Raw genomic sequence first — 57671 nt, 5'->3', positions numbered from 1 at the left:
GGCCACCGCCGGGACCAGCACCGCGGTGAGCACGGCCAGCTTGATGCGGCACAGACGCCCGGGCGCGATGCCCATCGTGGCGGACATGGTCCATCCGCCGCCCAGGTGCTCGATGTCGGTCAGGCGGCTGGCGATGACGGACACGAGGATCGGCGAGATCAGCGCCGCCATCATCGAGACGGTTAGCAGAAGCATCGGCCACATGTCCGGGCCCATCTCGGCGATCCGCTTGGTCGAGGGGACGGACAGGACCAGTGCGATGCCCACGACCACCAGGGCGATGGGCCAGATCCACAGGCGCCGGGTCTTGCTCATCTCCAGCCTGATGGCGGTGGCGGTGGGGATGCGCACGTCCGCGGCGGCGCGGCGGGTGCTGCGCTCGGCGGCGAGTCCGGCGCGCCGGGTGTTCCGTGTGTTCGGGGTGTTCACAGCGCTCCTGCTCCTCCGGTCAGGTCCATGAAGACGTCTTCGAGGCTCTGGGCCTCGCGTCGCGCCTCGTGGACGGGGATGCCGGCGCCGACCATGCGGCGCACGAGTTCGGCGGCCGCGTCGGCGGTCAGACCCGGGATACGGACGGCGGCCTCGTCGCCGAAGACGGGCAGGACCTCGCCGTCCCCGGGCACCAGGCCCGCGAGCAGAGACGGGGTGATGTCGCCGGGCCGCGGGGTGACGACGCGCAGGTCGGGCAGGGACTTGGCCATGAGTTGGGCGCGCGTGCCCTGGAAGACCAGGCGGCCGGCGGACAGGATGCCCAGGACCTGCGCCATCTTATCGATCTCGTCGAGCAGGTGGCTCGACACCATGACGGTGACGCCCTGGCTCGCCAGATCGATGAGCAGGGTGCGGATCTCCTCGATGCCCGCGGGGTCCAGGCCGTTGGTAGGTTCGTCAAGGATCAGCAGTTCGGGCTGGCGGGCCAGCGCCATGGCGATCCCGAGGCGCTGCTTCATGCCCAGGGAGTAGGCGCGCACCAGCTTGTCCTTGTGCTCGGTCAGTCGCACGAGGTCGAGGGCGCGGTCGGTCTGCTGGGCGGTCAGGTGGAGCATCTTGCCGACGATCCGCATGTTCTCCGCCCCCGTCAGGTGCCCGTAGCCGGGGGGCTGTTCGATCATCGAGCCGGTGCGGGCCATGATCGAGGCGCGGGTCGCGCGGGTGACGGGGCCGCCGAGCAGTTCGAAGTCGCCGCTGGTGGGGGTGAGCAGTCCGAGGAGCATCTTCATCGTCGTGGATTTCCCGGACCCGTTGGGGCCGAGGAATCCGTAGACGGTGCCGCGGGGGACGGCCAGGTCGACGGAATCGACGACGGTGCGGGCCTGGGCGCCGCGCCCGAAGGTCTTGGTGAGTGCGCGGGTGGTCACCGCGAGGTCATGAGTCACGTTGTTCATGCCCTCAAGCCTGTCCGGTGCGGGGCCCGGGGTCATCAGCCCCTGGTTCGATTCCCGGCGGGGATTCGCGGGCCCGCGTCATGCCGTGGGATGAGGACCGCCGAGGGGCCGCTGGCTAGGGTGGACGCATGACGTCCCCCTCCCCCGGTCCCGAGGCCCCCGCCTCGTCGTCACCGACCCGCGCCTCGTCGTTGGTGTCGTCCGATTCGTCGTCGGAATCGTCGCCGGTGCGCGAAGGCGCGGCCGCACGTTCCCTCGCCCGTGTGCGCGCGGCCTGCTCGGGCCTCGTGCGCCCCACGTGGGCGGACGCCGCGGCCGCCCTGCTGCTCGCGTACGTCAGCGTGTGGAACGCCCCCGATTCGAGCGGGCGGGCCGATGCCCTCTTCGGCCACGGCACCCCCTCGGGGGCGAGCGGCCTGTTCGACGGGCTCATCGTCGCGTGCGCGTTCGCGACCCTCGCGCGCCGCACTCTCCCCCTGGCGTCGGTGTCGGTCATCGGGGTCGCGTGCCTCGTGCACGTGCTCGCCTTCGATTCTCTCTCCCTGCTGGTGGTGGGCGCGGGCCTGGTGGCGATGGAGACGGCGACCAGTCGTCTGCGCCGCCCGTGGTCGTGGGCGGTGGTCAGCGTCGGCGGTGTCGGGGCGGCCGTCTCCATCCTGCTCATCAGCCGCGAGGCGTCGGGCGGGACGATGGAGCCGGTGCGCGCCGCAGCCCTGGTGTCCGTCACCTCCGCCTTCGTCGCCGCCGCGGCGTTGACGGGCCTGGTGCGCCGCAGGGGCCGCGAGCGCCGGGAGCAGGTGGTCGAACGGCTGCGGATCATGAACGCCCAGCAGGAGGCGGAGCGTCGCCTGGCCGTGGCCCGCGAGCGCACGCGGATCGCCCGCGATGTCCACGATCTGCTCGGGCATTCCTTGTCGGTCATCGGGATGCAGGCCGAGGGGGCGCGTGCCGTGCTGGCGGCGGACCCGAAGGCGGCGGATTCCGCGTTGTCGGTGATCGCGCAGACCAGCCGCGGTGCGATCGACGAGGTCCGCCGTCTGGTCGATGTTCTGCGCGCCGACGGGGAGGACGCCGAGGCCGGGGCCGGGTCTCGGGACGGGGCTGGCTCACCGGATACTGCCGGCTCGCGGGCCGGGTCTGAGCACGGGGCCGCGACCCCGCCGGAGCCGGACGATGCGGATGCCCGCAGCGCCGCCCCCGCCTCGTCAGTCGCGACGGGCCTCGACGCGATCCCCGCACTGGCCTCGCGCGTGCGCGCATCGGGCGCTGACCTTCATCTGTTCTTCACCGCGTCGGCGCGGGTTCCCGAGGCGCTGGGCGACTGCGCGTACTGGACGGTGCAAGAGGCCCTGACGAACGCGATCCGCCACGCCCCCGGCACCCGGATCGACGTGCGCGTGGACTCCGGGGAGAGGGGGCTGAGCGTGCGCATCGACAATGCACCGCCCTGGAGCCGTCCCACCCGGGGATCCTCATCCCCAACGGTCGACGCGGCTGCGGCTCCCCGCCCCGCGACGAGCACCGGTGACGCGGGAAGGCGGGGCGTCGGCCTCGTCGCCATGCGCGAACGAGCGCAAGCCGTCGGCGCAGAACTGGCCGCTGGCCCCAGCGACCAAGGCGGCTGGTCCGTGGTCCTCACCTGCGATTTTGTCTGGGAGGGGCGATGAGCGACATCATCCGCATCGGCCTGACCGACGACGAGCCGCTGATGACCGCGGGCCTGGCGATGCTGCTCGGCGCCCAAGCGGACATGGAGGTGGCGTGGCAGGCGCAGCGCGGCGCGCAGGCCGTTGAGCTGATGGCCTCCGATCCGGTGGACGTGCTGCTCTTGGACGTGCAGATGCCGGGGATGGACGGCATCGAGACGACGCGCCGCCTGGTTTCGTCAGGGGTTCCGGCCAGGATCGTCATCTTGACGACTTTCGACACGGACGGCTACGTCATGGGCGCGATCGAGGCTGGCGCTTCGGGGTTCCTGCTCAAGAACATGCCGCCGGAGGAGCTGCTGGGCGCCATCCGGTCGGTGCATTCGGGCGATTGCGTGATCTCTCCCGGCCCCACCAGACGGCTGCTGCAAGCGGTGCGCACGGGGGCGGCCTCTGCCTCGGCGCCTGCGACTGCATCCGGCCCTGTATCTGCACCGACGCAGGCTTTCGGCGGGGCGGCGGGCGGCGGCGCTGGGATTCCGGCCGGTGTCACTATGGCCGTTGGTATTCCGGGCAATGGTGTTTCGGGCGCTGAATTTTCAGGCGGTGGGGTGCCGGGCGGTGGAGTTTCAGGCGCTGGGCTTCCGGGCGCTGGCGGCGCGCAGTCGGGCCTCGTCGATGCGCGGCCCATCGCAGAGCTGACAGAGCGAGAGTCCCAGATCCTGCGGCTCATCGCGCTGGGGCTGACGAATCCGGAATTGTGCGACCGCCTGTGGTTGTCCATGACCACCGTCAAGACGCATGTGTCGCATCTGCTGGCCAAGACAGCGGCCCGGGATCGCGTCCAGTTGGTGCTCATCGCCCTGCGGTCCGGCCTGGTGACGATGGATGAGGTACTCGCCGAGGACGCCACCTCGCTCTGACCGCTCCACTCCCTTCCCCCGCCCCGCCCCGGCGCCGGGCGAGGAGCCCGGCCCCCTTCTCCCCCGCCGCACCCGCATCGAGGTCGTCGTCGACCACGCCGGCCGCGCCGGCATGCACCGCTATCGCGGCAAGGAGATCATCGCCCTCGAGTCGATGCCCCTCGCCGTCGAGTCGATCGAGGCGCTCGNGCGGGGTCCTCTTCGGGCGGGGTGATCGAGCGGTCGTGCGGGGAGGGCGCAGTCGCGAGGGTCGTGGCGGCGACGCCGATGACGGCGAGGCCGATGAGGGGGACGGCGTCGGCGAGGTCCCCGGTGTAGGCGACGACGGCGGGGATCAGCGCGCCGGCGAGCGCGAGGAGGACGATCGTCGGGAGGGGCAGCTCGATGCCGGTAAGGGCGCTCCATCCGAGGGCGAGGCAGATCCCGGCGAAGCCGACGACGGGCCCGTAGGTCCAGGCGGAGCCGGGGAGGAGCCACAGGACGATCGAGGCCGCGGAGAAGACGAGGACCGCGTAGGCCGAGACGCGCATGCCCGACCCGATCGACAGGGTCGCGGTCGCGAAGTCCGTCGCGAGCCCGAGGATCCCGGCGGGCCGGTCGTCGGAACGCCCGGAGTCCGAGCGACGGGCGCCCGAGTGCGCGCGCGAGCGCCGAGAACCGACGAGCGGCGGCTCCGCGCTGTGCGCGCGGGAGCGCCGACGGGGCGGCTCGGGGTGCTCGGGGGCGTCGTTCATGCCGTTCATCGTCTCACGATCCGAGTGCGGGCGAGGTCGCCGCGCGCCGCCCCACGGCCCACTATGGGGCCGGGGCGCCCATCATCGGGACCCGTGTCCGGCCGGTCGGAGGCGATTCGAGGCCCCAGAACCGCACGGGGTCCTTCCCGCTCGGGGAGCGGGAGGCGCATCGACGAGTGTCGATCCCCACGCCTCCCGCCGGGCGCGCCGTGCCCGCGCCCGGCTATGCTGGTGCGCGCGCCGAGCCGTTAAGCCCCGGGCTCCACACTTCGCCGCTACGAGCGGCCTTCGCGCCGACAGGCGCTTTCGGCTCGGCGCCTCGAACTCGTCACACGTGAGGATCAGCATGCGGACCCTTGCCGAAGCGGCGCGCTCGGTGCTCGGCATCGTCGCCGATGCGCTTCGACTCCTCGTCGCCCGTTGGCCGGTGCTCGCCGCGGTGTTCCTCCTCGGCGCCACTCTTCACGGGGCGCTCCTCTGGCTCGCCGTCGCCGCGTCGAACCTCTCGGCCTTCCTCGCGATGCTCCTCCTCCCGCTCGCGCCCCTGGCGAGCCTCGTCGCGATGATCGTCATGCTCCGAATCCTCGCGCCGGACCTGCCGGGCCTCGCGGATTCGGTGCCCGCGGGTGACAGGAGCGCCCGAGTGCGCGCCGACGTCGCCCTCACCGTCCAGGTGCTCATCCCCTTCCTCGCGGTCTACGCCTCCGAGGGCATGGTGAAGGCCGATCTCAAGGCGTTCCTCTTCAACGCGACGGTCGACGAGTTCTACAACAAGGGCTTCGCCGCCGACTTCGGTCGCGTCTACTTCGCGACGGACGCGCAGGCGACCGTCCTCATCGTCGCGGCGCTCGTCGCCCGCAAGACCATCGCCGGCTTCGACCTCGGGAAGGACCGCCTGTCGGTCGCGGGCTTCGCCGGGTACCTCGAGGCGCTGTGGCTCGTCGCCCTCGCCTCCTGGTTCTCCTCCTCGATCGAGCGGATCCGCTCGTGGGTGATGGGCCGGGCGGTGATCGTCGGGATCGAGCGCGCCTTCGACGACGCCGTCGCGGTGCTCGGCCCGATCGAGCACGCGATCCAGAGCGCGGTCGACCAGTTCGCCTCCTTCGTCGGATCGATGGGCGCCCTCGTCATCGTCCCGGTCGCCTGGCTCGCGGTCGGCGCCTCCATCTACGGGTCGTCGATCCCGAAGGCGACGCCCCTCGTCACCTCCGAGCAGATGACGAAGCGGATCCAGCGGATCCCCAATCCGGTGCGCCGCGTCGCCGCCCAGGTGGCCGAGCCCGTCGTGTCGCCCGTGCAGAACACGCTCAATGCGATCCGGAGGGTCGCCTTCGCGGGCGTTCTCCCGATGGTGTTCCTCTGCCTGCTCCTCGCCTTCGCCTCGCAGCTGCGCGTCGGCGTCGCGAGTCTCTTCCGGACGGCGCTCGGCCCGCATCCGGCGATCTTCTGGGAGTCGGTCGCCCCGCTCATCGACGTCGTCGCCCAGTGCGTCTACATCGTCGTCGCGGTCGCGATCATCGCGGCGACCGTCAACCGGATCATCCTTTCGCGCCGAGAGCCCGAGGCTGCGGCCACGCAGCAAGCGACGGAGTCCCCGGAGGCGGCGGCCAAGCAGGCGCCGATCGGAGCGCCGCAGCCCGCGGTCGCTCCTCAGCCGGGCAGCCCGACCGTCCAGTAGCGCCCGCGGATCCCCATGTCGATCCGCAGCCGGGCGGGGGTCACTCCTTCGGGCAGCGCGACGACGAGGTCGAGCGAGTACTCCTCGGGCCGTTCGGATCCCTCGAAGGCGGGCACCCACTCATCGGTCGCGATGTCCGTCGTCGGCCCCATCAGTCCGGTGGGGAAGCACGTTCCCGCCAAGTAGGCAGAGTCTGCTCGCCCGTCGACGATCTTCGCCTGGCCCACCCCGTACTCGACGCCGTCCGCGTCGAGGATCGAGAACTGGCAGGCGCTCAGGACGTAGTCGGCGTCGACCCTCGCGTCGACGGGGATGCGCCACAGGCGCGCGCCGGGCGCCGGCTCGGTCGTTGTCTCGCCGAGCCCTGTGCCCGTCGTCATCGACGCGACCTCGCGCGCGGGGCCGGGAGTGAAGGACGCGGTGAGGGTTTCGCCTTTCGGGTAGACGATGCCCTGCCCGTCGGACGGGATCGAGGCGGTCCCCTCGGAGCGGATCTGGCGCGGGTCCTCCCACGGCAGGTAGGCGGACACGAGGAGGAACGAGGACGCCCCGATCGCCGTCACGACCAGCGGCACGAGGGCGAGGAGCGCCCACGTGTTCCGCGACCACCAGCGGCTCATCCGAGATCCCCCTCCCCGTACGCGAGGCGCGCGACCTCGACGAGCTCCTCGGGGGAATTCACGAGGTCGGAGCCCTCGGCGATCTCGAGGTCGATGAGGGCGACGTCGTCGCCCGCCATGCGGCCCGACGGGGCGGCCGGGATCCGCAATCGGAGTCCGGGCAGGTCGTCGGTCACGACTTCGACGGCGATCTGACAGCGCTGCGCGACGCCGGACTGGCCGGTGGCGCAGGAACTGTGCAGCTCGTAGGGGTCGGAGTACTCGCGCCCCGACGCCGACAGGAGCGCCGCGTTGCCGGGCGCCCAGGGCTTCGCCCTCGCGGTGAAGTCGAGGTCGACGACGACCCAGGTCCCCTCGGTCGCGAGCGTCCCGCCGTCCGCGACGATCGAGCGGGCGGTGCGCACCCGCGTCGCGGCGACCTCGCCGGTGCGCAGGTCGACAAGGTCGCCGACTCCGGCCTCGTGGACGAAGGGTTCGGTGAGAACGTCCGAGGTCGAGGGCAGCGCCTTGTTGATGGCGGAGCCGATCGCGAGGCCCGCGATGACGACGACCGCAGTGAGGGCGCCGGTGGAGATCCGCGCGTCCATTCAGGCCCCCTCCCCCGAGTCGGCGGACTGGCCGCCATCGGCGCCGGACGACGTCTTGTCGCGCACGGCGAGCACCTGCGTCGCGACGAGCGTCGGATCCGTCCAGAACATGCCGCCGTCGAGGGTCGAGGCGCGCCACGTGTGCGAGAAGTACTCGACGGTGAGCGAAGACGGTCGCGGCGCGTCGGCCGGGAGCGTCCACACGAGAAGGTAGTCGCCGGCCAAGCCCGGCTGGAAGGTCTTGAGCGGGGTCCCGTCGATCGCCCGGTAGACGACCGGGTCGGGCGCGTCCTCGCCGAGTTCGCGGATCCGCATCGCATCGACGAGGATCGCCCTCGGCACCCACCGGTCGGCCTCGTCCTCGATGCGCGCCTTGACGACGAGGTACGTCGTCGGCTCGAACGCGGTGGCGAGCGGTTCAACGTTCGACAGCCAGCCCGCCCTGTCGACCGTGAGGGCGAAGGGCGCGACGGAGACCTCGTCGGAGGCGCCGAGTTCGGCGACGAGGTCCGGGTCGTCGCCGGCCGCCGCCCACCCGCCGAACAGTCCCGTCACGAGGACGACGACAGCCGCGAGCGCCATGACGACGTTCGCCGGGCTGACGAGGTCGGAGAAGAGTCGGACGAATCGCAGCGCCGTCGACACCGGAGTCGCAGGAGGCTCCTCCGCGGGACCATCCCCTCCCCCGTTCCCCTCGACGGGGCGCGCGGCCCCGGCCTCGTCGATCGACGATGAGACCCCGTCCTCGCGGCGCGGCGGGGGCTGGTGCGCCTCCTCGGCGCTCTGCTCGGGCGGGGTCACGCGGGCTCCGTTCGGGAAGAGTGACTGATGCGGACAGGACTCAGATCAGCGGGTAGCGGACGATCGTCGCCTCGCGGCCGGCGCCGACGCCGATCGACTGGATGCGGCAGCGCGAGACCTCTTCGAGGCGGGCGATGTACGCCTGCGCGTTCGCGGGGAGTTCGTCGAAGGAGCGGCATCCGGTGATGTCCTCGGTCCAGCCGGGGAGCTCCTCGTAGACCGGGACGGCCTTCGCGAAGCCCGCCTGATCGAGGGGCATCTCCTCGGTGCGGACGCCGTCGACCTCGTAGGCGACGCAGACGGGGATCGTCTCGTAGCCGGTGAGGACGTCGAGCTTCGTCAGGCAGATGTCCGTGAGCCCGTTGATGCGGGTCGCGTAGCGGACGACGACCGCGTCGAACCAGCCGGTGCGGCGCGGGCGACCCGTGGTGACGCCGAATTCGCCGCCCTTCTGGCGGAGGGCCTCGCCGACCTCGTCGTCGAGCTCGGTCGGGAACGGACCCTCGCCGACGCGGGTCGTGTACGCCTTCGCGACGCCGACGACGCGGTCGATGCGGGTCGGGCCGACGCCCGTGCCGGTGAGCGCGCCGCCCGCGGTCGGGTTCGACGAGGTGACGAACGGGTAGGTGCCGTGGTCGATGTCGAGCATCGTCGCCTGGCCGCCCTCGAAGAGGACCGTGTCGCCGCGATCGAGCGCGTCGTTCACCTCGAGGGACGCGTCGCAGACCATCGGGCGGATCCGATCGGCGTAGGAGAGGAGTTCTTCGGTGACGACCGCCGGGTCGAGGGTCTCCATGCCGACGGCCGCGAAGATCTCGTTCTTCGGGGCGAGGGCCGCGTCGACCTTCGCGGCGAGCCCCTCCGGATCGAAGAGGTCCTGGATGCGGATGCCGATGCGGTTCATCTTGTCGGCGTAGGTCGGGCCGATGCCGCGCCCGGTCGTGCCGATTTGGTTCTTCCCGCGGGCGCGCTCGTTCGCCTGGTCCATGAGGCGGTTGTACGGCGGGATGATGTGCGCGTTCGACGAGATCCTGAGGTGCGAGCAGTCGACGCCGCGCGACTCCATCTCCGCGATCTCGGAGAAGAGGACCTCGATGTCGACGACGACGCCGTTCCCGATGATCGGGGTGACGCCCTCGGACAGGATGCCGGCGGGGAGCAGGTGGAGCGCGTACTTCTCGCCGTCGATGACGACGGTGTGGCCGGCGTTGTTGCCGCCGTTGAACTTCACGACGACGTCGGTGTTCTGACCGAGCTGGTCGGTCGCCTTGCCCTTACCCTCGTCGCCCCACTGGGCGCCGAGCACGATGACGGCTGGCATGAGAGTCTCCCCGGATCTCGATTCCGTGCGACTTTGGCCGCACCTTCACCGATCGTACCGGGATTCCGATCGACGAGGGCGGGGCGTCCGGGCCTTCTTGGAGGGCATTGATGGGCCGCGGGCGTCGTGCCGGGCGGGGCCCCTGGCCGAGTGGAGGGGTTCACGACAAGTGGAGGACCTACACCCCCTCCACGTGTCGCTAACCCCTCCATCAACCGCACGTCGGGGTCGAGCGGGGGCCTCATGGCCCCTTCATCCGCCCCACCACTCCCCGAGCTCTCCACCTGTACGCTCTCCCACAAGTGGAGGGGTTCACGACAAGTGGAGGACCCACACCCCCTCCACGTGTCGCTAACCCCTCCACTTCACGTCGGTCAGGGGCGCAATCCCGCGAGCGGGACGACCCAGACGCCGTCGGACCGGTGGACGACGGGCCCGGAGGGAATAACGACGACGAGCGCACTGGGAGAACGCTCGACTTGGGAACTCACCCGAAGGAGATTCGCGGCGGCTTCATCGACAGAAAGGTGCGAGAGCTTCGCCTCAATACCGATCCAGTCTCCGGAACGAGCCTCGACGATCGCGTCGATCTCCATGCGGCCCTTTCCGTCTCTCAAATGAAATACGCCGCGCGCACGAATTGCCTGCGCGTAGATCCGGAGCTCGTGAACAACGAGCGACTCGAACAAGATGCCGAGAGTCTCCGGGTCCGATTCGAACCGCTCCGGAGCACCGCCGAGGAGGCTCATCGCCAGCGAGACATCGGCGAGGTGACGCTTCGGCGTTTGAACGAGGCTCGCCTTCGAACGCAGTCGAGGGGACCATGCGGGCTGATCTTCAACGAGGAACAAACGGCAGGCGAAGTCATGGAGAAGCGGAATGAGTTGCTCAGAGGGCTCTGAAGACGAGATCTCACCGATCCTCCGGCGGACCGCGGCGAGAGATGCGGGTTGGGCGACCAGACCCGCGTATGCCGCGAGGAAGGCCCGGAATCTTCTGGGATCGCGCCGCATCCCTCCGACGATGGGGAAGTCGTGCTCCTCGATTTGCTCGAGGTACGCGGAAACCTCGTCTGCTGCATCCGCAGCGTCGAGACCTACGAATCCCGGCCATCCACCTGACGCCATCCATTCGATGTAGTCGGAGACACTCGCTTCGACCCCGCCTTCGGCGACCGCCGTCCCATCGAAGAGGGCTTCGAGGGAGACATTCGCCTGAACGAGCCCTCGCTCAAGGAGGGACATCGTCCTCATCGTGAGTCGCCTGATCCGGCCCGCCCCCGAGTGACGTTGAGACTCCTCCTCCGGAGTCGATGATCCGGTGAGGATGAACTGCCCCTTCTCACCCCGGTCGTCGATCTCATGACGCACCAAGTTCCAGACTTCCGGAATCGACTGCCACTCATCAATGAGCCGCGGAACGTCCCCGACGAGAATCTGCTCGGGCGCAGAACGCAGCAAGTCCATCCTCGCGCCGGCGACATCCAGCCTGATTTGCGAACCGCCCGCCGCATTCACCGCCTGCCGCGCGGTCTCCGTCTTCCCGCAGGCCCGAGGTCCGCATACTTCAACTGCGCCCGACGTGCGCAGCCCTCGCTCGAGTTCCGCATCGACGAGGCGTGGAATGTACGGCTTCATGAGTGAAGCCTACCGACAACTACGGAATTTTCCATACCTGATATATGGAATTTTCCATACATTAATCGAGGCGTCCTGTCAGTCCCCTGGTCGGATGGAGGGGTTCACGACAAGTGGAGGACCTACACCCCCCCGTCGAGTTCGACGCCGATCGACGTGTTGGAGGGGTTGGCGACAAGTGGAGGACCTACACCCCCTCCACGTGTCGCTATCCCCTCCACTGAGGGCAGGCACGCGCGGAATGAGAGCGCAGAAGGCCGAATCGGCGTCACTCGTCGGACTCGGGAGCCCCGCCCTCGTCGATCGACTTGCGAGGACGGCCGAGCCCGCGCATCGGAGCGGCCTTGGGATCCCGGCCGGCGTCCTTGAGGGCGCGCCGCAGGACGACCTCGATCTGCGCGTTGACGGAGCGCAGGTCGTCGGCCGCCCACTTGGCGAGGGCCTCGTGGACGGCCGGGTCGAGCCTGAGCAGGAGCTGCTTGCGCTCGCGCTTCTCAGCCACGGTCGGATCGGATCAGTAGAGCGAACCGGCGTTAACGATCGGCTGCGTGCGCGTGTCGGAGCAGAGGACGACGAGGAGGTTCGACACCATCTGGGCCTTGCGCTCGTCGTCGAGGGCGACGATGTCGTTCTGCTCGAGGCGCTGGAGGGCCTGGTCGACCATGGTGACGGCGCCCTCGACGATCTGCTCGCGCGCGGCGATGACCGCGCCGGCCTGCTGGCGCTGGAGCATCGCCTGGGCGATCTCGGGGGCGTAGGCGAGGGAGGAGATGCGGACCTCGACGATCTCGAGGCCGGCGAGGGCGACGCGGTTCGCGACCTCGGCGGCGAGTTCGGCCGAGACGAGGTCGGTGCCGCCGCGCAGGGAGGTCTCGCCGGGGCCGGGCTCGTCGTACGGGTGGGTCGTCGCGACGTGGCGGAGGGCGGATTCGGCCTGGGCCTTGATGAACTCCTCGTACTCCTCGACGGCGAAGACGGCGCGCGCGGTGTCGGCGACCTGCCAGACGACGATCGCGGCGATGTTCACGGGGTTGCCGTCGGAGTCGTTGACTTTGAGTTCGTTCGTCTCGAAGTTGTGGACCTTGACGGAGACCTTCTTCCCGTTCGTCAGCGGGGGGACGAGGACGAGGCCGGTGCGTCGCACTGTTCCGATGTACTGGCCGAAGAACTGGCGGACCGAGGTCTGGCCCGGCGAGACGACCGTGAGCGAGGTGAACAGGATGAGGACGAGGAGGAACAGGATCGAGGCCACGACGATCCGGAGGATCCCGCCGTCCTCATTGGCGTCGGCCATGATCGCGCCCGTGATGAAGAAGTAGATGAAGAAGACGAACCCGGCCACAAGGATGAGGAAGGCCGGGAACGCGGCGGCGGCCCCGAGGGAACTCGCGGGCCTCTCCGCGATTTCAACGCGGGCGGCGCTTCGCGTCGGATCGTCTGCGAACTCGGAGCGGGAAGTGGGGGTTGTGGGCGCAGTCATCGCTTTCTCCTCTGCCATCTCCGCCCGCCGCGCCTTCACGCGGCTTCGAGGGCGAAGCCATATCAATATGATATCTATTTTTTATGGCGGCACAAGGCCCCTCTCATCGGCCTCGCCCCCGGCACCCGACTCTCGGCGCAATCAATCGCATCACGCGAGAGCGCCCGAAATCACTGAGGGAGTCGCCCTTCAGCAGCCGCCATCTTCGCCGCCAAACGGATCATGGTGCGCGCATCGTCCCCACTCGCCCCGCTGCGCCGCCGATAACGGGCGCAGGCGCCATCGGCCCCGCCGCTCCACAGCATCGCGACTTCGTCGCCATCGACCGGAGGAAGCCCCCGACTGATGAGCTCTCGATATCCGCGATCCGCCTCTTCAGCCTCGTCGAGGAGTCGTCGTCCCGAGGCGGTGACGATCATGAGCGCGGCCACGAAGGCGACAGCGTCGAGCCGCCGGCATCCCGCCCCGCCCTCAGACGGCCTTCGCGCCCTCGCCGATGCGCAGCACGACGAGCGGACCGCCGGTGGGCTGATCCGAGCCGGGCATCGGGCTCCTCGGTGATGAGGATCTCGATGCCCGGCTCGGATCAGCCCACCGGCGACGAAACGGCTGGCGCGCGCGGCGCCGAGGTAGGTCTCGGGGCTCCGTTCCCCGGTCGCAGTCGGCTCGTCGGATGCGAAGACCGGTGCGGGAAGGACGAGGTCGGGGTTCGCTTCAGTGAGGAGTCTGCGCACCAGTTTCTCGGTCGTCGCCTCGCCGCCCTCGCCTTACTTGAGGGCGCGCAGCTCGCCCTTCGCGTCGGCGAGGTAGTGGGCGGGCCAGTAGTGGTTGTCGAAGTTCGTCCAGGTGACGAGGTCCGATTCGACGGCGACGGGGTAGGTGATCCCCAGGGATTCGGCTCCCTTCTTCACATTGTCGACCTCCTTCTCGAAGGCGTACTCGGGAGAGTGCACGCCGATGACCTGCAGGCCGGCGTCCTTGTAGGTTTCGTAGAGCTTTTCGACTCCGGGGATGGAGCGTTGACAGTTGATGCACGAGTAGGCCCAGAAGTCGACGAGGGTGACCTTGCCCTTCCGCTCGGTCTCGGTGAGGGGCTGGTCGCCGGGGGCGTTGAACCATGCGACGGCGCCCTCGATCTTCGGCAGCGGACCGCAGTTCGCGAGTTCGTCCGCCCCGTCGAGGCAGGTAGTGGACGAGGAGCCCTTGGGGGTGGAATCGCGCAGGTACTTGTCGGTGCCAGCCTGCAGGGATGAGGTCCAATCAGGCAAGGCGCGCTGAATCTTCGCGGGCAGGTCGGTGGCGAGACCGATGGCGAGGAGGATCATCGCGGCACCCGCGATGATGCGGATCAGTTTCTGGCGGCTGCGGAAGGCCGCGATCCTCTCGGTGAGGCCCCTGCCCGCGAGGGCGAAGGCGAGAAGGGGGATGCCCGTACCGATCGCGAAGGAGAGGGCCAGGGCGACGGTCTCGGGGCCGATGCGGCCCGTGGTCCCCGCGACGGAGACGGCCGCGAGGACCGGCCCGGCGCAGGGAACGTACGCGGCGCCGAGGACGATGCCGAGCAGGAATCCGTTGTCGGGGCGCTTGCCCTGAGAGCGTCCGAAGCGGGTGAAGGGCTTCTCGAGGATCTCCATGAGGCGGGGGATCATCATCGCGATGCCGATGAGGACGAGGGCGACGATTCCGGCGATGCGGATGAAGTCCTGAGGGAGCCCGAGGAGAGTGAGGATCGTGGAGCCCAGCAGGGTGAAGAAGGTGAAGCTGAGGACGAGGCCTCCCACGACGAGGTAGGGGCGCCATTTGCTCGAGCGGGCGAGTGACAGGCTCGTCGTCGATTGCGCCGGGGCGCTCCCCAGCGAGCCGAGGGAGCCGGCCGTCATCACGCCGGGGATCCGCGCGATCGAGGATTCGGACTCCCGGGAGCGCGCGCCCTGGGCGCCGCCCGACAGGAAGATCACGGGGAGCACGGGCAGGATGCACGGGGAGATGCCCGTGACGAAGCCTCCGATGAGGCCGATGAGAACGAGGTTGACCATGTATTTCCTCCTTGGACTGTCATCTCTCGTTCGCAGCCGAGGGCGCTTCGGATCGATTCCCTCCAGGATTCGAGCAGTGATCCATGTCACCAATCCGGAAGTCTTGCCACTCCGAACCACCCAATGAGCGGGTGCCACAGGGGCGCCCCGGAAACAGATTGGGACATGCATGAACCTCCGCAAGATCCTCGCCGCCTCCGCCCTCGTCGCCACTGCCGCCGTGGGCATCGCCGCCTGCAGCTCCACCGCGACCCCCGACAAGATGGGCAGTGGCGGCACGTCCATGACGGACAAGATGGGCGATGAGAACGCCATGTCCGACCAGGGCGCTATGACCGACAAGGACAAGATGAGCGACCAGGGCGCCATGTCCGACAAGGACAAGATGACCGACCACGACAAGATGGATGACGGCCAGTCGGGTCACATGCACAAGCACTGAGGCCCTCGGCCCCATCGAGGCGGATCCCGGGGTGCGACCGTGTCCGAGTCGCGCCCCGGGATCCGCTTCCGTTCACCGCCCTCTTTTGGGCGCGGACGGGAAGAGCCCGTCGGGAGTGCGAGACGGGCAGGGATGAGGGTCCCGATGCCCCTCATCACGAGCGCCGGGTCACGCCCTCGTCACCCGCGCCGGACCGTCCCCGTAGAGCACGCCCTCCTTCGCCTTGACCGCTGCGACGAGGACGAAACTCAAGGTGACGAGGAGTGCCCACGAGCCGAACTTGCCGACGTGGACCATCTGCCAGCCGGCCTCCTGATCCGGGTAGCGCCAGGCGTTGAGGAATGTCGCCGCATTCTCGGCCACCCACAGGAAGAAGCCGATGAGGATGAAGGCGAGCGCCGTCGGCATCCGGTAGCGGTCTCCCCCGACCGTGAATCGGACCTTCGAGCCGTGCAGGGCGATGAGGAGCGCCACCGCGATCGGCCAGCGCAGATCGACGATGTAGTGGTGGGTGAAGAAGTTCGCGTAGACCGCGAGGGCGAGGGCGCTCACCGGCCACCAGCGGAAACGGTCGACGTGCAGGTCGAAGCGCCGGAAGGCCTGGCAGATGTAGGAGCCGACCGAGGCGTACATGAAGCCCGAGAAGACCGGCACTCCCCCGAGGCGCACGACCCCGGCGTCAAGGTAGGCCCAGGAGCCCTGGCTCACCTTGAAGATCTCGAGGGCGAGGCCGAGGACGTGGAAGACGCAGATGACGCCGAGTTCCCTCCAGGTCTCGAGTTTGAAGGCGACGAAGGCGATCTGCACGATCACGACGTAGATGAGGAGCGCGTCGTAGCGGGCGATCGGCATGTCGAAGCGGGCCCACACGAAGGAGGTGGCGGCGAGGCCGAGGAAGACGGCCGCCGGGAACAGGCAGCACTGCACTTCGAGCCACACGAACTGGACGAGGCGCAGCGGGAGGAGTCTGAGATCGCTCAGCGGACGACGTTCGGGCATGGGTTAAGGGAAGCACGGATTGAAGCAGAGCTCATGGACAAGCGTCTGCCATCTCACGCGCCTCCGGGTACAAGACCCCGGGAATCATTGCAGAAGGACTTCACAGCCGCCATCAGCATGCGCTATCATTGCCGACGACTGATTCTCAGTAAGTTCCGACCAGTTAGCGGAACTGAATGCTCCGCCGGGTCGCTCGCAAGAGCGGCCCGGTTTTTGCACCAAACGCCCCCGCGGCGAGTCATGATTACTCCATGCAGATCAACGCAGATACGGCAACTTCGCTTCGCTATCGAATCGGCATCGACGTCGGCACTCACTCGACGGGCTTCTGCGCGGTTCAAGTCAACGAGCATGACGCCCCTGTCGCTTTGCTCAATTCCATGGTCTTCATGCACGACTCCGGCATCGACCCGGATCAGGCGAAATATGCCAAGACGCGGAGAGCGACATCCGGTGTCGCGCGGAGAACACGGCGCTTGTACAGATCGCGTCGAACCCGCCTCGCACAGCTCGACGAAGAGCTCAAGCGCCTCGGCTACCCGATCGTTGATCTGGAGACCCTCGACGATCCGCGCGCCCCCTGGCACATCCGGGCCCGGCTCACGAATGAGTTCATCCTCGACGAGGATGAGCGTCGGCGTTCGGTTTCAATTGCGCTGCGACATATCGCTCGGCACCGCGGATGGCGGAATCCCTACTCCAAGGTCGAGTCGCTCCTCATCCCCGCCGAGCCATCTCAATTCCTTCGAGGTCTCGGCGAAAGGGTCAGCGACAAGCTCGACATTCTTGTAGATCCCGAAGCAACGCCCGGCGAGGTCCTGTCCGTCCTCTTCACCAGTTTCCCGACGGCGAAGATCCGAGGCCCCGAGGGCATTCTTCAAGGCAAGCTCTTCCAGTCCGACAACGCACAGGAAATCCGCCTTATCGCTTCAACCCAGCGAATCGAAGACGATGAGCGCGATCACCTGATTCGCTGCGTCTTCCAGGCGAAGTCGCCACGCGGGAGCGCACAAGGCCTTCGGGGGAAGGACGCGCTTCCGGGTCAAACGCAGCATGTTCGTGCAGAGAAGGCACATCCCGCTTTCCAGCTCTTCCGCATCGTTGCGGTTCTCACTAACCTTCGCATCCGAGAGGGGAAGGCCGAGCGCCGCCTCTCGACTGATGAGCTCCAAGGCTTGGTCGATTTCCTCCTCATTGCAGGAGAGGGCGATGCTCCGTCATGGGCGGAGCTCGCCGACAATCTCGGAATCGAACGCTCTGAGCTGCGCGGTACGGCGAAGCCGGGCCCTGATAGCACACCCGCGTTGTCCGCGCCTCCTCTTGATGCAACTCATCGAGCGATCATCGGATCAGCGATCCCCTGGCTCATCGACTGGTGGATCTCGGCCTCGGCAGAGGAACGGGGAAAGATGATCGACGCCCTGTCCAACAGCGGCGGATCCGAGGACATCCCCGACGTCGATGACGAAATCGCCGAGGTCCTGGAACAGGCATCAGAGGGCGATCAGGAATTGCTCGACAAGCTTGCGCTTCCCTCGGGCCGTGCAGCTTATTCTCTCGATTCCCTCCAGCGTCTCACCGAATGCATGCTCACAACCGGGATGGATCTCCACGAAGCGCGCAAGGCGGTCTTCGGCGTCGATGACTCCTGGCAGCCGCCCGCCGATCCAATCGGAATGCCTGTCGGTAATCCCGCAGTGGACCGCGTGACAAAGCAACTTGCACGCTGGTTGGGAGCCGCCGAGCGCCGATGGGGTACGCCTGAGTCGATCAATATCGAGCACATTCGGGATGCGCTTGGGAGCGAGCGCGCAGTTCGCGAAGCGATGCGTGATAACGAGGCGCGATTCAAGCGCAATCAGAAGATGTTTTCCGAGATGCATGATCGTCTGGGACTCTCGGGCCGCCCGCGGCGTAGCGATCTCATTCGGTACCAGGCGCTCCAGCGCCAGAACGGCGAATGTCTGTACTGCGGCACCCCGATCGATTTCACGACTGCCGAGATGGACCATATCGTGCCGCGATCGGGGGCGGCAGGTTCGACGAATACGCGCAATAATCTCGCTGCAGTCTGTAGACCGTGCAATCATGCCAAAGGGAATTTGCCATTCGCCGTGTGGGCTGAGTCGAACACATCGAGGGGTGCGACTCTTGCAGATGCATCCCGTCGAGTCCGGCACTTCCTCCGTGACGAGGGAGTCTCCCCCAAAGACTTCAAACGATTCCAAAAGGACGTCATCAGTCGCCTCAAATCGAAGTCCCTCGATGAGGAGTTCGACGGACGCTCGATGGAATCGGTCGCCTGGATGGCGAGCGAACTCCGCATGCGCATCGACCAGCATTTCAACCGTGGGGGTCGGACTGTCGACGTCAATGTCTACCGCGGCGCCCTGACAGCAGAAGCGCGTAAGGCGAGCGGGTTCGAAGGACGGCTCAACCTCATCGGAGGCGGAGGCAAAACCCGATTCGATCGTCGTCATCACGCCATGGATGCTCTGACCATCGCAATGATGAATCGTTCGGTTGCGATGACACTAGCTGTTCGCCAGAACCTCCGAAATTCCCAGCAAATCACGGGAGAAACGGAAACATGGAAGACCTTCACCGGCGTGACCGATGAAGCTCGCAAGCAGTGGGAGCGTTGGAACGACGCCATGCGTACCGCATCGGACCTGTTCAACCTGGCGCTCACAAACAATGCGATTCCGATCGTTGAGAACACCCGTCTTCGTCAAGGCAGCGGCGCCATGCACGAGGCGAAGATCCAGAAACTCATCAAGGTGCCGCTCAGCAGCGCCCTGTCTGTGGAGCTGATCGACCGCGCATCCACCCCGGCTCTTTGGACAGCCCTGACCCGATGCCCCGGTTACGACGAGAAGGACGGCTTGCCATCTGATCCCCATCGGTCGATCGTTGTCAATGGGCATCACATTCGCGGAGAAGAGCTGATTTCCTTCTTCAATACGGGCTCTGCCTGCATCGCTGTTCGTGGCGGATATGCAGAGCTCGGAGCATCGATTCATCATGCTCGCATCTACAGGATCGACGGCAAGAGTCCGGTCTACGCGATGGTCCGCGTCTATCAGGTGGATCTCGTTCGCCACAGGAATGAAGACCTCTTCTCCTGCGAAATACCTCAGTCCTCGATCTCGCTGCGGACCGCGGAGAAAAAGATCCGCCAGGCACTCCGAAATGGAACAGCGACTCAAATCGGCTGGCTGGTTGAAGGTGATGAGCTCGAAATTGAAATGGGAAAGGTAGCAAGTGGACAGGCTGAATCAATAGCTCAGGGCTTTCCTACCGTAACAAGCTGGAGGGTCTCAGGATTCCCCCAGCCTAAGACACTCCGGCTGAAACCATTACTACTGGCAGCGGAGGGAGCACCAGAATCACTAACATCAGACCAGCAGGTCGTGATCTCGGGACGCGGTTGGTGGCCTGCGATCAACAAGCTCGGAAAGGCGGGGTCAACGAGGGTCATCCGACGGAATGCCCTAGGCGTCCCAAGAACTGAACCAACAAGCGGACTTCCGATTTCCATCGATCTGAAATAGGCACACGATGGCGTCGCAGTGGCGGATTTTAGACTTCTCCTCGTTTGAAGGATCCCTGTCTTCCATTCGAGGGGGGATCACTGTGACGCCGCAAGAGGGCTGCCCGACTGATGTTCCGACCGCCGACATCGCGGTTGTCCTCATCGGCACTCATGTATCACTGAGTACCGCCGTTCTCCACCGATTATGCAGCGCTGACATCGCAGTGCTCTTCTGCGATTGGAGGGGCGTACCAGAAGGGGCGGCTTACTCTTGGTCGGACCACGGTCGCGTTGGAGCACGGCACCGCGCTCAGGCCGAACTCAGCGCACCCAGAAGGAAGAACGCTTGGGGGCGAATCGTCCGAGCTAAGGTCCTCGGCCAATCCGCTGTCCTCAAGTCTCACGGTATCCCTGGGGCAGGCGAGCTCCACGCGCTTGCCGATCAGGTCCGTTCCGGAGATCCCACCAACGTCGAGGCTCAAGCGGCTCGACTGTATTGGAGCCGGTACTTCAATGGGAGAAGCGGCCGATCTCCGTCCTCTGGTGAGTTACTCGGCCAGAATCCTTGCCTTGACTATGGTTATACGGTCCTGCGCGGATTCGTCATCAGGGGACTCCTCGGAGCTGGCTTGTCCGGGCCGCTTGGCTTGTTCCACCACGGCAGGAGCAACATGTTCGCACTCGCCGATGACCTCATAGAACCATTTCGGCCATGCATCGACGATGCGGTCTTGGAGCTCTCCCCAGATGCCTCACCATCCGATTCCGAGGTGAAGAGGAGGCTCGTCGCTGCGGCAACGCAACCGTTCGATGAGAGCGGAGTCCGAATCCCGGCAGCACTCGAGGCATTCGCCCAGCAGTTCGGTCGCTATGTCGAAGGAGATCTTCAACGTCTCGTTCCCCCGGTGTGGTCCGGCCCCATTCGCTCTGAGTGACTTTCATGCCCAACGATCCGATGTGGTGTCTCGTGATGTTCGACCTCCCAGTGGAGACGAAAGCGCAGCGACGTGAGGCGAATCGTTTTCGCCACAATCTGCTGGACTGGGGCTTCTCGATGGTCCAGTTCTCGGTCTATGTCAAGTACTGGCCGACCGGCGGCCAGGATGCAGCCACCATCGGCGCTATCAAGCAGCACCTTCCGCCCGGCGGGCAAGTCCGCGTCATCGCTGTTTCCGATCGTCAATGGGCGACCGGTCTCAGATTCGACAACGCAAGCCCTCAGAAGACGGATCCGAGACCTGAGCAGCTCACGATCTTCTGACGTCCGATCGCCTGCAATCGTTGCAATTCCAAGGAAAACCGCCCCCTCATGTTATCAAAGGGGAACGGTGACTGATTCCCAGCCGAGGAAGCGGCTAGCCCTGTCGAAGTGGATGTTATCAAAGGGGAACGGTGACTGATTCCCAGCGCCCAGTTGGCCTCCTCATCGGCGCCCTGATGTTATCAAAGGGGAACGGTGACTGATTCCCAGCAGCAGGTGTCCGACGCGCTCGCGGCCGCGATGTTATCAAAGGGGAACGGTGACTGATTCCCAGCTCGAAGCGTGCCTGTCGGAGGCCCAGTCGATGTTATCAAAGGGGAACGGTGACTGATTCCCAGCCTGAAGTGCGAATCGCCTCGTCCAAGCAGATGTTATCAAAGGGGAACGGTGACTGATTCCCAGCGACGGCCCAACGCCTATCAGACCCGACGGATGTTATCAAAGGGGAACGGTGACTGATTCCCAGCCAGCGGGGCGCACTCCGACGACCTTGCTGATGTTATCAAAGGGGAACGGTGACTGATTCCCAGCGTGACGGACCCGACTCACGAACGGTAACGATGTTATCAAAGGGGAACGGTGACTGATTCCCAGCGGATCATCGCTTTCCACCCGGTCATGTCGATGTTATCAAAGGGGAACGGTGACTGATTCCCAGCCGTCGGACTTCGACTTCGACCACGATCCAGATGTTATCAAAGGGGAACGGTGACTGATTCCCAGCACTGGTACGTGTACGACCCATAGACGCCGATGTTATCAAAGGGGAACGGTGACTGATTCCCAGCACTGGTACGTGTACGACCCATAGACGCCGATGTTATCAAAGGGGAACGGTGACTGATTCCCAGCGCAGACGCTCGACAAGGTAACCGGGGCGGATGTTATCAAAGGGGAACGGTGACCGATTCCCAGCCGAAGGTGAAGGGGTGGCAGTGGGAGACGATGTTATCAAAGGGGAACGGTGACTGATTCCCAGCAGGCGCAAGCCGACGAGATGAAGGACCGGATGTTATCAAAGGGGAACGGTGACTGATTCCCAGCGCATCCGCGACGTCCGTGATTACGCCTCGATGTTATCAAAGGGGAACGGTGACTGATTCCCAGCCGAACACCTGCCACACGCCCGCCCGGTCGATGTTATCAAAGGGGAACGGTGACTGATTCCCAGCCATCTCATCGCCCCGAGGGGAGCGATAAGATGTTATCAAAGGGGAACGGTGACTGATTCCCAGCTGGAGGCGTGCCTGTCGGAGGCCCAGTCGATGTTATCAAAGGGGAACGGTGACTGATTCCCAGCCGGGAGGCGAGGGTAGGCTCGGCCGAGGGATGTTATCAAAGGGGAACGGTGACTGATTCCCAGCCCCACCAGGCGCGGCCCCACCAGATGAGGATGTTATCAAAGGGGAACGGTGACTGATTCCCAGCAACTCTGGCATAGGGTCCGTTTTTCTCAGATGTTATCAAAGGGGAACGGTGACTGATTCCCAGCAAAACCGACCTACTACGTCCTGCACGAGGATGTTATCAAAGGGGAACGGTGACTGATTCCCAGCGCGCCGATTAGAGGGTGCCGCGCCCCCCGATGTTATCAAAGGGGAACGGTGACTGATTCCCAGCAGTCGGATCCGACGGTCATTGAGTACCAGATGTTATCAAAGGGGAACGGTGACTGATTCCCAGCTGGCGATGCCGGGCCAGATGGACCAAATGATGTTATCAAAGGGGAACGGTGACTGATTCCCAGCTTCGGGTCGCCGAATGGGTGACGACCTGGATGTTATCAAAGGGGAACGGTGACTGATTCCCAGCACATAGGCGAGACCGTGACGACCGCCTAGATGTTATCAAAGGGGAACGGTGACTGATTCCCAGCTTCGGGTCGCCGAATGGGTGACGACCTGGATGTTATCAAAGGGGAACGGTGACTGATTCCCAGCAATCCCACGTCCGGTCGAACCTCCAGAAGATGTTATCAAAGGGGAACGGTGACTGATTCCCAGCTCGGAGTGGCGTCATGAATGACGGAACGGATGTTATCAAAGGGGAACGGTGACTGATTCCCAGCGAAATATGCGGAAAGCAGCGCAATCTCGATGTTATCAAAGGGGAACGGTGACTGATTCCCAGCAGCTGATGCCCTTGCGAGCGGATGAGTTGATGTTATCAAAGGGGAACGGTGACTGATTCCCAGCAATGGTGGCGCGGGGGGATCTTCGAGGGGATGTTATCAAAGGGGAACGGTGACTGATTCCCAGCAACTACAGCACGGGCCGCCCCTACGGCCGATGTTATCAAAGGGGAACGGTGACTGATTCCCAGCCGGGGCCAACGGGCAAGACATGTACCCCGATGTTATCAAAGGGGAACGGTGACTGATTCCCAGCTAGCACGGCGGGAGGACGGCGCAACCGCGATGTTATCAAAGGGGAACGGTGACTGATTCCCAGCGGTGGTAGCGGCCTGCGAGGGCTGCGCCGATGTTATCAAAGGGGAACGGTGACTGATTCCCAGCCAGTGCAGGGAGGGGAGCGCGCGGCGACGATGTTATCAAAGGGGAACGGTGACTGATTCCCAGCAGCAATGTCGACTCGCTCATCGGTCTGAGATGTTATCAAAGGGGAACGGTGACTGATTCCCAGCCAGTGCAGGGAGGGGAGCGCGCGGCGACGATGTTATCAAAGGGGAACGGTGACTGATTCCCAGCGTCCCGATGTAATGGTGACGCGAGCCCCGATGTTATCAAAGGGGAACGGTGACTGATTCCCAGCCTGTGTCGACGCGCCTGCCTGCGCACACGATGTTATCAAAGGGGAACGGTGACTGATTCCCAGCCTCGTGGGCGGCGTTGACGGCGGCGTCGGATGTTATCAAAGGGGAACGGTGACTGATTCCCAGCGTCCCGGGCACGCCCACCGAACGGTCGCGATGTTATCAAAGGGGAACGGTGACTGATTCCCAGCGCTTCATCGGCTTGTACCGCCGCGGGTTGATGTTATCAAAGGGGAACGGTGACTGATTCCCAGCTCTGGAAGCCGTGGGCTTCGATCGCTTTGATGTTATCAAAGGGGAACGGTGACTGATTCCCAGCTCGCGGTACTGTGTACGTGTCGCCCCGAGATGTTATCAAAGGGGAACGGCGACTGATTCCCAGCGATGTTGGTGACTTGCGCGGCAGAGGGGGATGTTATCAAAGGGGAACGGTGACTGATTCCCAGCCACGGGGTGGGCTCCCGGCTTACGGGTCGATGTTATCAAAGGGGAACGGTGACTGATTCCCAGCCGCGGAGCTGATGATCCACGACCCGTGGGATGTTATCAAAGGGGAACGGTGACTGATTCCCAGCGAGCTCGGCCATCCCTTCCGCTTCCTTGGATGTTATCAAAGGGGAACGGTGACTGATTCCCAGCCTCAACTGCTCGTCAGCGCTCGCCGCAGGATGTTATCAAAGGGGAACGGTGACTGATTCCCAGCCGGAGACGAGAGAATGACACCCGCCGCCGATGTTATCAAAGGGGAACGGTGACTGATTCCCAGCCGAGGAGGTGGAGGTCGGCGCGGAATCCGATGTTATCAAAGGGAAACGGTGACTGATTCCCAGCTTGCGGGCGAGGTCCTTGAGGACCTGTCGATGTTATCAAAGGGGAACGGTGACTGATTCCCAGCGTCCCGGGCACGCCGTCCTCACCGTGGTGATGTTATCAAAGGGGAACGGTGACTGATTCCCAGCGACTTGTTGGCCGACTTGTTGCCTGACAGATGTTATCAAAGGGGAACGGTGACTGATTCCCAGCTGATGTTGATCAATGCATTCCCAGCCGATGTTGATCAATGTGCAATCTTTACCATTATACCATGGAGACACACTGTTCGATTTCAGGCTTTGCATCGACGATTTTGAGATTGCAGAGACAATTCGAGGAGATGCAATTGTCGGCCCCAGCAAGATCTAGATGAATGCAAATGGAATCAAATACCAGCAGCTGGGACGATAGTTGACTCTCCTCGAATCCACAGACTGAGCCAACGTCTCAAATGAACGTGAACTTTGAAAAGGAAGGATGACGGAGAGGGAGTGATGCATACATTTCCGCAACTGCACATGGAATCATCCTGCATCCGCAGACTCGGCTCACGAACAGTCACAAAGCGCTTCGGTGGCGAATAAAGCGCCTACTCCCCCCTCCGCGCGCACGGACGCGACCTCGTACAGGGCGATGCCCGTCGCGACCGCGGCGTTGAGCGACTCGACGGCGGACGAGATCGGGATCGAGACGATCTGATCGCAGGCCTCGCGCACGAGGCGCGACAGGCCCGAGCCCTCGGCGCCGGTCACGACGACGAGCGGCGAGGTCGCGAGCTCGAGGTCGCGCAGGCGCGCGTCGCCGCCGCCGTCGAGGCCGATGACGAAGAAGCCCGCGCGCTTGCACTCCTCGAGCGCGCGCACGAGGTTCGTCGCACGCGCCACGGGCACGCGCGCCGCCGCGCCCGCCGAGACCTTCCACGCGGTCGTGTTGACGCCGGCCGAGCGGCGCTCGGGGATGATGACGCCGTCGACGCCGAACGCGCCGGACGAGCGCAGCACCGCGCCGAGGTTGTGCGGATCCGTCACCTGATCGAGGGCGACGAGCAGCGGAGTGCCGAGCTGCTGGAGCGAACCGGCGATGAGGTCCTCGACGTCCGCGTACTCGTAGCCGCGCACCTCGATGGCGACGCCCTGGTGGACGGCGCCGTCGGTCGCAACGTCGAGGTCGCGACGGGTCACCTCGAAAACGGGAGCGCCCATCCCCGCGGCGAGGCGGATGACCTCCTCGACCCGGTCGTCCTTCACGTTGTCGAGGACGAAGACGCGTTCGACGGGCACGCCGGCGCGGACGGCCTCGGCGACCGGATTGCGGCCCGCGATGAGCTCATGACCGGGGGCGACCTTGATCGACGACTTCGCGCGGGCGCGGGCGATCGCGGCCTCCTGGGCCTCCTTCGCCTCGCGCGCCACCTTGCGCTTATACGCGGGATGGTAGGTGCGATCCTCGGCCTTGGGCGTCGGGCCCTTGCCCTCGAGGCGGCGGCGGGAGTGCCCGCCCGTGCCAACCTTCGCGCCCTTCTTCGAGCCGGGCTTGCGCACCGCTCCGCGGCGACCGTCGTTTCCAGCCATGAGAACCGTCCTTACTCCTACGCGAGGGCGCCTCCCGGCGCCTCTGATCCGCACCAGCCTAACGGGGAGCGGCCCCGCACCGGCAGCGCGGCCCCGGGTTTGCGGCCGGATTCACGCCGTCGCCGGTTGTCCACACGTTGTACGCATGGAATCCGCGACAAGCGCTGCGTATCCATACGATGAGTCGCATGTTGATCGCCTATCTCGACGAGAGCCAGCGCGACGGCTGCTACATCATTGGCGCCGCTGTCGCGGAGCAGGCCGTCTGGGAAGTAGCCACCGATAGGCTCGCCGCTCTTCGGAGTGAGCTCGTCGATGAGTTCCAGCTTCCATCGGGCATTGAGTTTCATGGCCATCCCCTCATGCAATCGAGCGGCGACTGGCGGCCTTTGAAGGGGAAGCATCGAGAGAAGGCCACGGCCTATCTGAAAGCTCTGTCGACAATTGACGACCTCGACATCAGTTTCGTGTTCCGTGGCCTCGACATTGAGCGGCAACGCGCAAAGTACAAGGATCCCTGGCCCTCCCACTCAGCCTGCATGACGTTCACACTCGAATCGCTCGACGATTTCGCGCGAGCGAGAGGCGAAGCGTCCGTCATCGTTGTCAGCGACGAATCGAGCTACGAAAGGGAACTGACAAGACGATTCGAGCACGACCGGTCGCTCGGCACATTCGGCTACAGGCGCAGTCTCCTTGAGCGGATTAGCGACCCACTGAATTGGAGCTCATCCAAGGACACCGACGAACTCCAGATCGTCGACCTCGCACTCTATGTCTGGCAGCGAAGCGCTTGGCCTCTTGAGGCCGAACATCCGAAAGCGAAAGCTACGCGGGAGAAGCTCCTGAGGAAGCTCGATTCCAAGATCTTCCGAGGAGAAATCTGGCGTCCTTAGCCAAAAAACAACCGCCCCGCGAGCGGGGCGGTCGTGCTGACGATGCCCCGACATAGGGTGCATCGTCCCTCCAGAATACCGGAGGCCATCCAACGCCGACAAGCCTCCACAGAGTGGCCCCTCCGAAGATCCCCAGCCCCTACGCCAACCGCCAGCTCGCCCCGTCCCGCCCATCGGCGACGGCGATGCCGGCGGCGGCGAGCCGGTCGCGCAGCGCGTCGGCCCGCGCCCAGTCCTTGTCGGCGCGCGCCTGGGCGCGCTCCGCGATGAGCGCCTGAACGAGCGCATCGAGCGCCTCGTGCTCCGCGGTCCCCGCGCCCGAACCGGCGAGCCCGGCGCCCAGCCCCGACCTCCACTGGGTGGAGGCCGGATCGAGCCCGAAGACGTCGAGCATGGAGCGGACGAGGATCTGCTCCTTCTTGACGGCCGCGGCATCGCCCTCGTCGATCGCGGAATTGCCGAGCTTGAGGTGCTCGTGGACGACGGCGAGCGCGCCCGCGACGTTGAGGTCGTCGTCCATGGCGGAGACGAATCCCTCGGGGAGCGCCGAGGCGGGCAGAGCGATCTCGTCGGCGGTCGCCTCGCCGACCGAGTCGATCGCGCGCTCGACGAATCCGGAGAACTTCGCCCACGCGGCTGCCGCGGCGGGCAGCGTCTCGGGCGCCCACTCGATCGCCGAGCGGTGGTGGACGGTCGACAGGGCCCAGCGGACCGCGACGGCCGGGAAGTCCCTGGTGAGCGCCTCGATGGAGAGGACGTTGCCGAGCGACTTCGACATCTTCTCGCCCTTGGTCGTCACCCACGCGTTGTGGACCCACAGGCGCGCGAAGCCCCAACCGGCGCCGTGCGACTGGGCCTGCTCGTTCTCGTGGTGCGGGAAGCGCAGGTCGATGCCGCCGCCGTGGATGTCGAACTCGTCGCCGAGGTAGCGCCGCGACATCGCCGAGCACTCGAGGTGCCAACCGGGGCGCCCACGGCCCCACGGGGACTCCCAGGACGCGGTCTCCGGTTCACTCGGCTTCGTCGCCTTCCACAGGGCGAAGTCGCGCGGGTCGCGCTTTCCGGCCTCGACGGACGCGTCGATCTGCGTCTCGTCCTCGGTCGTCCGCATGTCGACGAGCCGCTGGCGCGTGATCGACCCATAGTCGGGCTGGCTGTGGACGTCGAAGTAGACGTTGCCGCGCCCGTCGTCGTAGGCGTGCCCGCGCTCGACGAGCCTGCGCACGAGGTCGATCTGGTCGGGGATGTGCCCGGTCGCGCGCGGCTCGTAGGTCGGCGGGAGGACGCCGAGGGTCTCGTACGCCTCGGTGAACTCGCGCTCGAAGCGGTAGGCCCACGCCCACCAGGGCGCCCCGGCCTCGGCCGACTTCGTGAGGATCTTGTCGTCGATGTCGGTGACGTTGCGGACGTAGGTGACGTCGAGCCCGGAGCGGCCGAGCCAGCGGACGAGCGTGTCGAAGGCGACCGCGGCGCGCAGGTGCCCGACGTGGGGGGAGCCCTGCACCGTGGCGCCGCACAGGTAGATCCCGACGCGCCCGGGGTTCACCGGGTCGAGGGGCTGGAGGCGGGCCGTCTTCGAGTCGTGCAGGTGCAGCGTCATGCCCCCGATCCTACCGGCGGCGCCCGGCGGTCACGCTCGGGCCGCCCCGTGGTGGGATCCGGTGACGACGGGCGGACGAGGCCGGGGCCGGGCACCGAAAAGGTCAGAGGAGATCCCCTCGACGAGGAAAGGTGATGCTTTCGGCGGGGGCGGGCGCCGGATCAGGCGCCGGGCGTCACCTTCTCCTCGATGAGGGCGCGCAGCGCATCGACCTCGTTCGCCAGCGGCACGACGCGCTGGGCCCCGCCCTCGATGCCGGCGAAGCGCTCGGGGACGGGAGGGAGGTGGCCGGTGGCCTCGAGGATCGTATCGGCGAACTTCACGGGCAGCGCGGTCTCCATGACGACGACCGGGCCGTCGAGGCGCGGGGCCCACTCGCGCGCGACGTGGACGCCGTCGGCGGTGTGCGGGTCGAGGAGGTACCCGTCCTCGGCCTCGGTGCGGCGGATCTCCGCGAGCCGGTCGGCGTGCGAGGAGGTCCCGGAGACGAAGCCGAAGTCCTCGCGCAGCCGCGCGAACTCCGGGGTGCCCGACAGGTCGAAGGAGCCGTCGCGCTCGAGGGCCTTGCCGAAGAGCTCCGCAGTGCGCTCACCGTCGCGCCCGAGCAGGTCGAAGACGAAGCGCTCGAAGTTCGACGCCTTCGAGATGTCCATCGACGGCGACGAGGTCGCGAGCGTCTGCTCGGCGGAGCGGGGGCGGTAGACGCCGGTGCGGAAGAACTCGTCGAGGACGTCGTTCTCGTTCGTCGCGGCGACGAGGGCGTCGAGCGGCACCCCCATCGACCGGGCGATGTGCGCGGCGCAGATGTTGCCGAAGTTGCCGGAGGGGACGACGACGTTGACGTGGTCGTCCGCCGACGTCGAGGCGCGCAGCCAGGTCGCGATGTAGTAGACGACCTGGGCGACGAGGCGCGCCCAGTTGATCGTGTTCACCGCGCCGATGTGCCACGCCGCCTTGAACGAGGCGTCCATGTTGACGGCCTTGACGAGGTCCTGGCAGTCGTCGAAGACGCCGTCGACCGCGACGTTGACGATGTTCTCGTCGAGGAGGGAGAACATCTGCGCCCGCTGGAACGCCGTCATCCGACCGGCCGGGGTGAGCATGACGACGGAGAGGCCGCGCCGCCCGCGCAGCGCGTACTCGGCTGCCGAGCCGGTATCGCCCGAGGTCGCGCCGACGATGGTGAGCCAGTCGCCGCGGCGGGCGAGCTCGTGCTCGAAGAGCTCGCCGAGCAGCTGCATCGCCATGTCCTTGAACGCGGCGGTCGGCCCGTTCGACAGGTGGGAGATCCAGAGGCCTCCGGGCAGCTGGTCGACGGGGACGATCCGCTCGTCGGAGAACGCAGGTGTCCGGTAGGCGCGGGCGGTGATCGCCTCGAGGTCGGCCTGCGGGATGTCGTCGATGAAGAGGCCGAGGACTTTCGCGGCGAGGGCCGCGTACCCGCGCGTCTCGAGGAGCACGCGCAAGTCGTCGAGGTCGGCGGTCGTGAGCTCGGGGTAGGACTCGGGCAGGTAGAGGCCGCCGTCCGGGGCGAGTCCCTCGAGGAGGATGTCGCTGAACGAGCGGGCGGGGGTCGCGGCCGATCCGCGGGTCGAGATGTAGCGCACGCCCCGATCCTATCGACGCCGCCGCCCCGCGGTCCCGGCGTCCACCGCTAGGCTGGTCGCCATGACCTCCGCCTCCTCCCCCGTCCCGTTCCGCGTCGGCCAGGCGATCGACGTTCACGCCTTCGCCTCCGACATCGACGAGGGCGCGGCACCGGCGCCGCTCATGCTCGCCTGCCTCGAGTGGCCCGGCGAGACCCCCCTCTCCGGCCACTCGGACGGCGACGTCGCGGCGCACGCGGTGTGCGACGCGATCCTCGCCGCGACCGGGCTCGGCGAAATGGGAACGGTGTTCGGAACGGATCGGCCGCAGTGGCGCGGGGCGTCGGGCGAGCAGTTCCTCGTCGAAGTGCGCCGCATGGCCGAGGAGGCGGGCTGGCGGATCGGCAACGCGACCGTCCAGGTGATCGGGAAGCGCCCGCGCATGGCGGCCCGCCTTCCCGAGGCCTGCGCCCGGATGAGCGCGATTCTCGACGCCCCGGTGTCGGTGAGCGCGACGACGACCGACGGCCTCGGCTTCACGGGTCGGGGCGACGGGCTCGCCGCGAGCGCGGTGGCGCTCGTCGTGCGGGCGGACTGAGAACCCCTGACGAAGGAGCGAGCATGACGGATCCGGCGAAGACCGCGGATCGGGCCGAACGGGCCGCGCACTGGGAGGACCGCTACGCCTCGGCCGAGCAGCTGTGGTCCGGCAGGGTGAACGAGTGGCTCCCCGGCATCGCGGAGCGCCTCGCGCCCGGGCGCGCCCTCGACCTCGGGTGCGGGGAGGGCGGCGACCTCCTGTGGCTCGCACAGCACGGCTGGGTCGTCGTCGGCGTCGACTTCTCCTCCACCGCGATCCGGCGCTTCCTCGACTCCGCGGCCGAGCAGGACCTCGTCGACCGGGCGAGCGGAATCGTCGGCGACATCGAGAACCTCGAGGTCGCCGGACTCTTCGACCTCGTGACGATCTTCTTCGTCCACGGCGGCCCCGACGGCGAGGGCGTCGACCTGTGGAAGTTGATCTCCGATCAGCGGGCCAGTCTCGCCCCGGGCGGGCGGATCGTCGTCGCCGTCCACGCGGTCAACCCGCCGTGGCACGGCGCGCGCTCGCGCACGTATTCAGTCGAGGAGCTCCTCGCGGGTCTCGACTTCCTCGACGACAAGTGGACGATCGAGTGCGCCGAGGAGCGGTGGAAGGACGCGCCCGCGACCGAGTCGCATCCGGCGGGTCGGCGCGCCGACGCCGTCCTCGTCCTGCGCGCCCCCGAGGCCCCGGCGCCCCAGGAGTAATGCTCTCGGCGTTGCGCGGGTAATGCCGTCGGCGTCCCAGAAGTAATGCTCTCGACGCGCCAACGTGATGCTCTCGGTGAAGATCGCCGAGAGCATCACCGGCTCTTCGCAGTCGGGGGTGTAGTCGGTTGACGATAGCCCGCACGACCTGCATCGCCGTCTCGGCGGAGTTGGCGGGCGGGAAGGGCCGTCGAGCGTGCGATCCAAGTCGCTCTGCGCACGGAATCAGCGGCCCGCACGACCTGCATCGCCGTCTCGGCGGAGTTGGCGGGCGGGAAGGGCCGTCGAGCGTGCGATCCGGGTCGCCACGCGTATGGAAGGGACAGGGCGCCGAGAGCCTCGCTGCCGCCACCTCACCCAGCGACGCCCCCAACTGGGAAGGACGGGTGATGCTCTCGTCGAGGGGATGCGCATTGACGCCTCACACGCAAAAACGCACACAGTTTCTCCGTCGGCTCCGATGCTGCAGGGCTCTGATCTGCGCTTTCCTCCGAGGACCCTGAGGTGGACCCTCCCAACGGGCCGAAACTGTGTGCGGATTTGCAGTGGGGGCGTCGGAGACGCCTCCGACCCACGACTCCGCGACCGGCGGCCGGCCGGGAGCCGCCGACTACACCCCCAACTGCGAAGCGCCGCATTACCGAACCAGCACCGAAAGCATCACCTTCGTCCGTCGAGGGGATGCGTTCTTCCCTCCTGCAACGCACCGCCCCGCCCTCGTCGATCACGAGGACGGGGCGGAACGGCGGAACTCAGCGCTCGAGATGATCGAGGTGGGCGGCGTCCGCCTTCACGGGGATCGTGAGGAGCAGGCCCGCGGCGAGCACGAGGATGATGCCGAGGATGCCCCAGTACGTGTAGTCGCCGGACGGGGTGACCGCCTGGCCGATCTTGAGGAAGACGCCGTACATGAACGGAGCGAGGAACGACACCGCGCGGCCGGTCGTCGCGTAGAGGCCGAAGATCTCGCCCTCGCGGCCGGCCGGGATGATGCGCCCGAGGAAGGAGCGCGACGCCGACTGGGTCGGGCCGACGAACACGCAGAGGACGAGCCCGAGCGACCAGAAGACGACCTTCCCGTGCGCGTGGAGAGCGAAGACGCCGAAGCCCGAGGCGACCATGCAGATGAGGGAGAACATGATGACGCGCTTCGGCCCGAAGCGGTCGTCGAGGGCGCCGAACGCGATCGTCGCGAGGCCGGCGACGATGTTCGCGGCGATCGCGAAGATCATCACCTCGCCCGCGGAGAAGCCGAAGGCCGTGCCCGCGAGGACCGCGCCGAAGGTGAAGACGCCGGCGAGGCCGTCGCGGAACACCGCCGAGGCGATGAGGAAGGCGAGGGTGTGGGGCGCCTCGCGGAACAGGCCCTTCACCGTCCCCCAGAGGAGCCGGTAGGAGTCGAGGAGGGACTCGTGACCGTCGTCCTCGTGGATGACGGCGGGCTTCGGCGGGTGGAGGACGACCGGCAGGGAGAAGGCCCCGAACCACACGGCCGCGATGAGCATCGAGAGGCGGACGGCCATGCCGTTGTCCGTCGGAACGCCGAGGAGGTTCGGGCCGATGAGCCCGACGTAGAGGATGAGGAGGAGCACGATGCCGCCGACGTACCCGGCGCCCCAGCCGAAGCCGGAGACCCGGCCCATGTTCTCCTTCGTCGTCAGGTGGTTGAGCATCGCGTTGTAGTTGACCGACGCGAACTCGAAGAAGATGTTGCCGACTCCGAGGAGCCCGATGCCGAGCCACATCGCGCCCGACTTGCCGAGCGGCGACTCGGGGGCGACGAAGAACATCGCGAGGAGGCAGAGGAAGACGAGGGCTGAGAACCAGCCGAGCCACACGCCGCCCTTGCCGCGACGATCAGCGCGCTGCCCGGTGATCGGGGCGAGGAGCGCGATGACGATGCCGGCGATCGTCATGCCGGTCGTGAGGTGGACGGACGCCTCGCCGCCGGGGGCGAAGCGGTCCTTGCCCGTGAGGTACACGGTGAAGACGAAGGTCGTCGCGACCGCGTTGAACGCCGATGAGCCCCAGTCCCACGCCGCCCATTCGACGACCCTGCGGGTGAGGATCTTCTGCTTCTTCGGGGAGGCCGAAGCCGGTGTGGAGTCCGGGGTGTAGTCCGGGGTGGTGGACATGCGCTGCTCCTCGCTGGGATCGCCGCGGACGCGGTTCACCTGGAACGTAGCACGCGAACGCGACGCCGCGGTTCATCCGGGCGTCGCCATTCGTTTATCGGCGGAGGCGCGGAGATCCCCTCGACGGGGAAAGGTGATGCTCTCGGCGGGGGTCGGTGATGCTCTCGGGTGGCGGGGGATCGCGATCGACGAGGGCGGGGCGGTCCGCTGGTGAGAGCGGTGCGAGGAAGCGCGCGGCGGACGCAGGAGGCGGGCCTCGACCACGTCACCCGCCCGACCGCCATCACAAGGCGCGCCGCGGACGCAGGGCGCGGGCGATCGTCAGGCGCGGGCGAGGAGGAGCTCGGCGAGGGCGAGGTCGACGGCGGTCGTGATCTTGAGGGAGAGGGCCGATCCGTCGACGACGACGACCCGCCCTCCGAGTGCTTCGACGAGGCCCGCGTCGTCGGTCGCGGCCGTCGCCTCGGACGAGGCGCGCTCTGCGGCGGCGCCGTGGGCGAGTCGCAGCGTCTCCCACGCGAAGCCCTGGGGAGTCTGAACGGCGACGAGCCGCGAACGATCGGGGGTCGCGCGCACGGGCCGCGCGCCCGACCACTCGATCGGCGCGCCGACCTCTTTCAACGTGTCGGTGACCGGAACGGCGGGGATGACGGCCTCGTGTCCGGACTCGACGGCGTCGACGACCCGGCGGATCGCGTCGACGGGCGTGAGGCAGCGGGCGGCGTCGTGGACGAGGACAGGGGTGAACTCGTCGAGCGCGATGCCCGCCCGACGCGCCGTGCCCGCCAGCGCGTCGAGGCCGAGAGCGACCGAGGCCTGACGGGACAGGGAGGAACCGGCGACGACCTCGACGGGCACGGCCCGCCCCGACGGTTCGGTAGGCGCGATGCGCCCGGAGGGGAAGAGGGCGGCGAATCGGGCGACGTCCTCAGCCGGAGCGGTGACGACGATCCCGGCGATGCCGGCGTCGGCGAGCCCGCGGGCGGCGCGGACGAGCATGGTCTCGCCGCCGACCTCGACGAGGGCCTTCGGCCCCTCGCAGCCGAGGCGCGTTCCGGAACCTGCCGCCGTGAGGACGGCGAGCGCCGCGCTCACTCGGCGGCGGCCTCGTCCTCGTCGATGCGCCCCTCCGCGAGGACCTCGTCGAGGCGCTCGGCGGCGGCGGTCTTGTCGATGTCGCGGGCGAGGGCGAGCTCGGAGGTGAGGATCTGACGGGCCTTCGTCAACATGCGCTTCTCGCCGGTGGAGAGCTTCTTCTGGTCGTCGCGGCGAGTGAGGTCGCGGACGACCTCGGAGACCTTGACGATGTCGCCGGTCGCGATCTTCTCCTGGTTCGCCTTGTAGCGGCGCGACCAGTTCGTCGGCTCCTCGATGTAGGGGGCGCGCAGGACGGAGAGGACCTCTTCGAGGCCGTCCTCGTCGACGACGTCGCGCACGCCGACGAGGTCGACGTTATCGGCCGGGACCTGGATCGTGAGGTCGCCCTGGTTGACGCGGAGGGTGAGGTAGGTGCGCTCCTCGCCGCGGATGGTTCGCGTGGAGATCTCCTCGATCGTTGCGGCACCGTGGTGCGGGTACACGACCGTCTGACCGATGGCGAAGGACATGAGAAATCTCCCTGGATTATGCGAACACCAGGGGCCATTCTATCATTCGCGCGCCTTTCGCCCCGGTCGAGCGGTTTCCCTGGGGCTGGACGCGCCGCCGGTTCCGCCCGTGCGGGTCGTCGGCGCTCCGAAGGTGATGCTCTCGGCGAAGCAAGGTGATGCTTTCGGTGAAGAGAAGTGCTGCTCTCGGTGAGGGCCGGACGCGCCGCCGGGTCAGTCCTTCGGCTTCGAGACGAGCTTGTACCCGAGGCCGCGCACGGTGACGAGGCGGACCGGGTTGGACGGGTCGGGCTCGATCTTCGAGCGGAGCCGCTTGACGTGAACGTCGAGCGTCTTCGAATCGCCGACGTACCCGGCGCCCCACACGCGGTCCATGAGCTGGCTGCGCGTGAGCACCCGATCGGGATTGCGCGCGAGCACCCGATCGGGATTGCGCGCGAGGAACTCGAGGAGCTCGAACTCGCGCAGCGGCATCGACACCTGCTCTCCGTCGACCGCAACCTCGTGGCGGTCGACCCACAGCTGGATGCCCCCGACCTCGTAGAGGTCCTCCTCCACGTCCTCGTTCGCGATCGCGGCCCCGCGCCGGCGGAGGACCGCGCGGATGCGGGCGAGGAGCTCGCGGAAGGAGTAGGGCTTCGACACGTAGTCGCCGGCGCCGATCTCGAGCCCGACGATCCGGTCGACGACCTCGTCCTTCGCGGTCACCATGATGACGGGGACGTCGCTCGACTTGCGGAGCTTGCGGCAGACCTCGGTCCCCGGGATGCCGGGGAGCATGAGATCGAGGAGCACGAGGTCGTAGACGCCGGTGCGCGCCATCTCGAGGCCGGTCTCGCCGTCCCCGGCCTCGCCGACGTCGTACCCCTCGCGCTTGAGGTTGAAGGCGAGCGACTCGCGGTAGGTCTCCTCGTCTTCGACGATGAGGATCGACGTCATCTCACAGGTCCTTTCCCTTGCCGTTCGTCGTCGCGGCGTCGGCGCCCGCCGCGGCCCGCCCGTCGTCCACGCCCGCGCCGCCGGCCCGGTGTTCATCGACGAGGGCGCCCTCGTCGATCGGGTCGGAGTCGACCTCGTCGTCCTCGCCGGTCTCGGCCTCGGGCAGGACGAGCGTGAAGGTGGAGCCGCGGCCCGGCTTCGACCAGACGGTGACGGTGCCGCCGTGGTCGGAGGCGACGTGCTTGACGATCGAGAGTCCGAGGCCCGTGCCGCCGGTGTTGCGCGAGCGCGCCGGGTCGACGCGGTAGAAGCGCTCGAAGACGCGCTTCTGCTCCTCCTCGGAGATGCCGATGCCGGAGTCGACGACGGAGACGGAGACGAGGTCGTCGTCGACAGCGGGTCGGGGGCCTCGAGGCGGGAGAGGTCGATGATGTCCTTGACGAGGTTCGAGAGCCGCTCGGACTCGCGGACGAGTTTCGGCGCGAAGTGGGCGACGGCCTCGGCGTCCTCGGGGTTCTCCGCAATCGTCTCGGCGAGGAGCCGCACAGCGCCGACCGGGGTCTTGAGCTCGTGGGAGATGTTCGCGGAGAAGTCCCTGCGCGCCGCGGCGTTGCGGCGTTCGAGGGTCGTGTCCTCGACGAGGATCAGCGAGTAGCCGCGCGGGAGCGGGGCCACACGGACGTTGAAGTCGAGGACGGCGTTGGAGCCGACCGAGGAGCGCGGCAGTTCCATCTCCTCTCGCTCGGGGTGCCCGGTCGCGGCGACCCGCTCGACGAGGGCGACGAGCTTCGGGTGAGCGAGGGCGTTGCCCCTCACGAGGCCGTTCGAGTAGGCGGCGGCGTCCGCGCGGAGGATGACGCCGAGCCGGTCGACGACGATCGAGATCGTCGGGAGGGACGTGAGGATCGCGAGGGCGTCGGGGCTGAGGCCCGTGTCCTCGGGCTCGACCGTGTCCTCATCGGCGATCTGACGCTGGGAAAGGAGGTAGCCGCCGACGCCGAAGGCGCCGACGAGGACGCCGAGGACGGCGACGACGATGAGCGTGAGGATCTCCGGCACGCCCCCGCCCTATCGGCGAAACCGCGCGATTCCAGGGCCGAACGGGATTCCCCGGTCAGGCGATACGCAATCGTCGCGCACCGTTCACCGTCCGTTCACCCCTCCTCCGGATTCGCGTTACACGAGGATGGTGGGATCACGGTGCGCAGATGGGCCCGAAGGGCCCGCAACATGAGAAGGGTGCGAACGTGCGAGAACTGTATCGCCAGGAACTTGCCCAGCTGGGCTCCGAGCTCGAGCGGATGGGCCGCGGCGTCGCCCGCGCGATCGACCGGGCGACGATGGCCCTGCGCGACGGCGACCTCGCCGTCGCCGAGCAGACGATCGACGCCGACGAGCGCCTCGACGAGAACGCCCGTCAGATCGACGAGATGTGCATCCACCTCCTCGCGCTCCAGGGGCCGGTCGCCTCGGATCTGCGGCTCATCCTCTCCGCGCTCCACCTCTCGCAGACGATGGAGCGCCAGGGCGACCTCGCCCGCCACATCGCGGCGATCGCGCGCACGACCTACCCGACCCGCTCGATCGCGGCCCCCGCGGTCGAGGTCATCACGAAGATGGGCGAGGCCGCGACGAAGATGGGCGCGCTCGAGGAGAAGCTCATCACGACGCAGGACATCGCGATCGCCGATGAGATGCAGCGCTTCGACGACACGCTCGACGACCTCCAGGTCGAGGTCCACCGCCTCATCGCCGACGAGTCGGTCGAGCTCACCCGTCAGGAGATCGTCGACCTCACGCTCGGCGCCCGCTTCCTCGAGCGCTTCGGCGACCACGCCTGCTCGGTCGCCCGCCGTGTCGCCTACGTCGTCGAGGGCGCCCACGCCGCGACGACCGAGGGCGGGATCGACGCGCACCTCTGACCGTTCGCCCGATCGGACGAGCGCGGGCCCCGGGGGAGGATCCCCGGGGCCCGCTGCCGTTCGTATGCGGCGGCTGTCCGAGTCCGCCCGGCCCTCCGGCTCCGCCGAGCGCGCCGCGGGTTCACTCCGCCCGGCGTCCCGGTCTCGTCTCATCGAGCCCGCTGAGGAGCCGCACCACGGGCGCGAGCGGGAGGAGCAGCTGCAGGTCGTCGAGGGGAGACTCGCGAAACTCCGCGAGACCCGAGTAGAAGCGCTTCGCCTCCTCGTCGCGGCAGTGGATGACGAGGAAGACCGCGCCGACACTCTGCGCGACCCGGCAGGATCGCAGAATCGCGTCCTTGACGAGTGCGCGACCGATGCCCCGTCCCTGCGCGCGCCGATCGACGGCGAGTCGGGCGAGGAGGACGCAGGGGATGTCTGCCGGCCGATGGTGCCCGAACTCCGGTGGGGCCTGGTCGCGCCCGATCCCGGCGGCGCAGATCGCGTAGTAGCCGACGACCCGACCGTCGAGGACGGTCGCGTAGGTGATCGCGTTGCCCGCCCGCTGGTTCTGGAGCGCGAACCGCCTGAGCCAGTCGTCGAGCTCGGGCGCCCCGGAGTCGAAGTCGCCCCGCTCATCGGTCCGAGAGAGTCGACGCGGCGGCTCGAGGACGGTCATTCCTCGTCGAGGGCGAAGGCCCTGCCGAAGGGCGTCGGGCGGGCGAGCATCGCGCGGAGCCGGACGTCGTCGACGGGTTCGTCGAGGAGGGCGAGGAGGGCCTCGTGCTGCTCCTCGCTCGCGGTGAACCAACGTCGGTCGGCGAGGACGCGCTCTGCCTCCTCGATCGCCGACCCGAGGACGAATTCCGTGAGCGTCGCATCCTTCGCGCGCGCGGCCTCTTTCAGCAGGACCTCCTGGCGCTCGCTGGCGCGCAGGTTGATGCGCCGACTCCGAGGCGCGCTCATCACTCCGTGAGACATGCATCCCCCTTTCGTGCGCACATCGTACTCACGACACAAGGGTAACGGAAGGGGCCGAGCACCTTGTGAACGCACCGCGGGCCCCGACCGGACGGTCGGGGCCCGCGGGTCCGGGTCAGTCGAGAGCCCTCGTGCCGTCGAATTCGGCGCCGGGTCCTCGAATCAGCCCGTTGCGCTCACTTGCCCTGGTTGGCGACGGCGGCGATCTTCGCCTCGGCCTCGGGATCGAGGTACGTGCCGCCCTTCTTCACGGGCTTGAGGGTCTCCTCGTCGAGCTCGTAGACGAGCGGGATGCCGGTCGGGATGTTGACGCCGGCGATCTCGTCGTCCGAGATCTCGTCGAGGTGCTTGACGATCGCGCGCAGCGAGTTGCCGTGCGCCGCGATCATGACGGTCTTGCCCGTCTTGATCGCCGGGACGATCGTGCCGTCCCAGTACGGGAGCAGGCGCTCGAGGACGTCCTTCAGGCACTCGGTCGCGGGAATCGGCTCACCGGCGTAGCGCGGGTCCGAGTCCTGCGAGAACTCCGAGCCGGCCTCGATGGCGGGCGGCGGAACGTCGTAGGAGCGACGCCACTGCATGAACTGATCCTCGCCGTACTCGTCGCGGATCTCCTTCTTGTTCTTCCCCTGGAGGGCGCCGTAGTGGCGCTCGTTGAGGCGCCAGTTGCGCTCGACCGGGATCCAGTGGCGATCGGCGGCGTCGAGCGCGAGGTTCGCGGTCATGATCGCGCGGCGCAGCATCGAGGTGAAGAGGAGGTCGGGGAGCACGCCGGACTCCTTGAGGAGCTCGCCGCCGTGCGTCGCCTCCGCGCGGCCCTTCTCGGAGAGCGGGACGTCCACCCAACCGGTGAAGAGGTTCTTCGCATTCCATTCGCTCTCGCCGTGGCGGAGCAGCACCAATGTGTAGGTCATGGCGTTATTCTTCCATTCCTCGCGAGGTCCTGTCATGGGACCTCGCGCCCGGGATCAGGCCTGCGCGGCCTCGTAGGCGGCGACGATGTCGGCGGAGATGCGGCCGCGCTCGTTGACGGCGATGCCCTGGCTCTGCGCCCACGCGCGGATCTCGCCGGCCTTCGAGGAGCCCTTCGACTTGGTGGCGCGAGCGGCGCGGGTCGTGCGACCGCCGACGCGGCGGGCGGCCTCGATCCACTTCGAGAAATCGGCCTCGAGCTCCTTCGCGTGCTCCTCGGTGAGGTCGATCTCGTAAGCGACTCCCCGGAAGGAGAAGCTCACGGTCTCATCCGCCTCGGCGCCGTCGATGTCGTCGACGAGAACGACCTGGGTCTTCTTCATATGGATTTTCCTTTTCCCCTTCGACCGGATCCACCGTACGGATCCGGCATTCACCGAAATGATAATCGGAAATCGGCCCCCTGGGAAAGTCTCCACAATTCCGATTCTCCGGGGCGCGCGTCCACCTCCCCGATTCATACAAGATTCACAGGCGCGCGCATTCCTCGCGGTCGAATATCCCCGCCGGAAAGCGCTCTCGCCCCACGCATTGTTCCGGACGCTGAAGAAATTCCGGGCCCGACCACTCCCTGAAACGGACGCGCCGCCCCGGCCTCGTCGATCGCGAAGGCGCACGGGCGGACCGTCGCCCTCCTCACACTCCAAGTAGTTGAATCTTGTACTATATTGGAGGCAGTCACGAAAGAAGGAGCCCGACATGCAGTTCGGCATCATGAGCGTCTCGGACCTCACCACCGATCCTACGACCGGCCGCACCCCGACCGAGGCCGAGCGCATCGCCGCGTTCCTCACGATCGCGAAGCACGCGGAGGAGGTCGGGCTCGACGTCGTCGCCCTCGGCGAGCACCACAACCCTCCCTTCTTCTCCTCCTCCCCCACGACGACGCTCGCGAAGATCGCGACCGAGACCTCGACGATCCAGCTCTCCACCTCGACGACGCTCATCACGACGAACGACCCGGTGAAGATCGCCGAGGACTACGCGATGCTCCAATACATGTCAGGCGGACGCATCGACCTCATGATGGGCCGCGGAAACACCGGTCCGGTCTACCCCTGGTTCGGGCAGGACATCCGCAACGGCATCGCGCTCGCGATCGAGAATTACGCCCTCCTGCGCCGCCTCTGGTCCGAGGAGAACGTCACCTGGTCCGGGAGATTCCGAACCCCCCTGCGCGGATTCACCTCCACCCCGCGCCCCCTCGACGGGATCTCCCCCTTCGTCTGGCACGGCTCCATCCGCTCCCCCGAAATCGCCGAACAGGCCGCCTATTACGGCGACGGATTCTTCCACAACAACATCTTCTGGCCGCCCGAGCACACCGCCAGAATGGTCGCCCTCTACCGCGAGCGCTTCGAGCACTACGGGCACGGCCCCGCGAAGAAGGCGATCGTCGGACTCGGCGGCCAGGTGTTCATGCGCGCGAATTCCCAGGACGCGATGCGCGAATTCCGCCCCTATTTCGATAACGCCCCCGTCTACGGACACGGCCCGACCCTCGAGGACTTCTCGACGCGCACGCCCCTCACCGTCGGCTCCCCGCAGCAGGTCATCGACCGAACCCTCGGATTCCGCGAGGTCGTCGGCGACTACCAGCGACAGCTCTTCCTCATGGACCACGCGGGCCTGCCGCTCAAGACCGTCCTCGAACAGCTCGACATGCTCGGCGAGATCGTCCCCGTCATGCGCCGCGAGTTCGACGCCATGCGCGACCCCGAGGTCCCCTCCGACCCGCCGACCCACGCCTCGCTCCTCGCCGCCCGCGAGGGCTCGGCCGCCGTCGACGCGATCACCCGCGAGCTCGAGAAGGCCGACGCCATCCGCGAGTCCGTCCGCCTCGCGCGGACCGCCGGCGCCTCCTCGTCCGACGCCGCGCCCTCCACCGCTTCCTCCTCCCCGATCGACGAGGGCGGGGCCGACGCGTTCTCGGACGCCGCCGAGGACGAGGCCTTCGGGAACTCCGACGCCTTCGGCGCCCGCGTCGCCTCGCGCGAGGACTCGGTCACCGGCGCATCCTTCTACCCCCAGCAGGACACCGACGAGGCCGCCGTCGCCCACGCCGACGCCCTCCTCGCCGGGACCGGCGCGGACGCGAAGTGAGGACCCCCATGCGATCGATCGTCATCGTCCACGCCGGAATGAGCGAGGAGTCCTCGACCGCGAGGCTCGCCGCCGAGATCTCCTCCGCCCTCGACACCGAGGCGCGCGCCCGGGGGCTCGAGGTCGAGATCCGCACGATCGGCGTCCGCCCGCTCGCCCACGCCATCGTCGACCACGTGCTCACCGGCTTCCCCGGCCCGGAGCTCGATGAGGCCCAGTGCGCGGTCGGCGCCGCCTCCGCCCTCGTCGCCCTCACGCCCACCTACCAGGGCTCCTACTCCGGCCTGTTCAAAGCCTTCTTCGACGTCCTCGACAAGGACGCCCTCCACGGGACGCCCGTCCTGCTCGGGGCGACGGGCGGGACGCCGCGCCACAGCCTCGTCACCGAGACCGCGATGCGCCCGCTCTTCACGTACAACCACGCCGACCCGGTCCCGACCGCGATCTACGCGGCGACCGAGGACTGGGGCGCGCACGCCGCCGACTCGGGCTCCGAGGGCGGCTCCGGACTCCTCCGCCGGATCCGCCGCGGGGCGCGCGAACTGCTCGATCGATGGGGCGCATTCCACTCTGAGCAGGGGGATGCCGAATCGGGAACGGTTCCCGCTACACTGGGGCACCCCGGCGAGCCTGCGACGCAGGCCGACCAGTGGCCGGGCTTCACCGATTTCGAGACTCTGTTGGGAGGCGGACGATGAGAAGAGACGCACGCGGACGCGCGTGGGAGGCGTACTTCACGACGACGACCCGCCTCTCCAACCGCATCGAGACCGAGCTGAAGAAGAAGCGGAAGCTCACCCTGCCCGAGTACAACGTGCTCCTCCAGGTGTCGCGCGCCGGCGAGGGCGGCATCCGTCCCTCGATCCTCGCGCACGAAGTCGTCTTCAGCCCCTCGCGCCTCACGCACACGGTGAACCGCCTCGTCGCGCGCGGATTCCTCGAGCGCACCGCCTGCGCCGGCGACGGCCGCGGCGGGCTCATCCACCTCACCGAGCAGGGCGCGAAGTTCTTCAAGGACACGGCCGTCGTCCACCGCGACATCATTCGCTCGCTCGCGCTCAACGACCTCGCCGAGGACGAGATCGAGGTCCTCGACCGGGTCTTCACCCGGATCGCGCAGCGCATCGACGCGGCCTGGGACTGTCCCTCATACACATCTGACCCTGCCGACGACAACAGAGGCGGGAGGCGATNCTGCCCCGCCGCCCCCCACCGAGAGCATTACCTTCGCGCGTCGAAAGCATCACCTTGCCCCGTCGAGGGGATGCGCGACTGCGCCCTCACCCGCACAAACGCACACAGTTTCCGCATCGCCTTCACGGAGACAGGCCTCTGACCGCGCCCTTCTTCCATCACCGCGTCAGGCGACAGCCCAAGAGCGCCGAAACTGTGTGCGTTTCTGCACGACGCGGGGGAGCGAACCAGCGCGGCCAGCCCGGACCCCGGCCTCTACAGTGGAACCCGTGAGTTCCCAACCCGCGACCGCCTCCCCGAACCGCCGCTTCGCAGCGGCGATCGTCCTCACGGGGATCGTCGCGGGCATCGTCGGAAGGCTGTGCACGCTGCTCCTCCACGGCGTCGAGTACCTCGCGTGGAACCTCCATTCCGGGACGCTCCTCGACGCGGTCGAGGCGACCGCGCCCTGGCGCCGCATCCTCGTCCTCGTCATCGCGGGCGTCCTCGGCGCCGCCTCGTGGACGCTGATGTTCCGACGCTCGAAGGCGCTCGTCTCCGTGTCGGCCGCCGTTTCCGGAACGCCGATGCCGATCGGGCGGGCCGTCTGGCACGCGGCGACGCAGATCGTCCTCGTCGCACTGGGCGCCTCGATCGGGCGCGAGGTCGCCCCGCGCGAGGTGAGCGCCGCACTCTCCCGCTGGATCTCGGACAGGCTCGGCCTCTCCGAGGAGGACCGTCGCACGATCGTCGCGTGCGGCGCGGGCGCGGGCCTCGCCGCCGTCTACTCGATCCCCTTGTCCGGCGCCGTCTACACGCTCGAGATCCTCCTCGTCGCGATGCGCGCGCGAACGGTCGCCCCCGCCTTCGCCGTGTCGGCGATCGCGGTCCTCGTCTCCACCGGCTGGACCCGACCCGAGCCCTTCTATACGGTGCCCCGGCTCGAGGCCTCGGCCTCCCTCACGTGCTGGGCGCTCGTCATGGGCCCGATCCTCGGCTGGCTCGGCGTTGCGTTCCGGCGCCGCGTCCACGCCTTCGAGGCCGCCAAGCCGCGCGACATGCGCTTGTGGTGGACGCTTCCGCTCGCATTCGGGGCCGTCGGACTCGTGTCCGTGTGGATCCCCTCGGTCCTCGGCAATGGCCAGGCGAGCGCGCAGACCCAGTTCGACGCCTCGTGGCTCGCCGGGATCGGGCTCGGAACCGCGGTGCTCGTCCTCGTCGCCAAGGCCTTCACGACGCTCCTGACGATCCGCGCGGGCGGCTGGGGCGGAACGCTGACGCCCGGCGTCGCGCTCGGCGCAGGCCTCGGCGCGGTGTCGGGGTTGCTCTGGTCGTGGATGTGGCCGGGGACGTCGATCGCGGCCTTCGTGTTCATCGGGGCGGCCGTCTTTCTCGGCGCCTCGATGAAGGCCCCCTTCACGGGCCTCGTGCTCGTCCTCGAGTTCACGCATCAGGGGACGGAGATCCTCGTTCCCGCGGTCCTCGCGATCGGCGGCGCCGTCGCCGCGACCGCCTGGGCCGAGCGTTCGAGGACCGCCTCCGCCTGAGACGCGTGCTCCCACCGCTTGCTTCATCGTCGCTGTCGGGCATTCCCACGTGAGAAACCCTCGCGAAGCAAGCACTGGGAGCGCGGGGGCCCGGCGGCCGACGCCGCCGGGCCCCCGCTGTCCCTCAGAACGTGAGCCGATCGATCCTCAGAGTCCGACCGAGGCCTTCGTCAGCGCGTCGATCTCCTCGGGCGCGAGCTCGAGATCGATCGACGCGAGAAGCGCCGGGAGCTGACCGATCGCGCGGGCCGACGCGATGGGGGCGGCGACCGTCTCCTGCGCGGCGAGCCACGCGAGCGCGACCGATGCGGGCTGAACGTCGTGCGCCGCGGCGATCGCGCGCACGAGGTCGACGACGGAGAACGCCTGATCGGACGCGTACTCGGAGGCCATGCCGGCGCGGGCGCCCGAGGGCTCCTCGCCGCGCGCGTACTTGCCGGTGAGGAAGCCCGCGGCGAGCGCGAAATACGGGATCACCGCGAGATCGAACTCGGAGGCGACGGCGCGATCGGAGGCCTCGAACTCGACGCGGTGGACGAGGTTGTAGTGCGGCTGCAGGGCGATCGGCCGGGCGACGCCCTGCGCGTCGGCCGCGGCGATCCACGCGCGGATCGACTCGCCCGAGAAGTTCGACAGGCCGACGTGGCGGATCTTGCCGGCGGCCTGGAGCTCCGCGAAGGCCGCGACCGACGCCCCGATCGGTGTCGCCGGGTCCTCCTCGTGCGCGTAGTAGAGGTCGATCCGGTCGGTGCGAAGCAGGGTGAGGGACGCGTCCGCGCAGGCCGCGATGTTCTGCGGCGAGAGCCCGCGGCGCTCGGGGTGCTTCGCGACCTTCGTCGCGATAACGACGTCGTCGCGGTGCCCGTGGCGCTCGAACCAGCGGCCGATGATGTCCTCGGACTCGCCGCCGCGGTTGCCCGGCGCCCACGCGGAGTAGACGTCGGCGGTGTCGACGAGCGAGCCGCCCGCGCCGACGAAGGCGTCGAGGACGGCGAAGGACTCGGAGACGTCGGAGGTCCAGCCGAAGGTGTTCCCGCCGAGGGCGAGGGGCGCGACGTCGAGATCGGAGGTGGAGAGGCGGACCATGATGTTCCCCTTTCACGGAACGACTGGTGTCGATTCCAGGCTAGGCGCGCCCTTGCCTCCCGTCGCGGGGAAGTCGCCCTCGTCGACGGCGGAGCTCCCACGGCGCGCTGAGGACCGCCGGGCCTCAGCCGATCCAGTTCCCCAGCACGTCGCGCGCCCGATCGACGAGGGCGGAGGCGGCGCCCGCCGAGTCGTTCCCCCAGGGGATGTAGTGGAATTCGCCGCCGCCCGCCTCGAGGAAGGTCCGGCGATTGAGCTGGTCGATCTCCTCGAGGGTCTCGAGGCAGTCCGCGACGAATCCCGGGCAGACGACGTCGACGCGCCGGGCGCCGCCGACGCCGAGGGACCCGACGGTGTCGATCGTCGCGGGACCGAGCCACTTCGCGGGCCCGAAGACCGATTGGAAGGTCGCCGGGCACTCGGTCTCGGACAGGCCGAGGCGCTCGCGCAGGGCCGCCGCCGTCGCGAGGCACTCGGAGCGGTAGGGGTCCCCGGCCTCGTGCATGGCGACCGGTATCGAGTGGAAGGAGAGGAGCAGGCGGTCGCCGCCCGCGAAGTCCGGCCGCCCGGTCGTCTCCCAGGCCGTGCGGATCGCGGCCTCGAGCGCGTCGATGTAGGCGGGCGCGGTCGGGAAGGAGCGGGCAAGGCGGAGCTCCGGCCGGTCGCGCCGACGCCCGATCCACGCGGCGAGGGCGTCGTCGACGGAGGCGACGGTCGTCGCCGAGTACTGCGGGTAGGCGGGGAGGATCGCGATGCGCCGCCGTCCCTCGGCCGTGAGCCCGTCGAGGACATCGCCGAGGGCGGGGGCGCCGTACCGCATCGCGGGGACGGTTCTCACGCCGGTCTCCGCCTCGACGAGTTCGGCCTGCCGACTCGTGTAGTGGAGGAGCGGCGAGCCCTCCTTCAGCCAGACGGTCCGGTACTTCGCGGCGGAGTTCGCCGGTCGGACGCGCAGGACGATCCCCTCGAGGATCGGCCGCCACAGGGCCTTCGGCATCTCGATGACGCGGGGGTCCGTGAGGAACTCGCGGAGGTAGCGCCGTACCTCCGGCGTCGTCGGTGCGGCGGGCGTCCCGAGATTGACGAGGACGAGCGCGGGTTCATCGGGGGAGGCCACCGGGCCAGGGTAACGGAGGGCCCTCGCCGCGAGAGGGGACTCGGCGGCCCGCCCGCGCCGGCCCGGTAGGGGCCGCCGGCCCGCCTTGGACGGCGCCTGCCCACAACGGGATCGTCTGAGCGACCCGAAATGGCGCTCCGCTCGCCGAGGGCTCACGGCCGCGCCGCGAGCCCTCGGCGGGGCCACGACCTCTTACCCCCGATCGCGCACCCGTACTCCGAGGAGCGCCGCAGCGCCGATGAGCGCGAGCATGAGCGCGCCGCCGAGCAGTGGAGCGCCGGTCGCGCCCGTCTTCGCGAGCTCGACGCCCGGACCCGACGAGGGCGGCGCCGACTGCGGCGACTCCGGAGCCGGAGGCGCCTCGAAGGAGACGGTCTGCCCCTCGTCCTCGATGTCGGCGTGGACGGCGACGAGGGCGTCGCCGAGTCGGAGCTCCTCGAAGACGACGAGCGAGCGGCCCGCGAGAGCGCTCGCGTCGAGCGCGAAGGTCACCTCGGCGCACCCGTCCGACGCTTCGGGGCGGAGCGTCGTCGCGACCGCCAGGGGCGCCCCGTCCGCGAGGACCGGCGCGTTGAGGAGGCGGTCCATGAGCGTTCCCGTCAGCGAATACTCCCTCCCCGCCTCGAGGCCCGTGTAGCAGACGCGGTCGACGATCCGGGCGTCGACCCCGGCGACGAGGGTCTTGTCGCCGTCGGCCCCGTCGCTCGCGGTCGTCGTCAAGGAGGCGGCGGGGGCGCTCGTCACCGTCTGTCTCTCGTCGGAGAGGTCGGCGTGGGCGACGACGAGCGCGCCGTCTCGAGCGAGCCTCTCGAAGACGACGGTCGTCCGGCCCGAAAGTCGCGCGGCCTCGACCTCGAAGAGGACCTGGGCGCACCCCTCCGGCCCTTCGGGAACGAGGGGCTGCTCGACGGTCACGGGCGCACCCGTCCCGCCGCGCACGGGCTCTCCGGACTCGCGGTCCATGAGCGTCCCGGTGAGCAGGTACTCGGCCCCGGCCTCGAGGCCCGAGTAGCAGACGCGGTCGGCGATGCGGGCCGTCCCGAATCCGGGCAGTTCCTTGTCGCCGTCGTCCGCGTCGGTCGCGGTCGTCTCGAGGGTCGGCGCTGGCGCCTCGGGCGGGGCGACCCGGTACTGCTCGGTCGCGTCCTCGACGCTCGACGCGAAGGGGCGGACCCTCGAGTCGCCGGCGAAGGAGGAGACGAAGACGTAGGTGCCGGGGCGCTCGCCGATGCGGAAGTCGGTCGCCCCGATCGACGGGTGGAAGCCGTTGCGCGCGGGGATCTCGAGCGACCCGATGGTCTCCGCCTTCTCGCGGTTCGCGTCCACGACCTCGAGCCCCTCGGGGAAGAAGAGGAGGCTCTGCGTGAAGGTCGGCGCGTCCGCCTCGAAGCCCATGCCGCCCGTGAAGGCGGGGTGGTCGGAGGGGAATCCGGTGACGAAGAGGTCGTCGACGAGGTACGTCCCCGACTTCGTCGTCCGGGTCGACAGGGACGAGTCGACGTCGATCGGGAAGCGCAGCGAGGTCGTCTCGTCGGGCAGGCCGAAGGCGTCGGCCCAGTCCGCGCGGATGAGATCGGCGAGCGGGACGGCCGCGCCCGCCTCGTCGATCGTCCCGGCCTGATCCTCCTCGACCGTCCGCCACACCCAGGTGACGAAGCCGGGCTCGGCGCCCTCGGGCAGCGCGAGGGACGCCGCGTACTCCCCCGGTCCCGTGGCCGTCAGGGTCGTTGTGCCGAGCGGCTCGGCGCCCTCGGGGATCGCCGGTTCGCCTCCGATCGACGAGGTCGACGCTCCCGCTTCGGACGGGCCGGAGGAACCGGGCGCCGTGGCGGGCAGGGCCTCCCCCGTCCGGGAAGCGGTGCCGCGGAAGACGACGGGCACGGCCCTCCCCTCGATCTCGAGCCAGTCGCCGGACCCGTAGGACGGGTCGGCGGAGACGGTGAGGACGTCGGTGAGCGGTCCGGCGTCGAGGATCTTCGCCTTGCCGACGTTCGAGGTCGCGATCGGCCGGAAATCGTAGGCGACGCGCCAGGTCGGGCCCGCGACCTCGTGCTCCTCGGCGTCGCCGCTCGGCCGGTCCCCGATCGTCACGGCGTCCTGAAGGTTCGGCCCGGTGGTGTAGCGGGTGAGGGTTTGGCGCGCGGGGTCGGTGTAGACGAGGGTCGCTCGCACCTCGCCGTTGCCGGTCGCCCGCCAGTCGAGGGAGATCGGCTCGGTGCCGGTCGTCCCGGACCAGGTCGTCGCGCCGGTCGCCGTGAAGACGGCCGGACCGTCGAGCCTCGCCGCCACGGGCCGGCCGGCGACCCAGCCGTTCGTCGAGCGCACGCCGATCGAGAAGAGGCGACCGCGGCGCTCGCCGTCGCCGCTCGCCTCGCCGTTCCCGTAGGCGACGGCGGCGGAGGCGCGGGCCTCGGCGACGTACGTCCGCGCGAGCGCGTCGACCTCGGGGATCTGGGCGCGCACGGCCGCGACGAGGCGCGACACGGACTCGGCGGGGTCGCGTCCGGCGTCGGGGGCCTCGAAGTTCGCGTGGACGAGGTAGGCGAGCGCCGCCCGGTTCGTCGCCGACGCGTCGGCCTGGTGGGCGAGGAGAATCCACGCCATCTGCGGCGTCGTCGCGTCGAGCTCGTCCGGTCCCCACTGCGCGGCCTCGACGAGGGTCGACAGGCTCGCCGTCTGGTAGGGCTCGGGATCGTCGCGCCACATGTGCGTGCAGAAGGTGGGATAGCGCTTCTCCCCGTTCGCGGGCGCCTCGATCGCGCCGAGCCACATGCCGCGCGAGGTCTCCGCCCCCACGCCGCGGACGTGGCGCCCCTCCCCGACGCCGCGCGCGGACGCGGGCCCTGCGGACAGGGCCAGAAGGCCGAGGAGAAGGAGCGCCCCGAGGAGGAGGACGAGGACGCGGCGCAGAGCCGGAACGAGGGGGAACGGAGGGGCTGCGGACATGGCGGTGCCTTTCGCGAGGGTGGAATCGGCGGATCCGGGCGCACCGGACTCCGCGCCCCGCGCGTGCGGGGTCTCATCGACGACGGCGCCGTGTCGTCCCCCTCATCGTGCCGCGGCCCCGTCCTCGTCGGGAAGGGGCGCCCGTCCGCCTGTGGACGACGGCGAAGGGGAGCCCCGCCTGTGGACGGAACTCCCCTCCGCTATCGCGCGCCACCGCAGCGCATCGACGAGGCCGCGGCCGCGCGCCGACTCCGCCTCAGGCCGTCGGACCCTCCCCTCGGCTGAGGGCCATGAGCCCCTCGAGGGCCTCGGGCGGCATCGCGCCGCCGAGGAATCCGACGAACTGGCGCATCGGCATCGACTCGACCATGCGGAGCATGTCGGCGCTCTCGTCAGCCTGGGCGCGCTGCTCCTCGGTCATCCCGGCCGCCATCCCCTCCATGAGGAGCGGCCCGACGACCGGGTGGCCGAACCACTCGCCGACGGTCGAATCCATCGTCAGCGGCTGGAGGAACGAGTCGCCGGCGAGGTCGATCGGCGCCGAGGCGAGCACCTCGTGCGCGTTCGCGCAGACCTCGACGACCGCGGTTCCCTCGGGGACGACCCAGTCCTCGCGCTCAACGTCCCAATAGGCGAAGGAACGGCGATCCAGCACGATCTCGACGGTCGTCGACTCGCCCGGCTCGAGGGCGACCTTCTCGAAGCCGCGGAGCTCCCGGACGGGGCGGCGCACCGGCCCGGAGGGGGCGGCCACGTACACCTGGACGACGTGCGCGCCCGCGCGCCCGCCCGTGTTCGTCACGCGGACCCGGACGACCGCCGAGTCCTCGCCGGTCTTCTCGGCCTCGAGCCCGTCGGTTTTGAAGGTCGTGTACGAGAGGCCGTGGCCGAAGGGGTAGCGGACCGGCGCGCCGGCGCTCGCGTAGTACCGGTAACCGACGAAGACGCCCTCGCCGTAGCGGACGCGACCCTGCTCGCCGGGGAAGTTCGCCCAGCTCGGGGTGTCCTCAAGGCGCAGCGGGATCGACTCGGCGAGGTGCCCGGACGGGTTCGCCTCGCCGAAGAGGAGGTCGGCGATCGCACCGCCCGCCCCCTGGCCGAGGAGGAAGCCCTCGAGGATCGCGTCGACCTCGTCGTGGAATCCCTCGAGGGACACGACGCCGCCGTTCATGAGAACGACGACCGTCTTCGGAGCGGCCGCGGCGACCGCGCGGATGAGGGCGACCTGAGACTCTGGGATGTCGAGGGTCGTCCGATCGAAGCCTTCGGATTCCTCCTTCTCCGGCAGCCCGGCGAAGACGACGGCGACATCGGATCCGGCCGCCGCCTCGACGGCCTCCTCGAGGAGGGCCCGCGCGTCGGCGCCCTCGTCGATCGCATAGCCGAGGGCGCGCGCGACGGACGAGCCGCGGGCATCGGCGAGGGCGCGGATCTCGTCGAGCGGCGAGTCGACGCGGGTCGCATTGATGTGGGAGGAGCCGCCGCCCTGGTAGCGCGGGGTTTCCGCCATCGCGCCGATGACCGCGATGCGCTGACCCGCGCTGAGCGGCAGGGCGTCCTCGTTCTTCAGGAGGACCGCGCACTCGGCGGCGGCCCTGCGCGCGAGGGCGTGATGCGCGTCGGCGTCGAAGGGGCCGTTCGGCTCCTTCTTCGCGGCGGCGAGCGCGAGAACGCGGGCGACCGAAGCGTCGACGGCGTCCTCGGACAGGGAACCGTTGCGCACGGCCTCGACGATCTTCGCATCGTTCGCGCCGCCGCTGCCCGGCATCTCGAGGTCCATTCCCGCCGCGACCCCGGCGACGCGGTCGGAGACCGCGCCCCAGTCGGAGACGACGAGGCCCTCAAAGCCCCATTCCTCGCGCAGAACGGTCGTGAGGAGCCAGGGGTTGTGCGAGCAGAAGACGCCGTTGAGGCGGTTGTACGCGCACATGACGGTCGCGGGCCTCGCCTCCTTGACGACTCTCTCGAAGGACGCGAGGTAGATCTCGCGAAGCGTGCGCTCGTCGACCTCGGCGCTCACGCGCATGCGGTCGGTCTCCTGGTCGTTCGCGACGAAGTGCTTGAGCGAGGCGCCGACCCCGACCTCCTGCATGCCGGCGACGTGGGCGGCGCCGAGCGCGCCGGACAGGGTCGGGTCCTCCGAGTAGTACTCGAAGTTGCGGCCGCCGAGCGGGGAGCGCTTGATGTTGACTCCCGGCCCGAGGACGACGTCGACACCGAGGGAGCGACCCTCCTCGCCGACCGCACGGCCGATCTCGGCGGCGAGCGCCGGATTCCAGCTCGAGCCGACCGCGACGGCCGGCGGGAAGCACGTGGCCGGTCGAGCGGCGTTGAGGCCGAGGTGGTCGGACTCACCGTCCTGGAGACGCACTCCGTGCGGGCCGTCGGTGAGGACGAGCTTCGGGATGCCGCGCGACTCGATGGCCTTCGTCGACCAGAAGTCCTCGCCGGACAGGAGCGAGGCTTTCTCCTCAAGGGTGAGGCCGAGGCGTCCTGCCTCCCCGGATACCGGGTTCCTCGACTCCGAAGCGTCCGCGGTGTCCGCCGCGGTGGCGTTCGCCGTGCGCTCCGCCTCCTCGGCGGCGCGGGCCGCGCGGACCCCCGCGACCGTGAGGTCGACGGGGACGGGCTCTCCGGCGTTGAGGGCGGCGAATCCCCGTTCCATGCCGGCGAGGAAGCGCTCGGAGTGCGGAAGCATTCCGGAGATCTGGCGGGCGGTCACGCCCTCCTGACCGGCGATGCCCGCGCCCGTGTGCTCGGCCGAGCCGGGGATGGCGATCTCGACGGCGCCGGCGAGGAGGTCGAGGGCTCCGTCCACCTCCGCGAGGACGCCGAGGGGCGTATCGAGGTCGAGGTGCGGGCGCTCGGCGGCGTCGACCTCGAAGGACTCGCGGAAGGAGTGGACGCCGTGCCCGACCTCGTGGATCGCCCCTGAGGGGAGGACGACGCGCGCGGTCGCGCCGACGGGGACGCGCACGTCGAGGTGGAGTTCGCCGTCTTCGAGGCGCCACGAGGACGCGGCCTCCCCGTAGGGCGTGAGGAGGGACGCGGAGGCGGAATCGAGCCCGCGCTTCGGCGGGATCGGGGCGATCTCGAGGCGCCTCCACCCGGGCTCGGCGGGGGCGAGGCCCGCGACCGTCCGGTGCATCCAGTCGGCGACGGCGCCGAGTGCGTAGTGGTTGAAGGAGGTCATCCCCGAGGGGTTGACGGTCCCGTCGGGCAGGAGCGAATCCCAGCGCTCCCACACCGTCGTCGCGCCCTTCGTCACGGGGTAGAGCCACGAGGGCGCCTCGGTCTGAAGGAGGAGGCGATAGGCGACGTCGGCGTGCCCGTTCGCGGCGAGCGCGCCAGTGACGAGCGGCGTGCCGACGAATCCCGTCGAGATCCGGTATCCGGCGGACTTCACGAGATCGGCGAGACGCGCGGCCGCGCCCTCGCGCGCAGACTCGGGGAGGAGGTCGAAGGCGAGCGCGAGCGCATACGCGGTCTGCGCGTCGGACATCAGGCGGCCCGAGGGGGTGACGAACTCGGCGATGAACGCCTCGCGCACCCGCTCGGCGAGGTCGGAGTAGGTCGTCGCGACCTCGACGTCGCCGACGATGGACGCCGCGTCGGCGAGAATCCTGGCGGAGCGGGCGAAGTAGGCGGTCGCGACGATCTCCGGGGCGCACTTGCCCTTCGAGGGGTTCTCGGCGGGCGCGTCGGGGTCGAGCCAGTCGCCGAACTGGTAGCCCGCGCTCCAGATGAGGGAGTCGCCGGCGGCGGCCGCGACCTCGTCGACCCAGACGCGCATCGAGGGGAGCTGCGCGCGCAGGAGCTCGACATCGCCGCTCGCCTCGTAGAGGGTCCACGGGACGACGGTGGCCGCGTCGCCCCAGGCGGCCATCGGCCCCTGATAGCCGGTGACGATCGCGGGGACGACGTTCGGCGTTCCGCCGTAGCGCGCCTGCTCGGCGGCGAGGTCGGCGAGCCAGTTCGTAAGGATCCCGGACGCGTCGTAGAGGAAGGTCGCGACGGGCGCGAAGACTTCGAGGTCGCCGGTCCACCCGAGGCGCTCGTCGCGCTGAGGGCAGTCGGTCGGCAGGGAGAGGAAGTTCGAGCGCATGCCCTGGACGACGTTCTCATGGAATCGGGCGAGCAGCGGGTCGGAGCAGTCGAAGCGGCCGGTGCGCTCCATGACGGTCGAGAGGACCTCGGCGCGGATCGCCGGGTCGTCCCCGACGAGGGCGTCGCGCTGGTCGGCGGGCCACCCGGTCACCTCGAGGTAACGGAAGCCGTGGAAGGTGAAGGCCGGCGCCCACTCCTCCTCGCCGCTTCCGGCGCAGATGTACCGGTCGGTCGCCTTCGCGGTGCGCAGGGGCTCGAGGGCGAGGGCGCCGTTCTCGAGGACCTCGGCGTGACGCAGGACGACCTCATGCCCGGCGTCGACGCCGCTCCCCTCTCCGGTGCGCAGGCGGATGCGGGCGCGGCCCACGAGGTTCTGCCCGAAGTCGAGGAGGATCCCGCCGTTCGGTGAGTCGAAGACCTCGACGGGGGAGCGCATCTCGACGACGCGGACCGGCGGGGCGAGCGGCCCGACGAGGATCGCGGGGTCGACGTCGACGAGTCGGGCGGGCTCCCAGTCGGAGTCGTCGAAGGCGGGCGTCGACCAGGCGGGGTCGGCGAGCCTCGCGTCGAACTCCTCGCCGTCGTAGAGGTCGGCGGAGCGTCGCGGACCGGGCGCACTGCGCCAGGACTCGTCGGGGAGAACGTCGATCCGCGAGCCGTCGTCCAAGGTCACCTCGAGGACGACGAGGGCGGAGAGCGTCTCCCCGTAGAGCGCGGACTCGCCGCTCCATCCGAGTCGCCCGCGCCACCACCCATCGCCGAGTGCGAGGCCGAGCGCGTTCGCGCCGGGGCGGACGAGCGCGGTGACGTCGTCGGTCCGCACGATGAGGCGCGACTCGTAGGCGGTCCAGCCGGGGGCGAGCTCCTCGTCGCTTGCGCGCATGCCGTTGATCTCGGCGCGCACGAGACCGCGCGCGGTCGAGCGGAGACAGGCGGAGAGGATCGCGCGATCCTCGGGGATCGTGAATGCGCGGCGCAGGAGCGGGGCGCGCCAGGCGTCGTCCGCGGGGGCGATCATCGACGTCGGGTACTCGTCGGCGCCGAGGAGTCCGGCTTCGACGCGGCTCCACTGAGACCACTCGACGGGGGTCGCGTCGCTTCCGAGCGGGCGGACGCGGACCTCGAGGGAGTCGCGCGAGCGCAGGGGGGCGAAGGGCCAGGGGACGAGGACGGAAGCGCCGGAGTCGACCCGGGCGGTCTCGATCGCTGCGCTCCCGGGGCGCCTGGCCTCGACCTCGTAGCCGATCTGCTCCCATCCTTCGGGGGCATCGGGGACGATCCAGCTGAGGCGCGGTGCGGCCTCAGGGATGCCGAGCGCCTCGAGGTGGTGCTCGAAGCGGGGGGCGGTGGGCGTGATGAGCATGAGGATCCCGATTCCACTAGCGGGTGGGGCTGCGATGCCCCCTGAAGTCTCCACAACTAGCCCGCGCTAGTGAAACCGATGCTAGCATCGTCCCCGACGCCGCGCAACGCCCTCGACGCGAGACCACCGGCGCCCCATCTCACCCCAGGGAGGGACTCATGCCGGCACGCAAGCGGGTGACCGCCGCCGACGTCGCGCGTTCGCTCGGAATCTCGCGGGCGACCGTCGGCTTCGTCCTCAACAACACGCCGGGCCAGACGATCTCCGAGCCGACGCGGCGCCGCGTCCTCGACGAGGCCGCGAGACTCGGCTACCGCCCCCACCGCGCCGCCGCCGCCCTCGCGAGCGGACGGACCCGGATCATCCTCCTCGTCCTGCCCGACTGGCCGATGGAGCACGCGCTGCAATCGCACGTCGATGAGGCCTCCCGCGTCCTCGAGGAGGCCGGATACTCCCTCGTCACGACGACCCGGCGGCCCGGACGCGCCGCCCGACCGCTCTGGGAGACGCTCGAGCCGGACGTCGTCGTCACAATGACCGCCTTCTCCGATGAAGAGATCGCCTCGCTCGAGAGGGCGCGCATCCGCGCGGTGATCCCCGGCGCGCCGACCCTCGCCCCGACCGACGAAGGCGCCGAGGAGCTCCAGCTCCACTTTGCCGAAGGGCCGCGCCTCCAGGTCGAGACGCTCCTCGCGAGGGGTCGTCGACGAGTCGCCTTCGCCTCCCTCGACGAACCCCGCCTCGCCGAACTCGTCGCCGCCCGCGAGGCCCTCGCGCGCCGCACGATCGAGGAGGCGCCGCACGCGGAGCTCGTCCATTCGGACGCCTTCTCACCCAAGGACGACCGGACGTCCCACGAAGAGATCATCCGCGCCTGGGTCGTCGACGGAGTCGACGGGGTCGTCGCCTACAACGACACCTCGGCCGCGCTCGTCGCGGGCGCCGCCCTGCGCGCCGGGATCCGGATTCCGGAGGAGCTCGCGATCATCGGTCACGACGACGCCCCGCTCGCGTCGCTCTTCGTCCCCGGGATCACAACGATCCACGTTGACAATCAGGGCCTCGGACGCTTCCTCGCCCAGCTCGCCCTGCGCGAGGCCGGCGAGGACGTCGGAGAGATCCGAGAGCCCGAGTCGGTCATCCGGCTCGTCGATCGGGAGACCGCCTGACCTCGGCGTTCGCCGGAACCCTCTGAATCCTTTCATCAACCCCTTGCCAAAGCGGCGCGGCCGCGCATATGCTGCACTCACTCCACAACTAGCGCGCGCAAGTAGCGGCGGCGACATCCCGCTCACGCGCCAGGCGCCGAGCCCCCCGGGAATCGGCTCCGAACGTCGACACCGCTCCACTCCTCAACCACCACCGCCGATTCGCCGACGAATCGGCTCACGGAAGGCGAAACACGATGGCGAAGAAGCCGCTCGGCCTCGACGGCCAGGGCATCCAGAAGACGATGCGCGCGACGAACTACCTCGGCGACGGAGTCGGCCAGGTCGGTCTCAACATCATGACCGGCCTGCTCGGCGTCCTCGTCTACTTCTACACGGACAAGGTCGGGATCGCGGCGGCCGCCGCCGGCACCGTCATGCTGATCTCCAAGGTCGTCGACGCCTTCACCGACATCGGCATGGGCTACCTCCTCGACCGGACGAAGAGCCGCTGGGGCAAGGCCCGCCCATGGCTCCTCTGGGGCGCCGTCCCCGCCGGCCTCGCGGTCGCCGCCCTCTTCCTCGTCCCCGCGGGCGCGAGCGACTCCGTGAAGTTCGGCTACGCCCTCGCGACGAACATCTTCCTCTCGGCCGTGATGTTCACGGCGGTCGTCATCCCCTTCGGGTCGCTCATGTTCTACGCGACCCAGTCCTCCGAGGAGCGCGGCCGCATGGGCATCACGCGCGCGATCTTCGGCTACCTGGGCGGCATGGTCATCGCCATCGCCTACATCCCGATCACCAACGCCCTCGGCGGCGACCAGGCCGGATGGATCAAGTTCGGACTCGGCTGCGCCCTCGCGACGACCGTCGCGCTCCTCATCGCCTTCTCCGCCAACCCCGAGCGCAACAGCGAGCCCGCAGAGTCCGAGG

At 68.5% G+C, this 57671-nt stretch carries 44 protein-coding genes, 2 pseudogenes and 1 CRISPR repeat array (2 of these 47 cut by a window edge); of the genes and pseudogenes, 17 read left to right on the top strand and 29 right to left on the bottom strand.

The window, feature by feature from the left end; genetic code table 11:
- Positions 1 to 429, bottom strand: the 5' portion of a protein-coding gene (locus DY157_RS10310; protein WP_115728557.1) for an ABC transporter permease. 414 nt of this gene lie to the left of the window's left edge; the window shows 429 of its 843 coding nt (coding positions 1-429); it begins with the start codon at positions 427 to 429; the stop codon falls past the left edge of the window.
- Positions 426 to 1385, bottom strand: coding sequence for an ABC transporter ATP-binding protein (locus DY157_RS10305; RefSeq protein ID WP_235827187.1), 960 nt, complete (start codon positions 1383 to 1385; stop codon positions 426 to 428). Before DY157_RS10305 ends, DY157_RS10310 begins: the two co-directional genes overlap by 4 nt.
- Before the next feature lie 128 nt (positions 1386 to 1513).
- Between DY157_RS10305 and DY157_RS10300 the strand changes: the two genes are divergently transcribed.
- From DY157_RS10300 to DY157_RS10275, 3 genes are all read left to right on the top strand, one after another.
- Complete coding sequence (locus tag DY157_RS10300) at positions 1514 to 3052, top strand: sensor histidine kinase (RefSeq protein WP_115728555.1); 1539 nt, start codon at positions 1514 to 1516, stop codon at positions 3050 to 3052.
- 5 nt (positions 3053 to 3057) lie between these two features.
- Entirely contained in the window at positions 3058 to 3954 is an 897-nt protein-coding gene (locus DY157_RS11825) for a response regulator (RefSeq protein ID WP_235827208.1), read from the top strand.
- 1080 nt (positions 3955 to 5034) lie between these two features.
- On the top strand, positions 5035 to 6366 hold the full coding sequence (locus DY157_RS10275; RefSeq protein ID WP_115728552.1) for a hypothetical protein: 1332 nt from the start codon (positions 5035 to 5037) through the stop codon (positions 6364 to 6366).
- Here the strand turns inward: DY157_RS10275 and DY157_RS10270 are convergent.
- The 9 genes and pseudogenes from DY157_RS10270 to DY157_RS10235 form a co-directional block, all read right to left on the bottom strand.
- Positions 6339 to 6986 carry a hypothetical protein gene (locus tag DY157_RS10270; RefSeq protein ID WP_115728551.1) on the bottom strand — a complete coding sequence of 216 codons (648 nt, stop codon included), beginning with the start codon at positions 6984 to 6986 and terminating at the stop codon, positions 6339 to 6341. The genes DY157_RS10275 and DY157_RS10270 overlap by 28 nt on opposite strands.
- Complete coding sequence (locus DY157_RS10265) at positions 6983 to 7573, bottom strand: hypothetical protein (RefSeq protein ID WP_115728550.1); 591 nt, start codon at positions 7571 to 7573, stop codon at positions 6983 to 6985. The genes DY157_RS10270 and DY157_RS10265 overlap by 4 nt, the downstream gene beginning before the upstream one ends.
- Positions 7574 to 8374, bottom strand: coding sequence for a hypothetical protein (locus DY157_RS10260; RefSeq protein WP_115728549.1), 801 nt, complete (start codon positions 8372 to 8374; stop codon positions 7574 to 7576).
- A 40-nt stretch (positions 8375 to 8414) separates the two neighbouring features.
- A complete protein-coding gene (locus tag DY157_RS10255; RefSeq protein ID WP_115728548.1) occupies positions 8415 to 9695 on the bottom strand; it encodes an adenylosuccinate synthase in 1281 nt (426 codons plus the stop codon).
- Positions 9696 to 10069: 374 nt separating this feature from the next.
- Complete coding sequence (locus tag DY157_RS10250; RefSeq protein ID WP_115728547.1) at positions 10070 to 11332, bottom strand: ATP-binding protein; 1263 nt, start codon at positions 11330 to 11332, stop codon at positions 10070 to 10072.
- A gap of 268 nt (positions 11333 to 11600) precedes the next feature.
- Entirely contained in the window at positions 11601 to 11834 is a 234-nt protein-coding gene (locus tag DY157_RS10245) for a toxin-antitoxin system HicB family antitoxin (protein ID WP_115728546.1), read from the bottom strand.
- 12 nt (positions 11835 to 11846) lie between these two features.
- Positions 11847 to 12812: an SPFH domain-containing protein gene (locus tag DY157_RS10240; protein ID WP_174232159.1), complete on the bottom strand. Its 966-nt coding sequence runs from the start codon at positions 12810 to 12812 to the stop codon at positions 11847 to 11849.
- A 170-nt stretch (positions 12813 to 12982) separates the two neighbouring features.
- Positions 12983 to 13243, bottom strand: coding sequence for a hypothetical protein (locus tag DY157_RS11820; RefSeq protein ID WP_235827210.1), 261 nt, complete (start codon positions 13241 to 13243; stop codon positions 12983 to 12985).
- A 141-nt stretch (positions 13244 to 13384) separates the two neighbouring features.
- Positions 13385 to 14848, bottom strand: a pseudogene (locus DY157_RS10235) (cytochrome c biogenesis protein CcdA); the annotation flags it as partial.
- A 169-nt stretch (positions 14849 to 15017) separates the two neighbouring features.
- Between DY157_RS10235 and DY157_RS10230 the strand changes: the two are divergent.
- Entirely contained in the window at positions 15018 to 15290 is a 273-nt protein-coding gene (locus DY157_RS10230) for a hypothetical protein (protein ID WP_115728545.1), read from the top strand.
- A gap of 168 nt (positions 15291 to 15458) precedes the next feature.
- Here DY157_RS10230 and DY157_RS10225 read toward each other — a convergent pair whose 3' ends face one another.
- Positions 15459 to 16289: a DUF817 domain-containing protein gene (locus DY157_RS10225; protein WP_115728544.1), complete on the bottom strand. Its 831-nt coding sequence runs from the start codon at positions 16287 to 16289 to the stop codon at positions 15459 to 15461.
- A 251-nt stretch (positions 16290 to 16540) separates the two neighbouring features.
- On the opposite strand from DY157_RS10225, the gene cas9 reads away from it, so the two are divergent.
- The 3 genes from cas9 to cas2 are packed head-to-tail and all read left to right on the top strand — an operon-like array spanning position 16541 to position 21085.
- Entirely contained in the window at positions 16541 to 19843 is a 3303-nt protein-coding gene (cas9, locus tag DY157_RS10220) for a type II CRISPR RNA-guided endonuclease Cas9 (RefSeq protein ID WP_115728543.1), read from the top strand.
- A 7-nt stretch (positions 19844 to 19850) separates the two neighbouring features.
- Entirely contained in the window at positions 19851 to 20759 is a 909-nt protein-coding gene (gene cas1 / locus DY157_RS10215; protein WP_115728542.1) for a type II CRISPR-associated endonuclease Cas1, read from the top strand.
- A 5-nt stretch (positions 20760 to 20764) separates the two neighbouring features.
- Positions 20765 to 21085, top strand: a complete 321-nt coding sequence (gene cas2 / locus DY157_RS10210) for a CRISPR-associated endonuclease Cas2 (protein ID WP_115728686.1) — start codon at positions 20765 to 20767, stop codon at positions 21083 to 21085.
- 47 nt (positions 21086 to 21132) lie between these two features.
- Positions 21133 to 24880: direct repeats of the CRISPR family, unit length 36 nt; unit sequence GATGTTATCAAAGGGGAACGGTGACTGATTCCCAGC.
- Positions 24881 to 25218: 338 nt separating this feature from the next.
- On the opposite strand, the gene rlmB is transcribed toward cas2, so the two are convergent.
- Positions 25219 to 26241: a 23S rRNA (guanosine(2251)-2'-O)-methyltransferase RlmB gene (gene rlmB, locus DY157_RS10205; protein WP_115728541.1), complete on the bottom strand. Its 1023-nt coding sequence runs from the start codon at positions 26239 to 26241 to the stop codon at positions 25219 to 25221.
- Between the two features lie 188 nt (positions 26242 to 26429).
- On the opposite strand from rlmB, the gene DY157_RS10200 reads away from it, so the two are divergent.
- Positions 26430 to 27137, top strand: a complete 708-nt coding sequence (locus tag DY157_RS10200; protein ID WP_160159530.1) for a DUF3800 domain-containing protein — start codon at positions 26430 to 26432, stop codon at positions 27135 to 27137.
- Positions 27138 to 27276: 139 nt separating this feature from the next.
- On the opposite strand, the gene cysS is transcribed toward DY157_RS10200, so the two are convergent.
- Together cysS and thrC are read right to left on the bottom strand one after the other, a co-directional pair.
- A complete protein-coding gene (gene cysS, locus DY157_RS10195) occupies positions 27277 to 28737 on the bottom strand; it encodes a cysteine--tRNA ligase (protein ID WP_115728539.1) in 1461 nt (486 codons plus the stop codon).
- Positions 28738 to 28898: 161 nt separating this feature from the next.
- Positions 28899 to 30344 carry a threonine synthase gene (gene thrC / locus DY157_RS10190; RefSeq protein ID WP_115728538.1) on the bottom strand — a complete coding sequence of 482 codons (1446 nt, stop codon included), beginning with the start codon at positions 30342 to 30344 and terminating at the stop codon, positions 28899 to 28901.
- A 61-nt stretch (positions 30345 to 30405) separates the two neighbouring features.
- Here thrC and ispF point away from each other — a divergent pair, with 61 nt between their 5' ends.
- Both ispF and DY157_RS10180 read left to right on the top strand, forming a co-directional pair.
- A complete protein-coding gene (ispF, locus tag DY157_RS10185) occupies positions 30406 to 30921 on the top strand; it encodes a 2-C-methyl-D-erythritol 2,4-cyclodiphosphate synthase (RefSeq protein WP_115728537.1) in 516 nt (171 codons plus the stop codon).
- 23 nt (positions 30922 to 30944) lie between these two features.
- Positions 30945 to 31613, top strand: a complete 669-nt coding sequence (locus DY157_RS10180) for a class I SAM-dependent methyltransferase (protein WP_115728536.1) — start codon at positions 30945 to 30947, stop codon at positions 31611 to 31613.
- Between the two features lie 752 nt (positions 31614 to 32365).
- Here the strand turns inward: DY157_RS10180 and DY157_RS10175 are convergent.
- The 6 genes and pseudogenes from DY157_RS10175 to DY157_RS11810 all read right to left on the bottom strand — a co-directional run.
- Positions 32366 to 33748 carry an MFS transporter gene (locus tag DY157_RS10175; protein WP_115728685.1) on the bottom strand — a complete coding sequence of 461 codons (1383 nt, stop codon included), beginning with the start codon at positions 33746 to 33748 and terminating at the stop codon, positions 32366 to 32368.
- A 321-nt stretch (positions 33749 to 34069) separates the two neighbouring features.
- Complete coding sequence (locus DY157_RS10170) at positions 34070 to 34843, bottom strand: IspD/TarI family cytidylyltransferase (protein ID WP_115728535.1); 774 nt, start codon at positions 34841 to 34843, stop codon at positions 34070 to 34072.
- Entirely contained in the window at positions 34840 to 35355 is a 516-nt protein-coding gene (locus DY157_RS10165) for a CarD family transcriptional regulator (RefSeq protein ID WP_115728534.1), read from the bottom strand. Before DY157_RS10165 ends, DY157_RS10170 begins: the two co-directional genes overlap by 4 nt.
- 213 nt (positions 35356 to 35568) lie before the next feature.
- The gene (locus tag DY157_RS11815) at positions 35569 to 36294 is read right to left on the bottom strand and encodes a response regulator transcription factor (protein ID WP_115728533.1); all 726 of its coding nucleotides are present in this window, start codon (positions 36292 to 36294) and stop codon (positions 35569 to 35571) included.
- Position 36295: 1 nt separating this feature from the next.
- Positions 36296 to 36640, bottom strand: a complete 345-nt coding sequence (locus DY157_RS12005) for a sensor histidine kinase (protein ID WP_407923479.1) — start codon at positions 36638 to 36640, stop codon at positions 36296 to 36298.
- Positions 36641 to 36759: 119 nt separating this feature from the next.
- Positions 36760 to 37026: pseudogene (locus DY157_RS11810) on the bottom strand (histidine kinase dimerization/phospho-acceptor domain-containing protein); the annotation flags it as partial.
- A 515-nt stretch (positions 37027 to 37541) separates the two neighbouring features.
- On the opposite strand from DY157_RS11810, the gene phoU reads away from it, so the two are divergent.
- Entirely contained in the window at positions 37542 to 38216 is a 675-nt protein-coding gene (gene phoU / locus DY157_RS10150) for a phosphate signaling complex protein PhoU (protein ID WP_115728684.1), read from the top strand.
- A 121-nt stretch (positions 38217 to 38337) separates the two neighbouring features.
- Here the strand turns inward: phoU and DY157_RS10145 are convergent, their stop codons facing one another.
- The 4 genes from DY157_RS10145 to DY157_RS10130 form a co-directional block, all read right to left on the bottom strand.
- Complete coding sequence (locus DY157_RS10145) at positions 38338 to 38874, bottom strand: GNAT family N-acetyltransferase (RefSeq protein ID WP_115728532.1); 537 nt, start codon at positions 38872 to 38874, stop codon at positions 38338 to 38340.
- Positions 38871 to 39176, bottom strand: a complete 306-nt coding sequence (locus DY157_RS10140) for a type II toxin-antitoxin system TacA family antitoxin (protein ID WP_115728531.1) — start codon at positions 39174 to 39176, stop codon at positions 38871 to 38873. The genes DY157_RS10145 and DY157_RS10140 overlap by 4 nt, the downstream gene beginning before the upstream one ends.
- Positions 39177 to 39352: 176 nt before the next feature.
- Positions 39353 to 40090, bottom strand: coding sequence for a phosphoglyceromutase (locus tag DY157_RS10135; protein WP_115728530.1), 738 nt, complete (start codon positions 40088 to 40090; stop codon positions 39353 to 39355).
- Between the two features lie 54 nt (positions 40091 to 40144).
- Positions 40145 to 40471 carry a histone-like nucleoid-structuring protein Lsr2 gene (locus tag DY157_RS10130; protein ID WP_115728529.1) on the bottom strand — a complete coding sequence of 109 codons (327 nt, stop codon included), beginning with the start codon at positions 40469 to 40471 and terminating at the stop codon, positions 40145 to 40147.
- Between the two features lie 376 nt (positions 40472 to 40847).
- On the opposite strand from DY157_RS10130, the gene DY157_RS10125 reads away from it, so the two are divergent.
- The 4 genes from DY157_RS10125 (at position 40848) to DY157_RS10110 (ending at position 44971) form a co-directional block, all read left to right on the top strand.
- Positions 40848 to 42251, top strand: coding sequence for an LLM class flavin-dependent oxidoreductase (locus DY157_RS10125; protein ID WP_218938097.1), 1404 nt, complete (start codon positions 40848 to 40850; stop codon positions 42249 to 42251).
- Positions 42252 to 42259: 8 nt separating this feature from the next.
- The gene (locus tag DY157_RS10120; protein WP_115728528.1) at positions 42260 to 42949 is read left to right on the top strand and encodes a CE1759 family FMN reductase; all 690 of its coding nucleotides are present in this window, start codon (positions 42260 to 42262) and stop codon (positions 42947 to 42949) included.
- Positions 42946 to 43587, top strand: coding sequence for a MarR family winged helix-turn-helix transcriptional regulator (locus DY157_RS10115; protein ID WP_115728527.1), 642 nt, complete (start codon positions 42946 to 42948; stop codon positions 43585 to 43587). The genes DY157_RS10120 and DY157_RS10115 overlap by 4 nt, the downstream gene beginning before the upstream one ends.
- Positions 43588 to 43714: 127 nt before the next feature.
- Entirely contained in the window at positions 43715 to 44971 is a 1257-nt protein-coding gene (locus DY157_RS10110; protein ID WP_160159529.1) for a chloride channel protein, read from the top strand.
- A 147-nt stretch (positions 44972 to 45118) separates the two neighbouring features.
- Here the strand turns inward: DY157_RS10110 and DY157_RS10105 are convergent, their stop codons facing one another.
- The 4 genes from DY157_RS10105 to DY157_RS11605 form a co-directional block, all read right to left on the bottom strand.
- Positions 45119 to 46057 carry an aldo/keto reductase gene (locus DY157_RS10105; RefSeq protein WP_115728526.1) on the bottom strand — a complete coding sequence of 313 codons (939 nt, stop codon included), beginning with the start codon at positions 46055 to 46057 and terminating at the stop codon, positions 45119 to 45121.
- A gap of 124 nt (positions 46058 to 46181) precedes the next feature.
- A complete protein-coding gene (hemH, locus tag DY157_RS10100) occupies positions 46182 to 47174 on the bottom strand; it encodes a ferrochelatase (RefSeq protein ID WP_115728525.1) in 993 nt (330 codons plus the stop codon).
- Positions 47175 to 47366: 192 nt separating this feature from the next.
- Positions 47367 to 50120, bottom strand: a complete 2754-nt coding sequence (locus DY157_RS10095; protein WP_115728524.1) for a VaFE repeat-containing surface-anchored protein — start codon at positions 50118 to 50120, stop codon at positions 47367 to 47369.
- Between the two features lie 256 nt (positions 50121 to 50376).
- A complete protein-coding gene (locus DY157_RS11605; protein WP_218938096.1) occupies positions 50377 to 55590 on the bottom strand; it encodes a family 78 glycoside hydrolase catalytic domain in 5214 nt (1737 codons plus the stop codon).
- A 158-nt stretch (positions 55591 to 55748) separates the two neighbouring features.
- On the opposite strand from DY157_RS11605, the gene DY157_RS10080 reads away from it, so the two are divergent.
- Positions 55749 to 56759: a LacI family DNA-binding transcriptional regulator gene (locus DY157_RS10080; RefSeq protein WP_218938095.1), complete on the top strand. Its 1011-nt coding sequence runs from the start codon at positions 55749 to 55751 to the stop codon at positions 56757 to 56759.
- A 236-nt stretch (positions 56760 to 56995) separates the two neighbouring features.
- On the top strand, positions 56996 to 57671 hold the beginning of the coding sequence (locus DY157_RS10075; protein WP_115728523.1) for an MFS transporter. Its footprint extends 716 nt past the window's final position; only the first 676 of its 1392 coding nucleotides appear in the window; it begins with the start codon at positions 56996 to 56998; its stop codon lies beyond the right edge, outside the window.

This window comes from Actinomyces culturomici, from assembly GCF_900499005.1.
GTDB lineage: Bacteria > Actinomycetota > Actinomycetes > Actinomycetales > Actinomycetaceae > Pauljensenia > Pauljensenia culturomici.
Note: the sequence above shows the minus strand (reverse complement) of the source record. Positions and strands in the feature narration are given on the sequence as shown.

Bases quoted from the DNA above. Each gene is read 5' to 3' on its own strand.
- DY157_RS10305 (WP_235827187.1), bottom strand. From the start codon at position 1,385: ATGAACAACGTGACTCATGACCTCGCGGTGACCACCCGCGCACTCACC.
- DY157_RS10300 (WP_115728555.1), top strand. From the start codon at position 1,514: ATGACGTCCCCCTCCCCCGGTCCCGAGGCCCCCGCCTCGTCGTCACCG.
- DY157_RS10275 (WP_115728552.1), top strand. From the start codon at position 5,035: ATGCGGACCCTTGCCGAAGCGGCGCGCTCGGTGCTCGGCATCGTCGCC.
- DY157_RS10270 (WP_115728551.1), bottom strand. From the start codon at position 6,986: ATGAGCCGCTGGTGGTCGCGGAACACGTGGGCGCTCCTCGCCCTCGTG.
- DY157_RS10265 (WP_115728550.1), bottom strand. From the start codon at position 7,573: ATGGACGCGCGGATCTCCACCGGCGCCCTCACTGCGGTCGTCGTCATC.
- DY157_RS10255 (WP_115728548.1), bottom strand. From the start codon at position 9,695: ATGCCAGCCGTCATCGTGCTCGGCGCCCAGTGGGGCGACGAGGGTAAG.
- DY157_RS10250 (WP_115728547.1), bottom strand. From the start codon at position 11,332: ATGAAGCCGTACATTCCACGCCTCGTCGATGCGGAACTCGAGCGAGGG.
- DY157_RS10240 (WP_174232159.1), bottom strand. From the start codon at position 12,812: ATGACTGCGCCCACAACCCCCACTTCCCGCTCCGAGTTCGCAGACGAT.
- DY157_RS10230 (WP_115728545.1), top strand. From the start codon at position 15,018: ATGAACCTCCGCAAGATCCTCGCCGCCTCCGCCCTCGTCGCCACTGCC.
- DY157_RS10225 (WP_115728544.1), bottom strand. From the start codon at position 16,289: ATGCCCGAACGTCGTCCGCTGAGCGATCTCAGACTCCTCCCGCTGCGC.
- cas9 (WP_115728543.1), top strand. From the start codon at position 16,541: ATGCAGATCAACGCAGATACGGCAACTTCGCTTCGCTATCGAATCGGC.
- cas1 (WP_115728542.1), top strand. From the start codon at position 19,851: ATGGCGTCGCAGTGGCGGATTTTAGACTTCTCCTCGTTTGAAGGATCC.
- cas2 (WP_115728686.1), top strand. From the start codon at position 20,765: ATGCCCAACGATCCGATGTGGTGTCTCGTGATGTTCGACCTCCCAGTG.
- rlmB (WP_115728541.1), bottom strand. From the start codon at position 26,241: ATGGCTGGAAACGACGGTCGCCGCGGAGCGGTGCGCAAGCCCGGCTCG.
- DY157_RS10200 (WP_160159530.1), top strand. From the start codon at position 26,430: ATGTTGATCGCCTATCTCGACGAGAGCCAGCGCGACGGCTGCTACATC.
- cysS (WP_115728539.1), bottom strand. From the start codon at position 28,737: ATGACGCTGCACCTGCACGACTCGAAGACGGCCCGCCTCCAGCCCCTC.
- ispF (WP_115728537.1), top strand. From the start codon at position 30,406: ATGACCTCCGCCTCCTCCCCCGTCCCGTTCCGCGTCGGCCAGGCGATC.
- DY157_RS10180 (WP_115728536.1), top strand. From the start codon at position 30,945: ATGACGGATCCGGCGAAGACCGCGGATCGGGCCGAACGGGCCGCGCAC.
- DY157_RS10175 (WP_115728685.1), bottom strand. From the start codon at position 33,748: ATGTCCACCACCCCGGACTACACCCCGGACTCCACACCGGCTTCGGCC.
- DY157_RS10165 (WP_115728534.1), bottom strand. From the start codon at position 35,355: ATGTCCTTCGCCATCGGTCAGACGGTCGTGTACCCGCACCACGGTGCC.
- DY157_RS11815 (WP_115728533.1), bottom strand. From the start codon at position 36,294: ATGACGTCGATCCTCATCGTCGAAGACGAGGAGACCTACCGCGAGTCG.
- DY157_RS10145 (WP_115728532.1), bottom strand. From the start codon at position 38,874: ATGACCGTCCTCGAGCCGCCGCGTCGACTCTCTCGGACCGATGAGCGG.
- DY157_RS10140 (WP_115728531.1), bottom strand. From the start codon at position 39,176: ATGTCTCACGGAGTGATGAGCGCGCCTCGGAGTCGGCGCATCAACCTG.
- DY157_RS10135 (WP_115728530.1), bottom strand. From the start codon at position 40,090: ATGACCTACACATTGGTGCTGCTCCGCCACGGCGAGAGCGAATGGAAT.
- DY157_RS10130 (WP_115728529.1), bottom strand. From the start codon at position 40,471: ATGAAGAAGACCCAGGTCGTTCTCGTCGACGACATCGACGGCGCCGAG.
- DY157_RS10125 (WP_218938097.1), top strand. From the start codon at position 40,848: ATGCAGTTCGGCATCATGAGCGTCTCGGACCTCACCACCGATCCTACG.
- DY157_RS10120 (WP_115728528.1), top strand. From the start codon at position 42,260: ATGCGATCGATCGTCATCGTCCACGCCGGAATGAGCGAGGAGTCCTCG.
- DY157_RS10105 (WP_115728526.1), bottom strand. From the start codon at position 46,057: ATGGTCCGCCTCTCCACCTCCGATCTCGACGTCGCGCCCCTCGCCCTC.
- DY157_RS10095 (WP_115728524.1), bottom strand. From the start codon at position 50,120: ATGTCCGCAGCCCCTCCGTTCCCCCTCGTTCCGGCTCTGCGCCGCGTC.
- DY157_RS11605 (WP_218938096.1), bottom strand. From the start codon at position 55,590: ATGCTCATCACGCCCACCGCCCCCCGCTTCGAGCACCACCTCGAGGCG.
- DY157_RS10080 (WP_218938095.1), top strand. From the start codon at position 55,749: ATGCCGGCACGCAAGCGGGTGACCGCCGCCGACGTCGCGCGTTCGCTC.